This is a genomic window from Flavobacterium anhuiense, assembly GCF_900101855.1.
GTDB classification, from domain to species: Bacteria; Bacteroidota; Bacteroidia; order Flavobacteriales; family Flavobacteriaceae; genus Flavobacterium; species Flavobacterium anhuiense.
In genome coordinates, this window is sequence record NZ_FMVC01000003.1 from 270,902 (window position 1) to 328,572 (window position 57,671).

At 37.4% G+C, this 57,671-nt stretch carries 59 protein-coding genes (1 of these 59 cut by a window edge); 44 read left to right on the forward strand and 15 right to left on the reverse strand.

All coding sequences use genetic code 11. The features are described from left to right. Positions 1 to 512: 512 nt before the first annotated feature. Positions 513 to 4,049: a DUF7619 domain-containing protein gene (locus BLP44_RS09160; RefSeq protein WP_091131974.1), complete on the reverse strand. Its 3,537-nt coding sequence runs from the start codon at positions 4,047 to 4,049 to the stop codon at positions 513 to 515. An 896-nt stretch (positions 4,050 to 4,945) separates the two neighbouring features. On the opposite strand from BLP44_RS09160, the gene BLP44_RS09170 reads away from it, so the two are divergent. Continuing rightward, positions 4,946 to 5,887: a manganese catalase family protein gene (locus tag BLP44_RS09170; protein ID WP_091131978.1), complete on the forward strand. Its 942-nt coding sequence runs from the start codon at positions 4,946 to 4,948 to the stop codon at positions 5,885 to 5,887. A 792-nt stretch (positions 5,888 to 6,679) separates the two neighbouring features. On the opposite strand, the gene BLP44_RS09175 is transcribed toward BLP44_RS09170, so the two are convergent. Continuing rightward, positions 6,680 to 7,027 (reverse strand): winged helix-turn-helix transcriptional regulator, encoded by a 348-nt coding sequence (locus BLP44_RS09175; protein ID WP_091131982.1) that lies wholly within the window; start codon positions 7,025 to 7,027, stop codon positions 6,680 to 6,682. A gap of 113 nt (positions 7,028 to 7,140) precedes the next feature. On the opposite strand from BLP44_RS09175, the gene BLP44_RS09180 reads away from it, so the two are divergent. The 6 genes from BLP44_RS09180 (at position 7,141) to arsB (ending at position 11,647) form a co-directional block, all read left to right on the forward strand. Then, a complete protein-coding gene (locus BLP44_RS09180) occupies positions 7,141 to 7,875 on the forward strand; it encodes an SDR family oxidoreductase (protein WP_244511712.1) in 735 nt (244 codons plus the stop codon). 596 nt (positions 7,876 to 8,471) lie between these two features. Beyond that, a complete protein-coding gene (locus tag BLP44_RS09185) occupies positions 8,472 to 8,804 on the forward strand; it encodes an ArsR/SmtB family transcription factor (protein WP_091131989.1) in 333 nt (110 codons plus the stop codon). 10 nt (positions 8,805 to 8,814) lie between these two features. Then, positions 8,815 to 9,300, forward strand: a complete 486-nt coding sequence (locus BLP44_RS09190; RefSeq protein ID WP_066035232.1) for a GNAT family N-acetyltransferase — start codon at positions 8,815 to 8,817, stop codon at positions 9,298 to 9,300. A 33-nt stretch (positions 9,301 to 9,333) separates the two neighbouring features. Beyond that, entirely contained in the window at positions 9,334 to 9,807 is a 474-nt protein-coding gene (locus BLP44_RS09195; protein WP_091131992.1) for a DUF6428 family protein, read from the forward strand. Positions 9,808 to 9,954: 147 nt separating this feature from the next. Further along, positions 9,955 to 10,569 (forward strand): arsenate-mycothiol transferase ArsC, encoded by a 615-nt coding sequence (locus BLP44_RS09200; RefSeq protein WP_091131995.1) that lies wholly within the window; start codon positions 9,955 to 9,957, stop codon positions 10,567 to 10,569. A 1-nt stretch (position 10,570) separates the two neighbouring features. Further along, complete coding sequence (gene arsB, locus BLP44_RS09205) at positions 10,571 to 11,647, forward strand: ACR3 family arsenite efflux transporter (RefSeq protein ID WP_091131999.1); 1,077 nt, start codon at positions 10,571 to 10,573, stop codon at positions 11,645 to 11,647. Between the two features lie 89 nt (positions 11,648 to 11,736). Here the strand turns inward: arsB and BLP44_RS09210 are convergent, their stop codons facing one another. From BLP44_RS09210 to BLP44_RS09220, 3 genes are all read right to left on the reverse strand, one after another. Continuing rightward, on the reverse strand, positions 11,737 to 12,864 hold the full coding sequence (locus BLP44_RS09210; RefSeq protein WP_091132003.1) for a serine hydrolase: 1,128 nt from the start codon (positions 12,862 to 12,864) through the stop codon (positions 11,737 to 11,739). Positions 12,865 to 12,895: 31 nt separating this feature from the next. Further along, positions 12,896 to 13,144 carry a substrate-binding domain-containing protein gene (locus BLP44_RS09215; protein ID WP_317040778.1) on the reverse strand — a complete coding sequence of 83 codons (249 nt, stop codon included), beginning with the start codon at positions 13,142 to 13,144 and terminating at the stop codon, positions 12,896 to 12,898. 145 nt (positions 13,145 to 13,289) lie between these two features. Next, a complete protein-coding gene (locus tag BLP44_RS09220; protein ID WP_244511713.1) occupies positions 13,290 to 14,246 on the reverse strand; it encodes a hypothetical protein in 957 nt (318 codons plus the stop codon). Between the two features lie 267 nt (positions 14,247 to 14,513). On the opposite strand from BLP44_RS09220, the gene BLP44_RS09225 reads away from it, so the two are divergent. The 8 genes from BLP44_RS09225 (at position 14,514) to BLP44_RS09260 (ending at position 21,445) form a co-directional block, all read left to right on the forward strand. Then, entirely contained in the window at positions 14,514 to 15,029 is a 516-nt protein-coding gene (locus BLP44_RS09225) for an RNA polymerase sigma factor (protein WP_091132011.1), read from the forward strand. Positions 15,030 to 15,079: 50 nt separating this feature from the next. Further along, a complete protein-coding gene (locus BLP44_RS09230; protein WP_091132014.1) occupies positions 15,080 to 15,979 on the forward strand; it encodes a FecR family protein in 900 nt (299 codons plus the stop codon). A 27-nt stretch (positions 15,980 to 16,006) separates the two neighbouring features. After that, positions 16,007 to 18,514 (forward strand): TonB-dependent receptor, encoded by a 2,508-nt coding sequence (locus BLP44_RS09235; RefSeq protein ID WP_244511715.1) that lies wholly within the window; start codon positions 16,007 to 16,009, stop codon positions 18,512 to 18,514. Positions 18,515 to 18,711: 197 nt separating this feature from the next. Beyond that, entirely contained in the window at positions 18,712 to 19,104 is a 393-nt protein-coding gene (locus BLP44_RS09240) for an OB-fold protein (protein WP_091132021.1), read from the forward strand. 23 nt (positions 19,105 to 19,127) lie between these two features. Further along, positions 19,128 to 19,970 (forward strand): DUF5777 family beta-barrel protein, encoded by an 843-nt coding sequence (locus tag BLP44_RS09245; protein ID WP_091132026.1) that lies wholly within the window; start codon positions 19,128 to 19,130, stop codon positions 19,968 to 19,970. An 18-nt stretch (positions 19,971 to 19,988) separates the two neighbouring features. Beyond that, positions 19,989 to 20,366, forward strand: coding sequence for a c-type cytochrome (locus BLP44_RS09250; protein WP_008463644.1), 378 nt, complete (start codon positions 19,989 to 19,991; stop codon positions 20,364 to 20,366). Between the two features lie 5 nt (positions 20,367 to 20,371). Further along, complete coding sequence (locus tag BLP44_RS09255; RefSeq protein ID WP_170830225.1) at positions 20,372 to 20,926, forward strand: YceI family protein; 555 nt, start codon at positions 20,372 to 20,374, stop codon at positions 20,924 to 20,926. 114 nt (positions 20,927 to 21,040) lie between these two features. Then, on the forward strand, positions 21,041 to 21,445 hold the full coding sequence (locus BLP44_RS09260; protein WP_091132033.1) for a hypothetical protein: 405 nt from the start codon (positions 21,041 to 21,043) through the stop codon (positions 21,443 to 21,445). Between the two features lie 36 nt (positions 21,446 to 21,481). On the opposite strand, the gene BLP44_RS09265 is transcribed toward BLP44_RS09260, so the two are convergent. Then, entirely contained in the window at positions 21,482 to 21,847 is a 366-nt protein-coding gene (locus BLP44_RS09265; RefSeq protein ID WP_008463640.1) for a winged helix-turn-helix transcriptional regulator, read from the reverse strand. Between the two features lie 134 nt (positions 21,848 to 21,981). On the opposite strand from BLP44_RS09265, the gene BLP44_RS09270 reads away from it, so the two are divergent. After that, positions 21,982 to 22,764, forward strand: a complete 783-nt coding sequence (locus tag BLP44_RS09270) for an SDR family oxidoreductase (RefSeq protein ID WP_008463639.1) — start codon at positions 21,982 to 21,984, stop codon at positions 22,762 to 22,764. 20 nt (positions 22,765 to 22,784) lie between these two features. Then, a complete protein-coding gene (locus BLP44_RS09275) occupies positions 22,785 to 23,108 on the forward strand; it encodes a nuclear transport factor 2 family protein (protein WP_091132037.1) in 324 nt (107 codons plus the stop codon). Positions 23,109 to 23,207: 99 nt separating this feature from the next. On the opposite strand, the gene BLP44_RS09280 is transcribed toward BLP44_RS09275, so the two are convergent. The 4 genes from BLP44_RS09280 to BLP44_RS09295 form a co-directional block, all read right to left on the reverse strand. Then, on the reverse strand, positions 23,208 to 23,699 hold the full coding sequence (locus tag BLP44_RS09280) for a hypothetical protein (RefSeq protein WP_091132042.1): 492 nt from the start codon (positions 23,697 to 23,699) through the stop codon (positions 23,208 to 23,210). Positions 23,700 to 23,857: 158 nt separating this feature from the next. Next, on the reverse strand, positions 23,858 to 24,604 hold the full coding sequence (locus BLP44_RS09285; RefSeq protein WP_244511717.1) for a helix-turn-helix domain-containing protein: 747 nt from the start codon (positions 24,602 to 24,604) through the stop codon (positions 23,858 to 23,860). 323 nt (positions 24,605 to 24,927) lie between these two features. Continuing rightward, on the reverse strand, positions 24,928 to 26,019 hold the full coding sequence (locus BLP44_RS09290; protein ID WP_091132046.1) for a Kelch repeat-containing protein: 1,092 nt from the start codon (positions 26,017 to 26,019) through the stop codon (positions 24,928 to 24,930). 20 nt (positions 26,020 to 26,039) lie between these two features. After that, positions 26,040 to 27,197, reverse strand: a complete 1,158-nt coding sequence (locus BLP44_RS09295) for a hypothetical protein (protein WP_091132050.1) — start codon at positions 27,195 to 27,197, stop codon at positions 26,040 to 26,042. Between the two features lie 588 nt (positions 27,198 to 27,785). Here BLP44_RS09295 and BLP44_RS09300 point away from each other — a divergent pair. The 4 genes from BLP44_RS09300 to BLP44_RS09315 all read left to right on the forward strand — a co-directional run bounded on the left by BLP44_RS09300 (position 27,786) and on the right by BLP44_RS09315 (position 31,092). Next, positions 27,786 to 28,787, forward strand: coding sequence for an SDR family oxidoreductase (locus BLP44_RS09300; protein ID WP_066034784.1), 1,002 nt, complete (start codon positions 27,786 to 27,788; stop codon positions 28,785 to 28,787). A 97-nt stretch (positions 28,788 to 28,884) separates the two neighbouring features. Beyond that, a complete protein-coding gene (locus tag BLP44_RS09305; RefSeq protein ID WP_008463630.1) occupies positions 28,885 to 29,463 on the forward strand; it encodes a flavodoxin family protein in 579 nt (192 codons plus the stop codon). Between the two features lie 54 nt (positions 29,464 to 29,517). Continuing rightward, positions 29,518 to 30,258 carry a DUF72 domain-containing protein gene (locus tag BLP44_RS09310; protein WP_091132054.1) on the forward strand — a complete coding sequence of 247 codons (741 nt, stop codon included), beginning with the start codon at positions 29,518 to 29,520 and terminating at the stop codon, positions 30,256 to 30,258. A gap of 78 nt (positions 30,259 to 30,336) precedes the next feature. Beyond that, the gene (locus tag BLP44_RS09315) at positions 30,337 to 31,092 is read left to right on the forward strand and encodes an SDR family oxidoreductase (protein WP_091132057.1); all 756 of its coding nucleotides are present in this window, start codon (positions 30,337 to 30,339) and stop codon (positions 31,090 to 31,092) included. A 49-nt stretch (positions 31,093 to 31,141) separates the two neighbouring features. Here the strand turns inward: BLP44_RS09315 and BLP44_RS09320 are convergent, their stop codons facing one another. Beyond that, entirely contained in the window at positions 31,142 to 31,696 is a 555-nt protein-coding gene (locus tag BLP44_RS09320; protein WP_091132060.1) for a DUF892 family protein, read from the reverse strand. Between the two features lie 452 nt (positions 31,697 to 32,148). On the opposite strand from BLP44_RS09320, the gene BLP44_RS09325 reads away from it, so the two are divergent. Further along, the gene (locus BLP44_RS09325) at positions 32,149 to 35,394 is read left to right on the forward strand and encodes a CheR family methyltransferase (RefSeq protein ID WP_091132064.1); all 3,246 of its coding nucleotides are present in this window, start codon (positions 32,149 to 32,151) and stop codon (positions 35,392 to 35,394) included. Between the two features lie 119 nt (positions 35,395 to 35,513). Further along, positions 35,514 to 35,873 carry an SPW repeat domain-containing protein gene (locus BLP44_RS09330; protein WP_091132068.1) on the forward strand — a complete coding sequence of 120 codons (360 nt, stop codon included), beginning with the start codon at positions 35,514 to 35,516 and terminating at the stop codon, positions 35,871 to 35,873. A gap of 75 nt (positions 35,874 to 35,948) precedes the next feature. Here BLP44_RS09330 and BLP44_RS09335 read toward each other — a convergent pair whose 3' ends face one another. Continuing rightward, the gene (locus BLP44_RS09335) at positions 35,949 to 36,206 is read right to left on the reverse strand and encodes a hypothetical protein (protein ID WP_008463623.1); all 258 of its coding nucleotides are present in this window, start codon (positions 36,204 to 36,206) and stop codon (positions 35,949 to 35,951) included. 250 nt (positions 36,207 to 36,456) lie between these two features. On the opposite strand from BLP44_RS09335, the gene BLP44_RS09340 reads away from it, so the two are divergent. The 7 genes from BLP44_RS09340 to BLP44_RS09370 all read left to right on the forward strand — a co-directional run bounded on the left by BLP44_RS09340 (position 36,457) and on the right by BLP44_RS09370 (position 41,903). Continuing rightward, positions 36,457 to 36,639, forward strand: a complete 183-nt coding sequence (locus BLP44_RS09340; protein WP_091132071.1) for a YodC family protein — start codon at positions 36,457 to 36,459, stop codon at positions 36,637 to 36,639. A gap of 241 nt (positions 36,640 to 36,880) precedes the next feature. Continuing rightward, a complete protein-coding gene (locus BLP44_RS09345) occupies positions 36,881 to 38,017 on the forward strand; it encodes a glycosyltransferase (protein WP_091132076.1) in 1,137 nt (378 codons plus the stop codon). After that, positions 38,014 to 39,147, forward strand: a complete 1,134-nt coding sequence (gene glf / locus BLP44_RS09350) for a UDP-galactopyranose mutase (protein WP_091132079.1) — start codon at positions 38,014 to 38,016, stop codon at positions 39,145 to 39,147. The genes BLP44_RS09345 and glf overlap by 4 nt, the downstream gene beginning before the upstream one ends. Then, positions 39,147 to 40,292: a glycoside hydrolase family 1 protein gene (locus BLP44_RS09355; protein WP_091132082.1), complete on the forward strand. Its 1,146-nt coding sequence runs from the start codon at positions 39,147 to 39,149 to the stop codon at positions 40,290 to 40,292. Before glf ends, BLP44_RS09355 begins: the two co-directional genes overlap by 1 nt. A gap of 24 nt (positions 40,293 to 40,316) precedes the next feature. Then, positions 40,317 to 40,757, forward strand: a complete 441-nt coding sequence (locus BLP44_RS09360; protein ID WP_008463616.1) for an adenylyltransferase/cytidyltransferase family protein — start codon at positions 40,317 to 40,319, stop codon at positions 40,755 to 40,757. Position 40,758: 1 nt separating this feature from the next. After that, positions 40,759 to 41,373 carry an SET domain-containing protein gene (locus BLP44_RS09365; protein WP_008463614.1) on the forward strand — a complete coding sequence of 205 codons (615 nt, stop codon included), beginning with the start codon at positions 40,759 to 40,761 and terminating at the stop codon, positions 41,371 to 41,373. Between the two features lie 47 nt (positions 41,374 to 41,420). Further along, the gene (locus BLP44_RS09370; RefSeq protein ID WP_091132086.1) at positions 41,421 to 41,903 is read left to right on the forward strand and encodes a CinA family protein; all 483 of its coding nucleotides are present in this window, start codon (positions 41,421 to 41,423) and stop codon (positions 41,901 to 41,903) included. A 72-nt stretch (positions 41,904 to 41,975) separates the two neighbouring features. Here the strand turns inward: BLP44_RS09370 and BLP44_RS09375 are convergent, their stop codons facing one another. After that, positions 41,976 to 42,593: a YciE/YciF ferroxidase family protein gene (locus tag BLP44_RS09375; RefSeq protein WP_091132089.1), complete on the reverse strand. Its 618-nt coding sequence runs from the start codon at positions 42,591 to 42,593 to the stop codon at positions 41,976 to 41,978. Between the two features lie 202 nt (positions 42,594 to 42,795). Between BLP44_RS09375 and BLP44_RS09380 the strand changes: the two genes are divergently transcribed. Further along, entirely contained in the window at positions 42,796 to 43,176 is a 381-nt protein-coding gene (locus BLP44_RS09380) for a SpoIIAA family protein (protein WP_066034795.1), read from the forward strand. A gap of 121 nt (positions 43,177 to 43,297) precedes the next feature. Here the strand turns inward: BLP44_RS09380 and BLP44_RS09385 are convergent, their stop codons facing one another. Beyond that, entirely contained in the window at positions 43,298 to 43,729 is a 432-nt protein-coding gene (locus BLP44_RS09385) for a hypothetical protein (RefSeq protein WP_091132093.1), read from the reverse strand. 636 nt (positions 43,730 to 44,365) lie between these two features. On the opposite strand from BLP44_RS09385, the gene BLP44_RS09390 reads away from it, so the two are divergent. Then, positions 44,366 to 46,162 carry a T9SS type A sorting domain-containing protein gene (locus BLP44_RS09390; RefSeq protein ID WP_244511719.1) on the forward strand — a complete coding sequence of 599 codons (1,797 nt, stop codon included), beginning with the start codon at positions 44,366 to 44,368 and terminating at the stop codon, positions 46,160 to 46,162. Positions 46,163 to 46,186: 24 nt separating this feature from the next. Next, complete coding sequence (locus BLP44_RS09395; RefSeq protein ID WP_091132096.1) at positions 46,187 to 47,695, forward strand: hypothetical protein; 1,509 nt, start codon at positions 46,187 to 46,189, stop codon at positions 47,693 to 47,695. Positions 47,696 to 47,896: 201 nt separating this feature from the next. Here BLP44_RS09395 and BLP44_RS22935 read toward each other — a convergent pair whose 3' ends face one another. Further along, entirely contained in the window at positions 47,897 to 48,037 is a 141-nt protein-coding gene (locus BLP44_RS22935) for a hypothetical protein (protein ID WP_170830226.1), read from the reverse strand. A 580-nt stretch (positions 48,038 to 48,617) separates the two neighbouring features. On the opposite strand from BLP44_RS22935, the gene BLP44_RS09405 reads away from it, so the two are divergent. The 11 genes from BLP44_RS09405 to BLP44_RS09450 all read left to right on the forward strand — a co-directional run. Further along, positions 48,618 to 49,220: a Pvc16 family protein gene (locus BLP44_RS09405; protein WP_008463605.1), complete on the forward strand. Its 603-nt coding sequence runs from the start codon at positions 48,618 to 48,620 to the stop codon at positions 49,218 to 49,220. Then, positions 49,217 to 50,053: a hypothetical protein gene (locus tag BLP44_RS09410; RefSeq protein WP_091132103.1), complete on the forward strand. Its 837-nt coding sequence runs from the start codon at positions 49,217 to 49,219 to the stop codon at positions 50,051 to 50,053. Before BLP44_RS09405 ends, BLP44_RS09410 begins: the two co-directional genes overlap by 4 nt. A gap of 21 nt (positions 50,054 to 50,074) precedes the next feature. Beyond that, positions 50,075 to 52,174, forward strand: a complete 2,100-nt coding sequence (locus BLP44_RS09415) for a phage tail sheath C-terminal domain-containing protein (RefSeq protein ID WP_091132106.1) — start codon at positions 50,075 to 50,077, stop codon at positions 52,172 to 52,174. A 27-nt stretch (positions 52,175 to 52,201) separates the two neighbouring features. Continuing rightward, positions 52,202 to 52,630: a phage tail protein gene (locus BLP44_RS09420; RefSeq protein ID WP_008463601.1), complete on the forward strand. Its 429-nt coding sequence runs from the start codon at positions 52,202 to 52,204 to the stop codon at positions 52,628 to 52,630. A gap of 2 nt (positions 52,631 to 52,632) precedes the next feature. Further along, a complete protein-coding gene (locus tag BLP44_RS09425) occupies positions 52,633 to 53,079 on the forward strand; it encodes a phage tail protein (protein WP_066034800.1) in 447 nt (148 codons plus the stop codon). 7 nt (positions 53,080 to 53,086) lie between these two features. Continuing rightward, positions 53,087 to 53,251 (forward strand): DUF5908 family protein, encoded by a 165-nt coding sequence (locus BLP44_RS22940; protein WP_008463598.1) that lies wholly within the window; start codon positions 53,087 to 53,089, stop codon positions 53,249 to 53,251. A 1-nt stretch (position 53,252) separates the two neighbouring features. Continuing rightward, a complete protein-coding gene (locus tag BLP44_RS09430; protein ID WP_066034801.1) occupies positions 53,253 to 53,942 on the forward strand; it encodes a CIS tube protein in 690 nt (229 codons plus the stop codon). After that, entirely contained in the window at positions 53,943 to 55,688 is a 1,746-nt protein-coding gene (gene vgrG, locus BLP44_RS09435) for a type VI secretion system tip protein VgrG (RefSeq protein ID WP_091132108.1), read from the forward strand. A gap of 64 nt (positions 55,689 to 55,752) precedes the next feature. Continuing rightward, positions 55,753 to 56,043, forward strand: a complete 291-nt coding sequence (locus tag BLP44_RS09440; RefSeq protein ID WP_008463595.1) for a PAAR domain-containing protein — start codon at positions 55,753 to 55,755, stop codon at positions 56,041 to 56,043. A 2-nt stretch (positions 56,044 to 56,045) separates the two neighbouring features. Next, positions 56,046 to 56,456, forward strand: a complete 411-nt coding sequence (locus BLP44_RS09445) for a GPW/gp25 family protein (protein ID WP_008463594.1) — start codon at positions 56,046 to 56,048, stop codon at positions 56,454 to 56,456. Positions 56,457 to 56,469: 13 nt separating this feature from the next. After that, a protein-coding gene (locus BLP44_RS09450) for a baseplate J/gp47 family protein (RefSeq protein ID WP_091132112.1) crosses the window boundary here: on the forward strand, positions 56,470 to 57,671 show its 5' portion. The gene runs 2,173 nt beyond the window's last position; 1,202 of the gene's 3,375 nt are visible here — the first part of the coding sequence; its start codon is at positions 56,470 to 56,472; the stop codon falls past the right edge of the window.

Below are 57,671 nucleotides of genomic sequence, written 5' to 3' on the forward strand. Positions count from 1 at the left end.
TAACTAACTAACTAACTAACTAACTAACTAACTAACTAACTAACTAACTAACTAACTAACTAACTAACTAACTAACTAACTAACTAACTAACTAAATAACTAAATAACTAAATAACTAAATAACTAAATAACTAAATAACTAAATAACTAAATAACTAAAAGCTTAAAAAAGAATTTAATAATCTCCCCTATAAATAAAGAGACCTTCTAGCCCTATCGACTATCACAAGTCAAAAGACAGCATTTATAACGCTGATTTCAATTAGATCGAAATGCGTTTTATTCTCATGGCCCAATTTGAAACACTAAGGCAAGGCAAAGCATTTTAAGTTTTTTTAAAAGACATTAAAAAAAAGAGGCGGCCTGCCGACCGTCTCTTGTCTATTCATTGATTAAAACTTAATTTCTTTTTCAGCCAGTTAAGCGGTTAAATTATAAAAACGCTTAATCTGTAACACTAAAAAATCTGCAGATTTACAGAATCAATCCTAGGATTGGCATATAGGCCCCTATTACTTTTTTATAAATTTTGAATTGGAAATGCCTTTATCAGAAACAATTTTTATAAAATAATTACCAGAGGGCAATGCTGAAACATCAATTGAATGAACATTCTCTGCGTTAGACACAACTCTCACCAGCTGGCCTAAGACATTATAAATCTGTATTGATGCCAACCGAATATCAGTACCGGCATTTATATTCAAAGTTTCATTTGCAGGGTTTGGATACAAGGCAAAATATCTGTTAAATGGAAAATCCGGCTTCCCTAATGTTTTGCTTATCTCTGTAATAGGAACATTTGTTGTAATTGCACTATTGTAGTCAAAAAATATGTCCGCAGCATTGCCAAATGTATCTCCTTCGGCAAGTGTCGATTTAGTTTTTATTTTAAAAGCCAGGTAGCCGTCATTATGCGCATCATCAAAAGGAAGATTAATATTTTCAAACTTAAATTCGACTTTATTGCCATCAGATATCTCAGTTGAAAACAAATGGCTTCCGCTTAAAGGCACCAATGAGTTTATATCATACTTAGCGGCATCAATCACGTCTTTGACAGCTATATTTTGTGCGGCATAAGTTCCCGTATTTTCAAAACGGATAATATAATGCATATAATCCCCGACTTTTGCTTTTGAAATTAAATTTCCCTCCACGCATGTCTTGTCATTTGGGTCAAATGAATTGACCACAGCCTGATCAAATGAAAAAGTATTGTCTGCCGGAGTCTCATCTGTCTGCGTTGAGGAGATTTTTGCAGTATATTTCAATATTGTTCCTGCGTTGACCGATGGTGTTTCCATTGGAGAATTTACATTTAGCACAAGGGTGATTTCTCTCGTTTCCAGCGGCCTTAAATCAATGAAATCCCATTTCAAACTATTAAGGGACTGATTCGAAAAATTAGGCGTGCTTTGCACGATGTCAGCCGCATCATCCATAAAATCAAAAGATACGGTTCCTGAAAGCTGCTGATTTCCCTTATTGGAGTATACTATTTTATATTTAGCGTCAAATCCCGGTCTTGCAGGCGTTAAAGGCAAGATGGCTATTTGCAGGTCTGGATGGCTTCCATTCGGAATTATGCAGAAACCGCCATTAAAAGGGCTTGCCTGAGAAGGAAAATCCACCGTAATACTCGCTGGAACAGCATCAAAATAATCTGGATTTTCAAAAACAGGAGTGATGGTATGGGATCCGTTTTTCAATGCAACAGTATAATTTCCCGTATTATTTGCAATATAGCTTTTAGAAACCTGTCCTGAAGAAATATTCATCTTCAAATTGGAAAAAGGAATATCATTCCCGTCACAGCCATTACGGTCTGAATCCAATCTATTCTGCCCCTGAACGAACTTAAAGTTCTGCCCAAAAAGACGGATTATCCTCCCGGCAGGCACTCCTGCATAACTGCTAAATTCTCCAGCATAAATGAGCTTGCCGTCAGATTGCGGCATAATTTTGCCACTATGATCTATCTCGCTGTTGTTAAATACATTTGTAAAAGTTTCGTCATAGCTTCCGTCTAAATTTAATCTGGCAAAAAACTTATTCTGATTGTTTGTAGTGCTGTATCCCGAAACCAAAATTTTATCATCTTTCTGCATTCCCGCTATAAAAGTCACATAATACTCGCTATTGATGGGCTTGTAGCTGTAAGAACTGTCCAAACTTCCATTTGGATCCAATCTGAAGAAGCCATTGAGATTGTCTTTCTTAAACGACAGCATGATTTTTCCGTCGCTTTGGACAAAGACCCCCATTCCGTTTGGTTTTACAAGGGGATCTAAAACAAAAGAAGCATCTTGTGATCCATCGCTGTTGAGCCTTACCAATCCCCTTCTGGTTTGCGTCGGATATGCCGTCACCAAAATTTTACCGTCAGGCAGAACTAAAAAATCCGATATATAAGGCAGCTGACCGTCACTTATCCCAGTATAGCTGGCTTTAAAAGTGGCATCCACAGATCCATCGCTATTTAAGCGGACAAGACCGATGCATGCATTTCCTTTATAGGTTGTAAAATTTCCTCCTGCCAATATCTTTCCGTCAGGAAGCACAATTACTTTTGCCACCTCATAATTAAAACCTGTGCCGATAACAAATGTATTATCCCTAGTCCCGTCAGAATTCAGCCTAATGATTCTATTAGTGGTAAGCCGATTAAATCCTGTAAAATCTCCTCCCACTACCATTTTTCCATCTTTCTGCACGGCTATAGATTTTACGCTTCCATCGCCAAATGCGCTTAAGCCTCCAAATGTTAAGGATTCATCTCGGCTTCCATCGCTATTTAGCCTCATAAAACTTTCTGTCGTTTTGCCGTTATAGCTATTAAAACCTCCATACATGATAATTTTATCATCCTCAAGAACGGTCAGCGCCATTACGCTTCCATCCAATCCTGCGGTAATGTTATTAAAACTGCTGTCCCTGCTTCCATCGCTATTTAAGAGCAGGATGCTTTTTGCAGCTTCTTTATTAAACATATGGAATCCTCCAGAAACAAGCACTTTTCCATTAGGAAGCAGTTCCAAGTCATTAATTGTGGCATTTGCGCCCGTTCCCGTATTAAAAGCAGCATCGATTGCACCATTGGCATTAAGCCTGACAATACCTATAGAATTTGATCCTACCATATTGAAGGTTCCGCCAATTATAATTTTACCATCTGCCTGAATTATAATTTTAGTGATTCCTATATCATTGGCACCGCTGATACTATTTGTCTTGAAATTAGAATCAATTCCTCCGTCAGCATTCATTCTAATCAATTTGGTATTATAATAATTGCCTGCTTCGACAAACGCTGCCGAAACCAGAATCTTGCCATCTCCCTGCAAAGCAATATCGAATTGTTTTCCAATTACACCTGCCGGAGTCAAATCAATATCCAAGCTTCCATTTGCATTTAAACGGATAATTTTATTGACGCCCGCATTTTGTCCGGCAGCGATAATTTTGCCATCTGACTGCAGCCTGATCGCAGTTACGCCTGTATCAAGTCCAATAAAAGGAGTAAAAGAGCTATCCAGGCTTCCATCAATATTGAGCCTTACTACGGCACTTTTAGAACTGATGCTTCCGGCGATTAGAATTTTGCCATCGGGCTGCAGAAGAAAATCAGCATTCCCAGAAATCGAAACTCCGGCAGGCGGCGCAAAATTTTTATCAATGCTTCCGTCAGCATTTATTCTCACAATATTCGTAATGCTTGTGCCATTGTAAGAATTCAGATCTCCAACTGCTACTATTTTTCCGTCAGACTGAATTTTAAAATTCTTTGCGCCATACTTAAACCCCGTTCCCGTATTAAAACTCGTGTCTAATTTATTATTGTCAAGCCTCACAAGCTCTGTTCCAGTGCGTGTTTCTTTAAGAAGCATAATTTTCCCGTCCTTCTGGATATCAGACTTCAAAACCGCATAGTCTACGTAATAGTTTCCCAAAGGCAGAGTAAAGGCATTAAAAGAAGGATCTCTATCTGCTGGATTTTGGGCATAAGCGCTGACAATCGCAAAAAATACAAGGTAGAGTTTTTTCATGTTAATTTTTTCGGTAAATATAATCGGATTTTTAAATCGATCTTTAAAAAATTAACATTTTTTAGTTTAAAGGATCAGGATTTTATAAATTTAATAAACGACAGAAATGGAAAAAGCAAAGTTTTTATTAGCAAAGATACTGAAATCTAACATGTTAAGTTTAGAGAATAGTCGATTAAAACTGGATTCCTCCACTTGATCAAAATAACCTAAAAAACAATTTAAAAGAGCCAAAACAGGATTTACAAATCTTCTTAAATAATCTGCCACTAATAAGAAATCAATCAATCAATCAATCAATCAATCAATCAATCAATCAATCATCTTTCTATTTAAATACCGCAAACTCCAACCATCATTCCCATCGCCGGCCAAAATCAGAACAAAAACAACAATAAAAAAAATCTCAAAAAACATAAAAACTAACTAACTAACTAACTAACTAACTAACTAACTAACTAACTAACTAACTAACTAACTAACTAACTAACTAACTAACTAACTAACTAACTAACTAACTAACTAACTAACTAACTCATTTCCGATAATTAAATATTTTCTTAATAGCACTAAGTCGAAGATGTAAAAATGTAATAAAAGGCGATAATTGTATAAAAAGCACTTGCATCATTTGGCGTCATTTGCTGAAAACTAAAATGGATGGAAGTCAGACCAATAGTTTCGGCTTCTCTCAGAGATGTATCTTTCGCCCGCTTCAAATCAGCGTCAGGATACCAGTTGACCAGCACTACTTCGCCATGAATAGCAAAGGCGTCATGTAGAGGTAAGACCCCAGCGCAAGGCACTGTGCATAATATCCAATCTCTTATGGATTATCCGTAAAGTGCCAGCTGGATTTTAATTCCATAAAATTATCAATTTCTAAAATCAAAATTATGTTCCATCATTCTAAAGACTTACAATTCAATGCCAGGGTATCAAAACCGGACCCGGCATTCGCCAACATTCTGCTTGAGCAGTTTGGCGGCGAGAATGGCGAATTGGCCGCCGCAATGCAGTATTTTACGCAGGCTTTTAATGCCAAGCAGCCGCATCCTGACAAATATGACATGCTGATGGATATCGCCACAGAAGAATTTTCACATCTTGAAATCGTGGGGGCAACTATCCAAATGCTCCTGAAAGGCGTAAACGGAGAGCTGAAGGATGCCGCCGACTCCTCAGAAATCATGCAGGTGCTTGACGGGAAGGCCGCAAAGGAAACCATCATCCATGCTGCGCTTACTGCAAATCCGCAATTTCCGATCATTGCCGGAGGCGGTCCAGCACTTAAAAACAGCCAAGGCATTCCGTGGTGCGCCTCTTACATCCACTCCAACGGCGATCTTACGGTGGATTTGAGGAGCAATCTCGCATCTGAATCGCGCGCAAAGCTCGTATACGAACATCTGATGAAATTCACCACCGACCCTTATGTCAAAGAGACGCTGTCTTTCTTGATGACCCGTGAGGTGGCGCATTACAAAATGTTTGAAGCCGCACTCGATTCGATCCAGCCTAATTTCCCTCCTGGAGTGCTTCAGGCTGATCCACGCTTTACCCAACAGTATTTTAATTTTTCACCTGAAAAAAGCGTTCAGGCCCCTTGGAACACAGGCGAGATGCCCGATATGTCCAAAGAATGGCAGTATATCCCAGATCCGCAGACGTATGTCAAACAGACCCAAGGTCTGACCGACAATGAGGACACCTACAATGCTGAACTGGAGCAGATGGATAAAGTGAACCAGCAGATGAGCCAGATGCGCAGCGAAGAAGTAAAAATGGCAGAACCGGAAGGCACCGCCTCCTGGAGTGATTATGACACTGGCCTGTAGTGCCATTAGAATAAGCTAATTTCTTTAAATTCTGAATGAAATTGTGTGAATTTATATCATAGAGGTCACACTGCCAGATGGCGCCAATTGAAGATAATTGGCGCCATTTTTTTCTACTCTCACTAAAATTGAAGACTTTAAACCATTCTTGCTTTCTTTAAAATAATGCTTTAGTAAGTAACCTAATATGATGATTCGAGATAATTTGTGCAAGTGCTACTTGCACAAATTAATTTTATCACTATGCGAGCGGACTAATTGAGAACAAGAGATGATAATTCACGAATAATAGTTTGTAGCAGTGTCAGAAAGTATACAAGGACACTTTTTCTGACTGCAATAATTGGTAAATCATAAAATATTGCAGAATTGTATATTAGTGTACTGCCATAAGACAATTGAGTTTTTATAATTTTTGTATCAATCCCCAACAGGACATCTAAACCAAATTTACAAAGCCAATGGAAGACAGACCCTAAATATAGTAAGCCAATCTCTTCAAATCATCCAAAAATGATGTTGTAATTTGTCCTGTCGAGGTCACAAATTTAAATCCCATTTCTCTCAAAATGGGATTTTTTTCTGCTTTCCTATATAGATTATAACAGATCTCCATTTGTTTTATTTTGATCTATTGACTACTATGAAGCACCATAATAATAAATTAATAGCCCCTGTCTATATTTACCCGATAACTCCTAAGATAATTTTCCTTCACGAAGTCCTCCAGTTCTTTCATTGATATAGAAATAGCCATTAAGTCAAATCCCTTTATAAAAAATAATATACCTGTTAACCATCAATAATGACTTTTCGGTGTTTTATTCCCCATTCTGCAAGATCATTTATTATCGTTTTTAATGTTAATCCATACTCCGTCAGCTGATAATGAATGGTAACAGGCTGAGTATCTAGAACTGTGCGTTTAATCAATTTATTTATTTCCAAATCCCTCAATTCCTTACTTAACATTTTATTAGAAATACCATTTACATCATTTAAAATATCGGTAAATCTTCTCTTATTATGATAACAGATCGATGAAATTATAGAAATTTTCCATTTTCCATTCAATATATCCATTGTATCATGGACAGCCATTATCTCTTTTCTGTGTTCAACCTGACATTCGTTACTCATAAGTTACTTTGTTTCTCAAACGTTACTGTTACTTTTGGTTACAAAGTAACAAAAATAAACTCAACTGAATTAACTTTGCTCATATAAATTTAAAATATAAAAAAATGAATTTCATGAATAAAAATGTTCTTATAACAGGAGGAACTACAGGAATTGGATTAGCAACAGCAAAAGAATTCATAAAATCAGGCGCTAACGTCTGGATCACTGGAAGAAACAGGGAAAATCTTGAGAATGCAAGTAAAGAAATTAACAGTCTTAATTTAAAAACGATTGTTGCTGATACTGCAAATTTATCTGATCTATCGCTACTAGAAAAAGCTTTTGCAGAAAGCGGAAATAAATTGGATACTCTTTTTTTAAATGCAGGAATAGCAACCTTTAGTTCAATAGAAGAAGTAACAGAGGCTGATTTTGATGCGCAGTTTAACACCAATGTCAAAGGCCATTTCTTTACGCTTCAGAAAATGCTTCCTTACCTGGCAGAAGGTTCGTCGGTAATTTTTACATCTTCAACCGTTGCAACAGCTGCAAATTTAGGAAGCAGCATCTATTCGGCTACAAAAGGGGCATTAAATAAAATTGCTCAAATCGCTGCAAACGAATTAGCAGGAAGAAAAATCCGTGTCAATATTGTGAGTCCAGGACCAGTTTCTACGCCAGGACTTCATAAAGCTGTACCAGAAGACGCTAAAAAATTTCTGTCGAACGCTACTGCAATGCAGAGATTAGGCGATCCAGCAGAAATTGCAAAAACAGTATTATTTCTTGCTTCAGATAATGCAAGTTTTATTACTGGAACGGAGCTGTTAGCAGATGGTGGCTATATAAATTATGCTCTAAAATAATTTATTAGAAATCACTAAATGACTCGATCGTCGGATTATGACACGCGCCGTAAATTTTGCAATAACATATTTAAAAACCAGTTTTATTAATATTAGGAACGGATACGGAATATTTTCCGAACGGTCGGGTAAAAATCACAAATGCTTGAAGCCCTTACATCAAATTAAAATTAGAATCGAGTTCGCATCAATCCCAGCAGGATATCTAAAACAAACTTACATCGCCACTGGAATACAGATACAACATATAGGAAACTAATATCTTAAAATCATCCATAAATTTTATAGAATTTGTCTTGTTGCTGTCACTTAAAAAACGTTAAAACATTATTTTTAGCGTTTTTTTTTGCATTTTAGTATTGTTTATCACTTTTACACAGACATCAGTAATTTGCGGACCTGGTAAAGTTAACTATTTAGGATTCAAACCACAGACATGTCGCATAAATACTAGGATTGGACTGTTTACCTTAATAATATTTTATAGACTTTCCTAAAAAAAGTTAGTCTCCAAAAACTAACGAATTAAAAATTTAAGCATAAAACAATTGTCTATTAGATTTTATATCGTAATATTGCAATATAAATATAATACAATGGGAGCAACAAAAACAGATTATTTTACTGAAAGCCAGAACGAGCTGGCTGTTTTAGCCAAAGCGTTAGGTCATCCTGCGCGTATTGCTATTATGGAATATTTATTAAAAGTGAATGCATGCATCTGCGGGGATATCGTAAACGAACTTCCTCTTTCACAGCCCACAGTTTCACAGCATTTGAAAGAATTGAAAAATGCAGGCTTGATTAAAGGAAGTATTGAAGGAAATTCTATCTGCTACTGTATCAATGAACCTGGAATTGAAAAGATAAAAGGTTTCTTTGAGCATATTTCAGATCACCTTGCTAAAAAGAGAAACGAATGCTGTTAATTTAAAAGATATGGAAATAAGAAAACTTTTAGCCGAAGACTGGGATCAGGTTAAGTTAATCTACCAAAAAGGAATTGATACTGGTAATGCCACGTTTCAAACTAGCGCTCCATCATGGGAAGACTGGGACCAGTCACATCTCGCATCCTGTAGAATTGCAATGCAGGAAGATAGTAAAGTAATTGGATGGGCTGCCCTTACCCCTGTTTCTTCTCGCTGCGTTTATGCAGGTGTTGCAGAAGTAAGTGTATATGTTGATCCTGCACATTCAGGAAAAGGAATCGGGCTTAACCTTTTAAATGAACTTGTACGACAGAGTGAAGCAGAAGGAATCTGGACCCTCCAGGCAGGAATATTTCCTGAAAATGCAGCAAGTCTTAGTATCCATGAAAAAGCAGGCTTCAAGATACTTGGAACAAGGGAGAAAATCGGAAAACAAAATGGCATATGGAGAGATACTATTCTTCTTGAAAGAAGAAGCGCTGTAATTATTTAATAAAAAATATAGTTTAACTAAATATAAAAAATTATGAAACTTTCAGAAATTAAAGAAGTGCTTAAAACTGTGGAAGCAGTAAATTTTGAGCTGCCTGACGGGACATTTGTACCAAAATATTTTCACGTAACTGAAGTAGGATTGGTTACCAAAAACTTCATCGACTGTGGTGGAACAGTGAGAAAGGAAACTGTTGTGAACTTTCAGCTTTGGGATGCTAACGATTACGAACACAGGCTTAAACCGCAAAAGCTGATCCACATCATTGAGCTTTCAGAAAAAGTACTAGGAATTGAAGATCATGAAATTGAAGTTGAATACCAGAATACTACTATTGGCAAATATGATTTGGATTTTAACGGCAGAAACTTCACTTTACTCAATAAAAAGACAGCCTGTCTAGCTCAGGAACAGTGCGGTATTCCGTCAGATAAACCTAAAGTGAAATTATCACAGTTAAATATTGACAACGGTTCTTCATGTACTCCAGGCGGAGGATGCTGTTAATATCTTAATTGAGAATTGATAATTGATAATTGATAATTGATAATTGATAATTGATAATTGATAATTGATAATTGATAATTGATAATTGATAATTGATAATTGATAATTGATAATTGATAATTGATAAAACATTACAGCCATAAAACTATGCTATATCCAGAAATTGAGAATACGGTTAAATCATTTGATTTTAAACAGATCTCCGAAGAACGTAAAGCAATCCTGCAGCCACTAATTGACTTTATTCAGACTAAAGCAGACAGTAAGGTGGGAATCAGACTAAATCTAATCTGCACGCACAATTCAAGAAGAAGTCATCTGTCACAGGTATGGGCGCAGACTGCCGCTGCCTATTACGATATAAAAAATGTCTCATGCTACTCAGGAGGAACCGAAGCTACTGCCCTATTCCCGATGGTGGCCCAAACTTTAGGTGATTTAGGATTTAAGATTAAAACTCTTTCAGAGGAAACAAACCCTATCTATTCAATAAAATATTCAGCTAATGAACTTCCTGTTATCGGTTTTTCTAAAACTTATGATGATGATTTCAATCCTGAAAGTGGATTTGCCGCAATAATGACCTGTTCGCAGGCTGAAGGCGGATGCCCGTTTATAGCAGGCGCTGAGAAAAGAATCCCGATTACCTTCGAAGATCCAAAAATTTCTGACGGTACACCTCAGCAGAAAGAAACTTATCTGAAGCGCAGCCTTCAGATTGGAACTGAAATGTTTTACGTATTCTCACAAATAAAAAAATAAAATGTCAGCAAATAAATGTGCTCCAGCCGTCGAACGTAAAAAACTAGGCTTCCTAGACCGCTTCTTAACCCTTTGGATTTTCCTTGCTATGGCAATAGGCGTGGCAATAGGATACTTTATTCCTTCAAGCGGAGACTTCATTAATTCTTTTTCCAGCGGCACAACAAACATTCCATTGGCAATAGGGCTTATCCTGATGATGTATCCGCCTTTGGCTAAAGTTAAGTATGAGCAGATGGGACAGGTTTTCAAAAACACAAAAATCTTAGGAGCCTCTTTACTCTTAAACTGGATTGTAGGACCTGTATTAATGTTTTTATTAGCCCTGCTCTTTTTAAATGGATATCCCGAATATATGATCGGGGTAATTCTTATCGGCTTGGCACGCTGTATCGCAATGGTTGTGGTATGGAACGATCTCGCAGACGGAAACCGTGAATATGCAGCAGGGCTTATTGCTCTTAACAGTATTTTTCAGGTGTTGCTCTACAGTGTATATGCTTACATTTTTATAAACATTCTCCCTCCCTATTTTGGATATGATGGTTTTGAGGTGAATATCAGCATTGCTCAGATTGCCGAGAGTGTGGGCATTTATTTGGGCATTCCATTTGCTCTGGGAATCATAAGCCGTTATACTTTGATAGCTTTGAAAGGTTCTGAATGGTTTAACACTAAATACGTGCCTTTTATATCGCCGATTACACTTATTTCACTGCTCTTTACAATAATTGTAATGTTCAGTCTTAAAGGAGAACTGATTGTTCAGATTCCGATGGATGTTGTACGTATTGCCATTCCGCTTGTGGTTTACTTCACTTTAATGTTTATCGTCAGCTTTTTCATCGGTAAATATTTTGGAGCTGACTATTCAAAGACAACCTCTATAGCTTTTACGGCAACCGGCAATAATTTTGAACTAGCTATTGCTGTGGCAATCGGCGTATTTGGTATAAACAGTGGCCAGGCTTTTGCAGGCGTTATAGGTCCTTTGGTAGAAGTCCCTGCTCTTATAGCATTAGTTAACTTAGCATTTTGGTTCAGAAAGAAGCACTTCACAAAACAGACACTATCATAGTATTAATTAAGCCAAGCTAATATAAAATTTATCTTAAAAAATTAAATCCCAAAAAACCAAACATGCAAAATAACGCAAGGTAAAAAAAACTAAAGTTTCTCTAAATTTAGCCTATAAAAAGCCCGTCCTAATTCTGCCAGAAAAGGCAGTCCGATTTCATCATAATCATAATTATCGTCATTGAAAATCTGATCTTCGTTAACCAGCAAAGTTGCGCTGATGATGAACTCAATTCTATTAATTTCATCTACTATGTAAGCACAATCTATCAATGTGCCATATGCATCTCCTACTTTATTATATATTTTTATATTGTCAGGAATTGTTTCTTTCGTGTCGCCAAACATAAAAAACTTGCAATATCCGTCATAGTATTCTTTAGGATCATATCCTGCATTTCTAGGCAAATTCTGCATATTATACAAAAGAAGCTCTCTGTTTTCTGCCGACAGATCGAAACGCTTTTTTCTTGGAAAATTATCTGGGAAAACAACTCTTTTCATCGTGCCGTGCAATGTTTCCAAAGACAGATAATTCTTTCTGCTGAAATCCATAGGAGAATTAATCAATTTACCGTTTTCGTAATATCCTTTGCCTTTCAATATTTTATTTAGTTTTAAAGGTACGATTGCGCTATCTCTAACGCTAGGAATGAGTACTTCCTCACCATTATTATAGAAAGCTATTTTTTTGGTTTGGGATGCTCCTGAATTTGCGGCCGATAAACGATGGGAAATTCGAACCTGTTTCAGCCCCTTTTCCTTCATTTTTCTATTAATATAGTCACGCCCCATAAATTCATAAAAGTCATTGCTAGCTTCATTTGAGCTTACGGCAAAAATTTTACGCAAATCATCCGCGAAGGAAAATTTCGTCTCGTCATCACCAACAGCAAAAACTGTATTTGCATCAGCATTTTTCATCCCATTGAGCTTCTCTAAAGCTAAAACTGCAATCGGAAGTTTAACCGTACTTGCCGGATAATAATAATTTGAAGCGTCGACATTATATTTATAATCTGTTAAAATAACTTTTCCGTTGTTTTTTCTTTTTACAGCAGTGTATATAATTTGGAGTTCAAAGTGCTCCGGTTGATCGGCAACCTTTTTTATGGCATCATTATTATTGCTAAGAACCTTTTTTATCGGATCATTTTTTACAGATTTACAACCTGAAAAAAAACATAGAACGCACGCTATTAAGAAGAATCTTTTCATAAAGGTTTATTTTTAGAAGGAATCACCAAAATCATTTAGATAAAGATGAATCCCGAATAATCAATTCAGTTTTTAATATGGTTTTTTGAAATGATTTAACCTCATTCCTATTCTCTAGAAGAGACAACATTGTTTCCATCAGCTTGGCAGAAATCTCAGAAAGTGGCAGAGAAACGCAACTAATAGAAGTTGGGCACAATCTAAACATATCATGATCCTCAAAAGAAATAATGCCGAGTTTTTTCAATAAAACATAATCATTTTCTTTAAAAACTTCCAATCCGATTTGTACAAAAACATTAAGACAAATTGACTAATAATCTTTTTGTCTTTTTTTTTATTGATAAACATAAAGCCTGCTCGGGCGTAAATTCAAAGAAAAAGGCCAATTTCTTTAAATCACAGCCAAGATTTTAAAAATACTGCTAATATTTTTTTTGAAAGTAAAGATAATTAGTGGTTACACCTACATCTCGCAATCGTATCTGCGAATTGTTAAATTCAAACAGCTTCCAATTTAAATTTAATTTAGAAAGCACTCCAGAATTAAAACTTATTTTTACTTCTCTCACACCGTTTTGAATTGAACTTTCCCACTGCCCGGTTTCTGAAACCCCTGTTTTGTTGGCAATTACAGATTTATCGGTTTGAAATATAAAGGTATAGCCACTGTAATTTGAAGTATTAACAGCACCATCATAAAAATAAGGTATTTCCCAAGAACCTTTTGTGATAGCTGCAACAAAATCTAATGTCACAAGATTATTTTCCGGACAGTAATCTATTGCATATTTTATTGCATTTTCGAACTCCGTATTGTTTGAAATCGATTTTATCTGATTATTGTAATCTACAATTGTAATAGGATATTTTAAAGAAATGTACTGGTTTTCATTTAAATTTTTAATGAAATTAAAAAAGGCCTGATCACTTACTATAGATTGAGAACTCGCTGTTTGGTTAGTGCTGTTATAGCTATTAATTGTTATCGGATAATTAATGTTTAGTCCGTTGATTTTAGACAGAAGATCTGGATAAAGATTCCAGTAATCAATCAAAGTGTCAAAATCTGCTTGATTTGGAATTAATTTTTCGATGTAATTATAATATACCATCGTTACAGGAAAATCTATTTTTACAATATCATCATCGTAATTGCTGGCGTTGATATTATCTAAAACTTTTTGATAATCGGCTGTGGTATTAACCGCAATCTGCTCATTGTTTACTGTAATGGTATACGGGAGTTTTATGGTGCAATAACTCGATCCATCTATCATATTATCCTGTACGGTTTTAACCATGGCAACTCTTTGCAGATAAGTAGTAAGCGGAGAAACAGTACTAATTGTTCCCTGCGAATTATTGTTTTCTTCCTCCATTTCACTTTGACAGGAAAACAGTAGGAAGAAAAAAACTGCAATTGATAAATATTTTTTTAAAAGTAACATATTTATGTTTTTACAAAGGTAAATAAATTTTAAAAGAAACTATTTTAAATAACCTAACATCAAGCATTTCATAATTTTCTTCTATAATAAATTATCAAAAACCAATAATATTTTATTCTTCTATAGAACAATCCTCTTTACTTTTACCCTACTTAAATTAAAAACAAATACATTTACGTTGAAAAATTGAAACTCTAAATGCCAGATCAAAACCAATCCAATACATGTGATGAAATCATTTTTTCGTCTTTCTTCAAAAGTCATGTAAAAGCACTTCGAAATTTTCTTTTTTACAAATTTGGAAATGCAGCACAAGCAGAAGATATAACTCAGGAAGCATTTGTTAAGCTTTGGCAACATTGTGCTTCTGTCCCTCTAGAAAAAGCCAAATCCTATATATACACCATTGCCAATAATAGCAGTCTAAACCAAATTGCGCACCAAAAAGTGGTTTTAAAATTTGAAAAAAACTTTACTGGTTTGGACAAGACAAATGAAAGCCCGGAATATCTTCTCGAAGAAAAACAATTTCAGACAAAACTTTTAAAAGCAATCGAAAACTTAAACGAAAAACAGCGCATTGCTTTTTTGATGCACAGAATTGATGGAAAAAAATACAGCGAAATTGCTGAGGAGCTAAACATTAGCGTAAAGGCAGTTGAAAAACGCATTCATGTGGCTCTGTTAAGCTTGCGCAAAGAAATTGATTTGTAAAAGGTAGGGTAAATTTAGTTCCAATTGTTTTAATAAAATAATACGATAAAATGAAAAAAGATCGCTTATTAGCAAAATGGCTCAACGACGATTTGTCTCCAGATGAATTGACAGCATTTGAGGCAAGTCCCGATTTTGAAAAATATCAAAAGATAAAAAAATATACCGCTCACCTCGAAGCAGGCGATTTGGATGAAAATACTATGTTGTCTAACATTTTAAGCCAGAAAAAAGCAACGCCAAAAGTAGTGCCTCTATATCAAAAATGGATACTTAAGGCTGCCGCCATACTTGTTCTCGCTCTCGGAATCACTTTTGCGATGAAAGCTTTTATGCCACAAACGGAAACTGCCGATTTTGGAAAAAAGACTGCTTTTTCATTACCCGACAATTCTGAAGTGGTTCTAAATTCAGGCTCCGAAATACACTATAAAAAATGGAATTGGGATAACAACAGGCATTTGGAACTAAAAGGAGAAGCCTATTTTAAAGTTGCAAAAGGCAGAAAATTTGAAGTGCAGACCAATCTAGGAAAAGTAACCGTTCTGGGAACCCAATTTAACGTTAAAGCCAGAAAAAACAAGTTTGATGTTGTGTGCTACGAAGGCCGTGTAAAAGTAACTTATTCCAATGCTGAAATTTTATTGACTCACGGACAAAGTGTTCGTTTTGAAAATGGAAAAGAGATTAAAATGACAGTAAGTGCATTAAAGCCAGAGTGGATCGACAACCAGATATGTTTTTATAAAGAAAACATAAGAGCACTTTTAGATGAAGTTGAGAGACAATATAATATTAAAATTGACTTAAACGCCAAAGACACTGTTTCACTCTTTACAGGAAAATTACCAGCTAAAGATCTAAATACAGCTTTACAGATTATCAGTACAACGTATCATTTGGAAGCAAAAAAAGTTTCGAACAACAAAATAATTTTTGACGAAAAATAAATGTTCCGCCCCAAGCAATTTCATTTTTTGTTTTTTCTCTTCTTTCATATCCTGAATCTTTCTGCTCAGGATAAAGGAAAAGATATGCCTTTCAAAAAAATAATAATTGCTATTGAAGAACAGCATGCTGTAAGTTTTAACTATACTGAAGATAATATTGAAGGTCTCGAAATCAATCCTCCTAAGAAATCACTTTCGTTAGAACAAAAACTGGAATATCTGAGAAAAAAAACCGATTTATCTTTTGAAAATATTGGCAACAAATTTATCAATATCTATAAAAAAGATACAGTTTCAAAAATGATTTGTGGTTATGTTTTATCTGCAACTGATAAAAAACCTATTGAGAATGCTAACATCATTTTAAATAACAAAAATCACTTTACAACCGATTCAGAAGGATATTTTGAGTGCCATAACGAAAGTAAAAATACTTTTGTAATTAGCCACATCGGTTTTGCATCAAAGAGAATTACGGCAGGAAATACAGATGCTAAAGATTGCGTTAAAATTCTATTAGAGCCTGAAATTACAGAATTGCATGAAATAAAAACTAATGCCATTCTGGCTTCGGGCATTTCAAAAAATACTGATGGATCTTTTGAAATTAAACCTAAAAAATTCGGTATTCTTCCTGGCCTTATTGAACCAGATGCGCTACAGACCATGCAACAGATTCCGGGAGTGAACAGTCTTGATGAGAGTGTATCCAGCATCAACGTTAGAGGCGGTACACACGATCAGAATTTATTTCTTTGGAATGGAATACGAATGTTTCAAACGGGACATTTTTTTGGTTTAATATCCGTTTTCAATCCAAATCTTGCTCATACAATTTCGATCTACAAAAACGGAAGTTCTGCCTTTTATGGGGAAAGCGTTTCAAGTGTAGTCGCGATTTCTTCTACTCCAGAAAAAACAGAAAAAAATTCATTCAGTGCCGGAATCAATATGATTAATGCTGATGTTTACGCCAAGTATAATCTTTCTAAAAAAAGTTATATCGAGATTTCGGCGCGTAAATCGATTACCGATTTTGTGGAAACGCCTACCTATAAAGAATATTTCAACAAAGTATTTCAGAATACTACCATAACTGATTTTTCGCAAAGCCAAAATCTTAATTATAAAAGCGATAAAAAATTTGGTTTTTATGATGCTACGATAAAATATGCGCAAAAAATAGGAATTAAAGATCAAATAATACTTGATTTGATAACGATAAAAGATAATCTGGAAGTCACTAAAAGCGCCGCTTCATACACTATAAATAAATCACAAAACAATACTTTACGTCAGCAGAATTATGGCGCAAACTTGTCATGGAAAAGAAACTGGAATAACTTCAACACTAGCAAAATTAATGTTTACAATTCTTCGTATGAACTTTTAGCCAATCAAAAGACAACTTATGAAAACCAAAGTGTAATTCAGGAAAATACGGTAAACAACAATGGAGTTAATGTAGAAAACAATCATATCTTAAATTCTAAATTTACTTTCAGTGACGGTTATCAATTTAATGAAATTGGAGTAACCAATTTAGAACAGGTAACGAATCCTGATTTCTATCGTAAAGTAAAAGACGTTTTAAGGACTCATGCTTTAATTTTTGAAGGAAAATATAACGATACCATCACCCGTCTATATTTTAAAGGCGGAATGCGTCTTAATTATATTGAAAAATTCAAGAAATATATTGCAGAACCTAGAATTCAATTGGGGTACGGAATCAACAAAAGTCTAACTTTAGAACTGCTTGGCGAACTAAAAAGCCAAAACTCCCAGCAGATTATTGATCTGCAGAAAGATTATTTTGGCATTGAAAAAAGGCGATGGATTATCTCTAATAACAGCACAATTCCTATCCAAAGAAGCAGACAGTTATCATTAAACTTGTTTTATCAAAAAAACAATTGGCTTTTGGACATCGAAAACTTTTATAAAAAAGTGACAGGAATAACAACCTCAAGTCAGGGGTTTCAGAATCAACTGGAATTTGTGAGAACTACCGGCGATTATGAAATCTGGGGAACAGAAATGCTAATTCAGAAAAAAATAAATCACTTTCTTACGTGGTTAAGCTACACCTACAATGAAAACAATTATGATTTTCGCAATTATGAGTACCCCCGTTTTCCAAACAACTTTGAGCTGACCCATACTTTATCTTGGGCGGGAATTTACGAGAAAAACAATTTCAAGATTGCTTTAGGAACAAAATGGTCTTCTGGAAGACCCAAAACATCTCCAGATTTATCCCGAATTGATCTTTCTAATCCAGAATTGGTCTATAACAAACCCAATAACAGTAATCTGCACATGTTTTGGCAGGTTAATCTTTCCTCGACTTACAAATGGGAAACCACAGGCGGAATTCAATATAAAATAGGAATTTCAATCTTAAATATTCTCAATAGAAAAAATGAAATCAACGAATATTATAGAATAAATTCTTTAACCAATTCTGTAGAAGAAATCAATACTTTTTCATTGCAAAGAACTCCAAATCTGAGCTTTAGAGTCTCATTTTAACATCACCTCCCTTAAGAGTTCTTAAACTCTTATTCCTTCTTTTTATTTTTTTTTCAAAAAATCACAATTCTTTGGTAGGGTAATCTGCACCAAGGCTGTTTCACTATAGAATCATCATTTGGTTTGAGACAGTTTTAAAACATTCAAATAGAAAAAAAAGCGGACTGATTTTTTACGCATCAAAAACAAAACAAAACATGAAAAGAAAAAAAACAATAATTGTAACCGCCGTATTACTAGTAATGATTTCTGCCAGCATTTACTTTTATTATGGAGTCATCTTTAAAGAAGCCCGTAATATAGCATCAGAAGCTCCTGATTATAGTGTAACGGCCAAGAAACTTATTGGAGACTATAATGCAAATCCTAAAAAAGCAGATGCATTGTATCTCAACAAAACTATAGAGATAACAGGCAAAGCAACCAAAGAAACCGATTCTGTAATTGTACTTGAAAACACTGTTTTCTGCCTTTTCAAAGAAAAATTGAAAGACAAGATTATCCGCAACAATATAACGATTAAGGGCAAATGCATTGGTTATGACGAACTATTTATGGAAGTTAAAATAGACCAATGTAGTGTTAAATAAACCAACTCAATAATAATTAATTTATGAAGAAAATTCTAGTTCCGTTCTGCCTGTTTTTAGTAACATTGGCCTATTCTCAGGATGATTTGCTAAAGAGCCTTGATTCTACTCAGATAGAAGACAGCTATTCTACAGCAACCTTTAAAGCTCTACAGCTCGTAACCTTACAGACCACAAAAATGCCCGCTAAAAAAGAGTTTTATTTTGTGGTTTCGCATCGTTTTGGGTCTGTAAAAGATGGTTTTGACAGTTTTTTTGGACTTGATAATGCTACCACAAAACTAGGAGGTATTTATGGTGTTACAGACTGGCTCTCGGTCAGCCTTTCGAGACATACTTTAAACAAAATGTATGAGATCGGATTGAAGTACCGCATGGCGAGACAAAATGATAATTTTCCTTTGGATATTGTTGGATATAGCGTTGCAGACATTAATACTTTTTTAGAAAAAGACCAATATCCAGGCTTAGAATTTAAACATCGCATGACGTACGTGCAACAGCTATTAATATCCAGAAAAGTCAGCGATAAATTCTCATTGGAATTAGTGCCATCCTTTATACACAAAAACCTTTACACTCCAGAAATCGAAAGAGACAATCAGTTTTCTTTTGGAGGCGGCGGGCGCTATAAAATCACCAAAAGATTATCTGTCAATTTAGAATACATGCACAATTTTGACAAACCTGACTTTTACAAAAATCCATTGTCTGTAGGTCTTGATATAGAAACAGGCGGACACATATTTCAATTAATTTTTACCAATTCACAATCCATGAGTGAGAGCGGATACCTAACTAATGCCTCTGGTGACTGGGGCAAAGGAGATTTCTTTTTCGGCTTTAACTTATACAGAGTATTCTAATAATTAAAACAATAAATCATGAAAAAAACAATCGTACTTACAATTTTAATGGCTGTATTTGCAAGCTGTAGTGATTCTGATACAACTCAGGAGATCGAAACACCAACAACTCCAACGAACCCAACGGATCCCACAGGTACAGTTACGTACAATAAAGATGTAAAATCTATTATTGATGCCAATTGCATAAGCTGCCATTCCAGCGGAAGGTCAGCTAGTTTTAGACCTCTAACTACTTTTGCTCAAGTGAAAGCTGCAGTGGAAAGTGCTGGATTATTAGGCAGAATTCAACTTCAAAACGGCCAGCAAGGACTTATGCCGCAAGGCGGCAGAATGTCTCAGGCAAATATTGATATCATAGTAAAATGGAACACCGATGGTTTAAAAGAAAATTGATTGTTATGAAAAAATCATTCATAAATTTCTTTGCATTATTGCTCGTTATAGCCGCAAACACTGGTGGATTTGCACAAAAACTAATTACAAAAACAGGGAATATTAAATTTCAAGCTTCCATGCCATCTTATGAAGAAGTTGCTGCCGAAAGCAAATCAGTGTCAGCTGTTTTGGATCAGACAACAGGAGATTTTGCCAGTCTCGTTCTCATAAAAGGTTTTCGATTTAAAGTAGCGCTGATGGAAGAACACTTTAATGAAAATTATATGGAGTCTGAAAAATTTCCAAAAGCAACTTTCAAAGGTAAAATAGAAGATTTTGACAGTTCAAAAATTACAGCTTCTCCTAAAAATTTTACATTAAAAGGAGAGCTTACCATTCACGGAAAAACAAAACCAGTCTCAGTGATTGTAAAAATCTCCAAAGCTCAAAATGGAGTTAAAACCATTGGCTCATTTGAAGTAAAACCTGAAGACTTTGCTATTGAAATACCGAGTCTTGTAAGAAAGAAAATTGCCGACAAAATCGAGATTGATTACAATTTTTTATTGATTAAATAATCTCCTTTAAGAATCAGCTCTATTCAGATTCGAATGAAACATGACGAATGTTCTGTAGGCCGGTGTGAACTTATAGCGCCGGTCTCTTTTTTTAAACCTTAAAATCAAATTAAAATGATCTGTAGAAATTACATTGTTACCGGAGAAGATGTAAATGATTATATGGTTATGGAAGATACCGCATACATTTCATATACCCTCCGATTGTTATATCATTTTTTGTTCAATAACGGATTTTCAAAAGTAAAACTCAACTATATGCATTTAGATTTACAAGAAGGAAATCATGAGTTAGTCTGCCATAAAGATTTGATGTTTACCCAATCTTTTTTAGTTGAAATGAAATATTGCCATATACAAGACAATATCAATTTCAAAAGTTGCTTTTTTAACTCAAAGAATGAATGTTGTGCAGAAGTTATAAAAGAAGTAAAATGGTTTGATCCTATAAGCAAAGAAGTTATCAGAACTCCAAAAAATATTCTCAAGCAATTCCACTATAAAAATATTTCTGCTTAATTAAAAAATATTTACCGTGTAATCAAACTTTGCATATCACGGCTTTAAATCTAAACGTTTCAAAATAAGCTCCCTTAAACGCGCCTCATGTTCATCTCCCCAATTTCCGATAGCAGAAATTACTGGAATTAATGTTTTTCCAAAATCAGTGAGACTATATTCAACTTTGGGAGGCACAACAGGGAAAATAACTTTTGAAACCAATTCATGCTCCTCTAATTCTTTCAACTGAATATTTAAAACCCTGCGTGAAGCGTCTGGTATTTTGCGTTGCAATTCACTTGGCCTTTTATGGCCTTCATTGATAAACCAAAGCAAACGTATCTTCCATTTCCCGTAAAGCACTTCCCCTATCAGGTCAAGTCCACAATTCAGGTTCGGGATTATTTTTCTTTCATACATATAACAAAAGTAAGCCTATGTACCGATTTATGCAATAGGGGAAAAATTTGTCCCTATCTGAATCGTAATTCCGTACTTGTGAGAAAGTTACATACTTCTGAAATTTGTACAAAAGAAATTTAAATCGAATTAAGATGGATTATCAAAATGAATTATCAGGCAAAATTGCTTTAGTCACAGGAGGCACCAAAGGAGCTGGACGAGCAATCGCAGAAAGACTTTTGCAAGCTGGCGCAACGGTTATTATTACTGCAAGAAACACACCCGAAAAAGAAAACAGCAAACTGCATTTCATTCCTTCGGATTTAAGTAAGGCAGAGGGAACCCAAAAAGTAATCAATGAAATACTATCAACTTACGGAAGACTGGACATTCTTGTGAACAATCTTGGCTCTTCTGTAACGCCTGCTGGTGGCTTCGCAGCATTAAGTGATGAAGACTGGGAATCAACTCTGCAGGCTAATCTGCTTGCTCCTGTTAGATTAGACAGAGGATTTTTACCACAAATGATAGAGCGAAAAAGCGGTGTTATCATTCACATAGCATCTATTCAAGGCAAACTCCCTCTCTTTGATTCTACTTTGCCTTATGCGGCCGCAAAAGCAGGATTAATTAATTACAGCAAGAGTTTATCAAATGAAGTTACACCAAAGGGTGTTCGCGTGCTGGCTGTATCGCCAGGATGGATAAATACAACAGCATCAACAGCGTGGCTAGGTGAAATTGCGAGAAATTCTAATATTACTGTAGAAGAAGCCCAGCAAGGAGTCATGAATGCATTAGGTGGGATTCCGTACGGCAGACCCGCAGAGCCAGAAGAAGTAGCAGAATTAGTCGGGTTTCTTGTTTCACCAAGAGCCAGCTATCTGACAGGAACAGAATTTGTAATCGATGGCGGCACCGTGCCAACAATTTAATAATCTTAAAAACAATAGAAATGAACTTGCCAAAAGTAATAGAAGACTTAGTTAATGCACAGAACAGCTTTGATAGCGTTTCTTATGCCAATTGTTTTTCCGAAAATGCGGTGGTATTTGATGAAGGTAAAACACATAATGGAAGACCTGAGATCTTGGATTGGATTGAAGAATCAAACCAAAAATACAAATCAGTGATGAAACCTCTTGAGTGCGCTGAAAACGGGACTGGAATTGTCTTATCAGCAGAGTGCTCCGGTACGTTTCCAGGAAGTCCGATTACATTACAATTTCATTTTGATATTGCTGATGGATACATTCAGTCTTTAAAAGTAACAGGATAAGAACTAAGAAGCGATTGATTTGCAGAAATCATTAAATAACAAAGCGCCGGTTTTCAGAAGAAAATCGGCGCTTTGTTATTCACGCAAAATTTTGCTGTTTTAAGGTTTTATTTTATTAATTAATTGCTGTTTTCTAAACTGAAAAATTGAACCGACAGCAAAGAACAGCAATAAAACAAGAAGCGTATTGCCGATTACAGGATCTTTAATATCCTTCGCTAGCGGATGCCCTAATGGAATTCTAGTAAAAGTTTCATTAACAGTTGGAACCAGAGATAGAAAAAAACTAAAGGACAACCAGAAATTTTCAAAATAACGGGCTCTTGCGCTGTTTTTTCTTTTCCAATTAAGGAAATAGGCTCCCAATACCAAAAAGATTATAAAAATAGAAAAAACATGCCCTGGATTAAATCCGCCATGTTTGGAGATCCCCAACGAAGTTAATGAGGTGACGATTGTTCCGTAAAAATATATTTTGCCGGATAATGTGTTCAAATTGATTTTACCGTATCTGATAAAATCTACAGCTGCCGCGACTATTGCTGCAACGCCTACGATTGTGTGAAAAATTCCTAAATTTGACAATCCCATTTTTTATGTTTTAAATTTGTTTGAAAATACACAGCAAACTTCCGACAGATCAAGAGGAATGTTTTTGCCAAATAGTCCAATTTTTTGGCAATTTGGTTCAGAAAAAAAGCATCCTAGATGAATCCTAAGATGCTTAAAATTTTAAAAAAGGCTATATTTTACAATTGCTGACTATTATTTAGTTTCTGCCTATAATTTGTTGGACTGACATGGTATTTGCTGGTAAAGCTTTTTGTAAAATTCGCCAAGTCATTAAATCCACAGTCAAAAGCTATTTCAGTGATACGTTGATCAGAAACCTGAAGTAATTCGGCCGCTTTTTCCAGCTTTTTCATTTTAATATAATTGGCTGGCGTATCATGGTATATTTTTGCAAATTCACGCTTGAACGATGATACACTCAAATTATTTTGCTGCGCTAGTTCTTCGATGGTGAGTTGTGAAAATAAATTTGCTTCAATAATTTGCTTGAAAGTGTAAGCTGCAGGAGAAAAAAGCTGCGATAATATGAGCTGGATCGATTCTGAATTTTGTGTTTGGGACAAAAGAAGTATAATTTCTTTTACTTTCAACACCAAAATATCCTCGCTAATCAGAGATGGATTTTCAAAATAAAACAATAACCCTTCAATATACTTTTGAATCAAAAAATCACTGTTTATTATTTCACTTGATTTATTGGATATTGCATTCTTAGGTTTTTGAAGCAGCTGCGGAAGTTCCCTTTCGTATATTTTTTTTAATATCTCGGGATAAAACGTAAGGATTACAATTTCACAATTGCCGTTTTGATTTGAATTGCGCATCTGCTTCCCTGAATCTATACAATTCAGCAATAGGGAATAATCGGTTGCAACCTTTATTTGCTCATCATCAATCTGATAATCAACCTCTCCTGCTTTCACATATAAAAAACAAGCCTGTTCCGTTACTGGAAAATCAAATTTAAACGGCGGCGCTAATTCAATTTTCTGAATCAGCGTTTTGCCATATAGATCGTGTTTTTTATAGTCGGTTATCATGATTTTCCCTTTTGACTGATATTTAACTGCTGGCTGCTCACTCTTTTTCAGAGCTATTATCATTAACTAAGCAATTTTAAATTTTAGATTAACCATCACTTTAATACATCTACCCACTACTAACAAAAGTAATAAACGACATTATAACTTTTGTCCATCTTAAAATATTTTATTTCCTTCGTCCGATGCTGCTAATTTCTAACACATCATTTATTCTTTTCTGCCACAAAAACTGACTCTGCGTATGCATTTTTTGTTCCATCTGTGAGATTTTTGGCTACACCGTTTATCCACAATTTTGCTACATATCGATCTACATCATTTTCTTCATATCCAGCTATGTAAATGTTATTATTGTGTACCACAACCGCATTGGCATCTGCATTATTTGTGCCATCTGTAATGTTTGTTGCTTTGCCGTTTATCCATAATTTTAGTACACTTTTTTGGTTAATGCTTTCGTTTCCTACCACATAAACATTTCCTTTTTGAACAAATACAGAAGAGGCAACAGAATAATTTGTGCCGTCAGAAAGGTTTTGGACTTTCCCATTTTTCCATAACTTAGCGATATATTTATCGTTTTCAATTTCATAGCCCGCAACATACACGTTGCCATTTTCTACAAATACAGAAAGTGCATATGCATTATTGAGACCGTTTGTAAGGCTTTGTGGCGTTCCATTTTTCCAAACTTTTGCCACGCTTTTACTGCCATTATTTTCATTTCCGCAGATGTACACATTTCCTTTATCAACATAAAATGAGTTGCCATCTGTATCATTTTTCCCATCTGTAATATTAGAAGAAATGCCATTTTTCCAAACTTTTACAATATAATGAGAATCTCCAAACTGCTCTCCTAAAATGTAAATCATCTTATCTTCGACTATTATCGATTGAATGTGAGCCGTTTTTTTGCCATCGGTTAATTTTTGAATTTTCCCGTTTTTCCAAATTGCGGCTACATATTCTTCGCCAGACATAATAGAACCTCCAACATATATATCATCGTTATGCACAAAAACCGAATTTGCATCGGAATAATGTTCTTTCTCTTCTAAGTCTATGTTTTTTCCATTTTTCCATAATTTCGCAACGTGTTTCATGCCCACTTCATCTGCAATTTCTTCTATAGAACTTTCAAACTTGCTGTCATTATATTCGTATCCAACAACATAAATATCGACCTCATTTGAAATTTTGTCTTTTGCAATTGGAATTTTGCTCGTATTACAGCTTAAAAAAAGTGTCGCAAATAAAGCGGTTATTATAATTTGTATATGATTTAGATTCATTCTTTATTTGATTTAAATAACTATTTTAGAAATATTCCTGATAAAAACAAATTTTCGTCAAAAACTAGCGATACTTCATATGATGCATTTTTGATTATGATGTAATTTGCAAAACGTAATTCACCTTCATTTTTTATCGTTTTTACAATTGTTTTTTTATCCAGTATTTTTAATGCATCTTCAAATTTCATTCCTGCTTTTAGACCATTTTCAAATGATATTTCAACTTTTTTCAAATCATTTAGCGAATAGCTTTTCATACTGTTTGCTTTTTTATTTTCAAGATCTTTCGAATTGACTTTAAAATAGAAGTAGAAATCATGATATTCATCCTGATACATAATCTGATTCATTTCTCCAGAACTACCATTAATTTCTTCTATCCGCTCAAAATTTTTGTTGATTGGAGATTTCAAAAAATCCTCTTCGGTTGATTTTCCAACGATTAGAGTGTTTAAATGCCAATTTCTATCGATTTTTACAACTGGTTTATTTTGAACATCTTCAGGTTTGGTACTGTTTTTAATTAATTCTTTGATATATTTTTCGTTATCGCAACCTCCAAAATCGATTAACCCATTAAAGATGTCCCAATAGCAAGTTTTGGATAAATTTGTACTGTTTAAAATAATAAGCCGGTCATAATCTGGCGCGAAGAAAATGTATTTGTTTTCTTCTTTTACATTCCAATATAAACCATTATCTGTATTTGGATTTTTTGTACCCTTGCCGTATTTCAGCTCTATTTTCTTTAAGATTTCCGATTTCAAATTCGGATCTTCTATCGCTATTCTTACTCCGTAAATATTACTTTCTGCTTTAAAATTCCTTAAAGCATTCTTTAATTCATTTCCGTTTTTAATTCTTTCTAAATCAATGTGAGCACCACCAAATCTTGAAATGCTATCTGTTCTAAGTTTTTCTGAGTTTATTTGAAAAATAATTTTGTGCTCATTCAGATCGATTCCATCAAAAGTATACTTTTGAGATTTTTCTACTTCAGCAAATAAACAAAACGGATACTCAACCGTTTCAACGCCAACAAGTAAAGTATCATTAAATTCTATCAGATTTATTAAAGGTTCATCCAATTTTAGTTTTGATAAATCTATTTTTTCTGGTTTAGTGCAGGAAATCATAAATGGTAAAATGGCAAGTAAAAATAAATGTATTTTCATAAACAAATTATAAAGTGTAAGAATCAATATCAATCAAAATATCCAAGAAAATTAGAATTTAAAACTGCATCCAAAACAACAAAGTGTCAAAATTAGATCTTTATTGCTTTTGTTAAGATGTTTTGTTTTATCCTTTATTTTGAATTTCGTGATTCTAGTGTAAAGTACTCAGGTTTCATAGGTGTGTTTTTATCATTAGATTATTACATAAACTAAATCTCACTACAAATTTTCAAAAAAAGATAAAGAGAATTGAAGCAGATATAAATTAGCCAGAAACAATTCGATATTCGTAAAGATATTTTATAAATGCGTATTAGAGGTTCTTAACCAATTAAACTTCGAATTTCCAAATATTATGTCTAAGGAAACTTCAATTATTCTCCAAATTCTTCAGATTGTAACATCCGTACCCTATAAGCCTACAATTACACTTTCCTCTAATGCAATGACCTATTTTTCAGTCTCTACAAAGACTTCAATATTATTTTTTTTGGGCATATTATATAAATCCAAAACATAATCCTGTAAAATCGCCATTACCTGCTTTGCTACTTTTAGCTTATTAAAAATCTAAAAATCAAAGCAATGGAAAATAAAAACACGATAACTAGACGCTCAGCTATTACAGGAATGGGTGCTATCTGCCTGACTACTGCCTTTACCCCTGTTCTTGGTGCAGATTTCACGGGAGACGAAAAATCAAACATCCTTCCAGAAGACCCTAAGACAAAATATCCTCGTCCGCCTTTCAAAGAACAGAAGCAACCTTGGCCAGGACTTGTAAGCAAAATGGATCCCCGTCCCGACCATGGTGAGAAAAGCTATAAAGGATCTGGCAGACTTAAAGGCCGTAAAGCGCTCATTACAGGAGGAGATTCAGGAATGGGTAGAGCCGCAGCAATTGCTTACGCGAGGGAAGGTGCAGATGTCGCCATCAACTACTATCCAACAGAAGAGGAGGATGCCAAAGAAGTCATCCAGCTCATTAAGGCAGAAGGCAGGAAAGCTATTGCCATTCCTGGGGATTTAAGAGACGAAAGCTTTTGTAAGTCGTTGGTGGAAAAAGCCGTTAAAGAACTTGGAGGATTGGACATCGTTATTAACAATGCTGCCAGACAGCAGACTCATGACTCCATCTTAGACATTTCCACAGAAGATTTTGATGCGACAATGAAAACCAACATCTATGCTCCCTTCTGGATTATAAAAGCGGCACTTCCTCATTTAAAACCAGGCTCGTCAATAATAGGAACAAGCTCCGTTCAGGCTTATGCTCCCACCGAGGACCTCTATGATTACGCACAAACCAAAGCGGCAACCACCAATTACATTAAATCGCTGGCCAAACAGCTTGCTCCAAAAGGAATACGAGTGAATGGCGTCGCTCCAGGACCTGTATGGACGCCACTGCAAGTAAGCGGAGGTGCCACAATGGAGAAGCTTAAAAATTTTGGAGGACAAACCCCAATGGGAAGACCAGGACAGCCCGTAGAGCTGGCTTCCATTTATGTGCAACTGGCTGCTGAAGATGCCAGTTACGCCACTGGACAGATCTACGGATCCAGCGGTGGGGAAGGAAATCCTTAATTACACCAAAAAGCTGGACATGGCTATAGAATACAAGGAATCTCAATTGCTACAAGAGAATAAAGACTAAAAGTAATCTACTATATCTTAAATACTTATGAAAGCTGTCATACTGCTGGCCACCCTCAAAAACAAAGGCCTTTCCAATACAGAAACGCTTACGGAATTCTTCTGCGGTTTTCTTTCAAAGCAGAAAATCGAATTTGAAATCATTAGACTTGCGAACCATAAAATTCTTCCTGGAACCTACATCCATTTGGAACAGGAGGATGACTGGCCTGCCATTTATGGAAAAATCCTTAAGGCAGAGATTCTGATCTTTGCCACTCCAATCTGGTGGAACAATCATTCCTCCGAACTTCAGCGTTGCATTGAGCGACTCGATGAAGTATTTGACATCATCAATTCTGGAGAAAATTCTCCTCTAGAAGGCAAAATGGGAGCCGTTATTGTAACTGGGGATTCAGATGGCGTGGAGCATATAACTGGAAATATAGCCAATTTTTTCACCTGCACTGGTCTTACCCTTCCTCCCTACGCTTCTTTGGGTGTAATCTGGGAAGGTCACAGCAAGGATTCCAAAAAAACAAAAACCGAGCTCCTAGCCCACTATACTAAAAATTACAGCAAGGATGCCCAATCTATGGCAGAGTCTCTAGCAAAAGCCTTAAAATAAAAATGAACTCAAGTCAAATAGCGGTTCGCAACACAGAATATTTAGCAGCATCATATGAAAAAGCATAGCATCCATATTGGAACTTCAGGATGGTCCTATAAACACTGGCATGGTACTTTCTATCCCGAAAACCTAAAGGCAAAGGATGAATTTTCCTATTACCGCAATTATTTCACGGCAGTGGAAATCAACAATACATTCTATAGGATGCCCACCGATGAAACCTTTGAGAACTGGGAGAGACAAGCTCCAGCGGATTTTGTGTATGTCATCAAAGCCAGCCGATACATTACACATATGAAAAAGCTCCATGACCCCAAAGAGAGCCTTCTTATCTTTATGGACAAAGTAAAGCTTTTAGAAAAAAAACTGGGCGCTATACTATTCCAACTGCCTCCATCCCTTGGAGCCGATCTTACTCTATTGGAGGATTTTCTCATAGCGCTTCCCGCCCACAACCGATATGCCTTTGAGTTCCGTAATAAAGAATGGGATATACCTGAAGTATATCAGCTTCTGGAAAAATACAATGCCGGCTTCTGCATATATGAACTTGCCAGCTACAAATCGCCACTGCAGGTCACCGCAGATTTCGTTTATGTCCGACTGCATGGGCCAGCTGCAGAAAAATATCAGGGCAACTATACCGAGAGTACGCTTGAGCAATGGGCTGAGATATGCCTAGAATGGCTAAAAAACAAAGATGTATTTATTTTTTTTGACAACGACCAGCGGGGATACGCAGCATTTAATGCCCTAAAGCTAAAAGAGCTTGTCGAACAGAAAATGCTGTAAAAACAATTGCAGATGAGGCAAAGCAATTTGCGCTTCTTTGCCTAAAACTAAAACTATTAATAAACTAAAAAAGAAACTATGGGGAATCTATCGGATTATTTTGGACGAAACATTGACCGCAGAAAAATTGTCATTACAGGCGGAAGCACTGGTATCGGTAAAGCGGCAGCCCTTCTGCTTTCTTCCCTTGGTGGAGATGTTTTTATCTTCGGAAGGGATAAGGACAACCTAGATCAGGCACTGGAAGAAATCCAAGCGCAGGCTGAAGGAAAAGTTTATGGCATAACAGCTGATATTGCCCTGAAAGAAGATATTGAAATGGTCTGGAAAGAAATAGACCAGAAATTGGGCGGTGTAGATATACTTATCAATAATGCAGCTCTGGGAGCTGATGGAATTACTGAGGAAGAATACGAAAATATCAGATATATACTAGAGACCAATATACTTGGATACATCTCCTTTGCCAAAGAAGCTGTAAAAAGAATGACTATACAGCAACGAGGACATATTGTCAATATCGGTTCTATGAGTGCAGAAACGCACGAAGAAACTGGAACGGTGTATGTAGCCACAAAGTCAGCTGTAAGAGGCTTCAGTGCAGCACTCCGAAAGGAGGTAAATCCATTGGGTATCAAAGTATCTCTAATTGAACCGGGTGCAGTGAGTAGCGATATGCAACCAGGAACCAGAGAAGAACACCGCGGGAAAATACAAAAAATGGAAATGCTTGAAGCAGAAGATATCGCGATGAGTATCCTATTCTGCCTATCACAACCTAAACGATGTGATATTGTGAGCCTTCAGGCGCGCCCCCATCTTCAGATCATCTGACCGGACCCTAAAAACAGCCATATCGAGGCAGGCCTAACTAAGCCTGCCTTTATAAATTAGGATTATAATGCTCTCGAACAAGATTTCTATTCTCATCCAACGCGGCATCAAAGTTAATGGTATTGTCTGCTGCATCAGAGAGTTGGCTGTCAGCATCTAGTGCCTGAGCAACAAAACCTTCAAACAGCTCCTTCTCCTCCGCTTTTTCAAGTACTTTTGCTAATATGCTAAGCATACGGCAACTGGCCATATGGCTGTGCAGTATTTTCTGAAGCCAAGCAATCATTGCGGCATCACGCACTGGACCTTTAGAAGTCCGCTCCAATAAAGCAAACCACTCTCTTTGGAAACCGACCGAAGAAAAATGTTCCTTCTGAAAACTTCCTGCCGAAGACTGTAGTGACTGCTTTACATATTCGACACGCCTCTTGGTCCCCGAGAAATTGCCTAGGAGAAAGTTAAGGCTGCGAGAGGAAGCTTCTTCCTTTAAATTTGCTATCGCCATCACTAGCATATTCATCTCTGAAAGCCCCTGAGATGCCAATGCACCATATAGCTGTTGCATACTTTGATGAGTTTTGCTTTTTTTTCTTTTGATTTTCATTGTGAACTAATTTTAATAATTCAAATTTAGTTTCCGCAAAAAACTGATTATTACAGCTTTACATCTCAAGATTATACAATCTAAAGCACAACTAAGGTCTATTTTATTCGTCATACTTTGAAAACAATCTGCAACATGGGAATTACAAAATATTTTCGAATAATTATATAAGAATCAGTATTGACATAGAGATACTTTAGCTCATACCAAAAACTGTTCAAAGCACCCAATCAAACTGAAAACACTCAGGCGCAATGAATTATTAAATAATAGAAGCCCCTAATCACAGCTTCAATTTAAAAACAAGATCTGTACATTTTATGTGTGGCAAGCTTTTCTGCCATGACAGACTATTTTTATATGATTTGAAATTTATGCGGCTGAGCCTTCTGCGCTTCAGCTAGAAGGTTTGGGTATTAATAGCAGGATTGAACTGCTTAAAAAAATGCAATATGGACAAACTTGACATAAAAACAGATCAAAATAATGAATTTCCAATAATGGGTATTGCCTGCTGTGCGGCCTGCTTAGAAAGTCTTAAAACTCTTGTAGGTTCATTAACAGAGACAACTGGTTCTTTTATCATATTTCAGGACCTATCGCAACCGCAGCAAAAGAACCTTTCAGAAATGCTGCAGCAGACTGCCATACTTCCCGTGCAGGAAATTGTCAATACTGCCGAGATGAAGCCCGGCTATATCTATGTAGTTCCAGAAAACAATTTCTTGATTCTGAATCAAGGTACCTTAAGTCTCAAACGCTTTACCAGAGAAGAAAAACCTTCAGAATCCCTGGACCAATTCTTTGGCGCATTAGCCGAGAAATTTGGCAACGATGCCATAGGCTTGCTCCTAAACTATCCCACAGGAGAAGGAGCTTGGGGGCTTAAAAAAATCAGGGCAAAAGGTGGCGCGACTATTGCTGTAGCTGATCTGACTGTTCTTCCCGTCAGCGATGTGACAGACACCACCTTTGACTATTACATCAGACCCACTCATACAGCTGATCTGCTGGCAACAATTCGTGCTGCCAAACTAGCTGTCCAAGACCAAAGTGCTGAAGCGCAGCAAGCGTATGAGAATATCATAAGGCTGGCAGCCATAAAAAGCAGAACAACCTTGGAACGCTTTAACCCTGAAATTCTAAAGCGTAAGATTGCCAAACGAATGGTACTCACCAGACAAAAGAGTCTTGTGGGCTATCTAAGAATGCTCAAAGACAGTCCCTCTGAGCAGGATTTGCTATTTTATGAAATCCTAAACAGTCCGACTTTTTTCTTCAACTCAACTGCATTTGATGTACTCGGCAATATAGCATTCTCTGCTCTTGTAGAAAATAGCTCCGGGAAAGAACTCCGATTATGGTCTCCAGGCTGCCGAAGCGGTGAGGAGGTTTATTCTCTTGCCATTGTTTTGCATGAATATCTGCAAAGTAGTGGCCATAATAATCTTAGCTTTAAGATATTCGCAACCGACATTTCCCTTAAAAACATCAAAAAAGCTAGAACAGGCATTTATTCCCAACAGGATATCAAATATATCGATCAGGTAAGAATGGAGAAATATTTCATAAAAAAAGACAGCAAATGGCAGGTGGGCAGAATCATCCGTGACTGCTGCGTGTTTGCCGTTCACGATATCACAAAAGATTTTCCCTTGTCAGGAATTGATCTGATTTCTTGCCGTAATGCCTTGCCTCTTTTTAGCACAGAACTCCGTTTACAGCTTGCCGCTACGTTTCATTATGCGCTTAATCCAGGAGGCTTTCTGCTTATCGCGGAAGAAGATTCCATTCCACAGAGCGAAGAGCTCTTTCAAGCCACAGAAATAAAAGGGCTTTATATAGGAAAAAACACCTATGGACGCATCCAAACCCGCGATTTACTAAATTCTGCTGTAGCTATAACAGAACATCAGAGCGCTACATCTATTAAACATGAGAGTGTGGATGCAGACACAAAAGATTTCAGGAAAATAACTGCCGAACTGCTGGCCGAGCAATATGCCCCGGCCGCAGTGCTGATCAATGAGCATTTTGAAATCGTACATTTTAATGGAGACACAAGCCCTTTTCTGCAGCCACCTGCAGGAACACCAAACTTTAATATTCTGAATATGGCACATCACGAGGTGCGTCCTATTCTTAAAAAAGCCATCTTAGATGCTAGATCTGAAAAAAGAAGCCAGCAACAGAATGCCGTTCTTTCTATTGGTCATAGCACTTACACTGCCTCTTTTGAAGTGGTATATCTGCCCATGCACAGCGAGCTCTTACTGGTGGTTTTCAGTCGCAAGCCAATCCTAAATAGTGACGAAACGCTGAAAGACTCTATAAAGGCAGAAATTCCACCCCATAACACTAATTCAAAAGAGCTTACTAGAAAACAGGAGCTTTATTTCGAAGAATTACAAACGACTAATGAAGAACTCCTACAACGCACCCAAGAGCTTGAGCTTCTTAACGAAGAACTCAAAACCACAGCAGAAGAGCTGCGATCCAATAATGAAGAGCTATCTTGTACAAACGATGAGCTTAAAGACAGACGTAACGAACTTTCTGCCTTACAGCAGCTGCATGCCTCAATTATCAAAAATCTGAAAGAACCTCTGATTATTTTGGACCAGAACCTTATTGTACAAAGCGCCAATCCAGCCTTTTACCGCAGCTTTGGAATACAAGACGGCATAATCGAAGGGCTCTCTATCTTTGATGGAGCCAACTCTCAATGGATTTCGCCAGAATTTAAAGAGTTAGTATTGCAAAGGATCAACCGCATGGAAATGGTGCAGGACACCAGAATTTCTTTGGCATCAGGACCAACATTACGCACATACATGGTTAATGCAATGGCAATCGAAAACGAACTGCAGCAGTGCGTAATGCTTACCTTTAGAGACATCACAGATTTTGAAGAGGCTAAAAAAGAGCTCTCATTCCAAAAACAGCAACAGCTAGAGCGTAGCACACAGTTGGAGCACTTCACCGCATCGGCGACCGATAAGCTGTTGGATCCAGTGCGCAAAATCCACATGTTTGCAAAGAAAATAGTCGACACTGAAAAGTCCCTTACACAAGGAAGCATACATAGTTTGGAGCGGATTTTAAACACCTCCCACAATCTCGAAAGACTCATTGAAGACCTTGTGATCTATTTAAGAGTCCATTTCGAGCAGAAAAAACCTAAAAAAACCGATTTGAACCAGATTTTAAGAAAGGTGCTTAATGAATTAAAGAGTCCCATCAGACAAACCAGTGCTATAATTGAATCCGAAGAGCTGCCGCTGATGCCGGTCATTCCTTGCCAGATTAGGCTGCTCTTTGCCCATCTCATCAGCAATACATTACGCTTTGCCAACGAAGCGTCTGCTCCTATGCTTAAAATCACACTGCATCACATCAAGGATATTTCACATGAGATTTCTGGCGCCTATCCAGAAAACGAATATATCAAACTTTCGTTCACAGATAATGGAAGAGGTTTTGAGCAGAATTATGAAACTCTAGTCTTTAACCCTTTCTATCAGCTGCATCGTAACGAAAAAAACTATGGCTCTGGACTGGGTCTTGCTTTGGTGCGGCAGATTGCGCTGAATCATCACGGTATGGCAAAGGTCAGCAGCTCTCTGGGACAAGGTACAACAGTCAGCATCTATCTTCCTGTGACCGTTTCTTTTGAAGAACAGTGCAGCCCAAACTAAGATAGAACACTGTATTAGCTTATTTAATTCCAGCCTTATCGTACCGCCGGTCCTGAATTATCGGGAAAACGCACTACACCATTACCCTTACTACTTTATAAATTAAAAACTTTAAAATTATGAAACCAATAAACACTAAAACCCACGGCTATATGGATTACATTATGGGCGTCTTTCTCATTGCTTCTCCGTCTCTTTTTAATCTGAATCACGAAAAGCCTGAGAGTAGTGTCTTTTATGTGCTTGGTGCAGCGACGATTATTTATAGTCTGATGACCGACTACGAGCTAGGATTTCTAAAAGTCATCCCCATGCCCATCCATCTGATAGTGGATTTTTTATCTGGGCTATTTCTGGCAGCCTCTCCCTGGCTTTTGGGGTTCTCAGAAACAGTTTACGGTCCGCATCTAACTCTTGGAATTATTGAAATTGGTGCCGCGTTTCTCACAAGCACGCAGCCTCGAAGACAGATTCTCTAAACTAAATTGAAAGAATCATCTAACAATAAAGCTGCCTTTTGGGCAGCTTTATTATTTAAATCAATTCGATCTAACTTAAAATCCTTCGGGCTTATCTTGTGCATCATGCCCATGTTGCTTAACCAGCTTATTATAGATTCCAAGCAACAGAAATGGAGAGGCCCACTGCCCAACGAAAAGAGCAGCATGTCGCTTGCCTAGGCATTTTAAAGCTAGTGAAGTTCCCATTGCGGCGAGCGAGCCGTAGAGAAACAGATCTGAAGGCAGCTTTGAAGTTTGTTCTTCTATGGCTTTGGCCGCCGTTCCTTCGGTGTTTTCATTTTCAAATGTCATAACTATCAGTTTTTAAAATTAATATCCTGAAAAATACATCTTCATATTAAGGCATATTTACAGAATTCAAATTCAGTTTTACAAACTGAAAATCAATAGTTTTCGATCTTCAGATTAATGCCAAACTCATATTGTTCATTAAATGCTCTACAGAGCCTAAAACTGTAAAATCACGGGTAAAAGATATAACGGCGGACAAGTAGCATTTCATAACTTAATTCATATTTATGTTTAATTAAATACCAAAGCAATGAAATTTAAAAAAGGAGAGCTGGTGCAACAGGAATTTGGAGGACCAGTAATGGAAGTCATAGGCTTTGAGCCGGATCTCATTGAAAATATCGTCACTCAATGGGAGGATGAGAAAGGCACTATTATCAAAGCAAAATTTATGCAAGATACTCTTATTCCTGCATCTTCCATAAAAAAGTAAAATGGCAGTCCCAAGGCCATCAGAGAGCGGTTTACTTTCCGCTCTTTTTTTTCTCCCTAATAGAGATTTCGCAAAACAAGAACTAAAATCCAGATCCAAACTACTGAAAATTATATAATTCCCGTGCCTTTAACTATAAAAATAGGCCATTGGCCTCTGATACATTTGCTTTTCTTTCCAATCTAACCATTAGATCTGGGTGCTTAAAAGTCCCTAATGCAAATTATTAAAATCCATAATTATGATAAACAACTTAAAGAAAATTAGTAGAAGCGCCAGCGTACTAAACCAGCAAAAACCTCAGCAAGTGCAACATTATGATATGATTGTGTTGAGCCACCTTCGGTGGAAATTCGTCTACCAACGCCCTCAACATCTCATTAGCCGAATGGCACAAGATATGAAAGTGCTTTTTATTGAGGAGCCCCTACCCAATCCGGACAATAAAGAACCGGGAACCTTGAGCATCATCAGCGAAAATCTCCATGTACTGCAGCCCAATGTTGACCGCATTGAAGATATTGCTTTAATTCTTCCCTCCTATACCGGCAGTCGAGATATAGGATCAGCTTGGTTCTATTCACCTGCATTCTGCCCTATTTTGGAATCTTTTAAATTTGACACTATCATCTATGACTGCATGGATGAACTATCTTTATTTAAAGGAGCACATGAGCAGCTGATGGATCAAGAAAAATATCTGATGGCCAATGCAGACATTATCTTCACAGGAGGCAAATCGCTTTATGAATCCAAAAAAAGGTTCCATCGGAATGTACACTGCTTTCCAAGCTCTGTTGACCGCAGTCATTTTGAAGAAGCAAAAGGCGAGATTTCCATTCCATCAGATATCGGCGATATTCCAATGCCAATTGCGGGCTATTTTGGGGTTATCGATGAAAGGATTAATTTAGAATTATTGCATGAAGTGGCAAAGAAACTTCCTGATGTATCTTTTGTCATGATTGGACCTCTGGCTAAAATTGAGCACTCTGACCTGCCGCAGACTCCGAATATCCATTATTTGGGAATGAAATGCTACAAGGAACTTCCTAGCTATCTAAAAGCTTTTGACATAGCTCTTATGCCTTTTGCGCTCAATGACGCTACAAAATTCATCAGCCCTACCAAAACGCTCGAATACATGGCCGCCAACAAACCTATTATCTCCACAAAGATTACTGATGTTGTACGTGACTATGCCCACTGCGTACATCTGGTAGAGAATGCAGATGAATTTGCACAAGCTACCCGAGAACTCACCGATCCCAACAGCGGTTCACAATGGGAGTGCCAGTATAGGGAAATTCTGGATAGGACTTCTTGGGATACCACGGCTCAAAAAATGAAATCTATCATTAAATCCTTTACCAGATGAAACAGACCGACATTTTAATTATAGGAGCAGGCATTTCAGGTGCAGTTCTAGCCGAACGCTATGCCTCTATTGGCAAAAAAGTGCTTGTAATTGAAAAGCGAAGCCATATCGCAGGGAACTGTTATGACTATACAGATGAAAACGGAATATTGGTCTCCAAGTACGGCGCACATCTATTCCACACCAATGATCAAACCGTATGGCGCTACGTAAACCAATTCTCCGACTGGTATCCTTGGGAACATAAGGTCAAAGCAAGAGTGGACGGAAAATCTGTACCCATTCCAGTTAATATCACCACAGTCAACGAACTTTTTGGGCTTTCCATCGAGGATGAACAGCAGATGAAAGTTTGGCTGGAAGAGAACCGCATACCAATATCCCGTCCGCGCAATGGCAAAGAAGCCGTTTTAAACCGAGTTGGCGCCGTGTTATATGAGAAAATGTTTCGGCATTACACTAAAAAACAGTGGGACAAATATCCCGAGGAGCTCGATGCTTCCGTACTGGAGCGCATTCCAGTGAGAACAAATTTTGATGACCGCTATTTCTCTGACGAGTGCCAAGCGCTTCCTGCAGGAGGCTACACACAACTTTTTGAGAATATGCTGGATCATCCAAATATAGAAATACTCCTTGATACTGACTATCTAGAGACCAAAAACCACTACAGTGGTTATGAGAAGCTATTTTATACAGGTCCAATTGACCGCTTCTTTGAATTTACTGGACAGCTCACTGAAAAACTTGAATACCGTTCGATCTATTTTGCTAAAGAGACCATTGATGCAGAATATTTTCAGGAAAATTCCGTAGTAAATTACCCTGGAACCGATACCCGCTATACCCGCATTGTGGAATACAAACATTTTGGGAATCAGAAATCCTCAAAGACCACTATAGTCAAGGAGTACACTACCGATGAGGGAGAGCCTTACTACCCAGTTCCCAATCCCAAAAATCAGGAAATCTACAGCAGCTATAAAACGCTGGCTGAACAGCTCCCTGATATCCATTTTGTGGGAAGATTGGCCAACTACAAGTACTTCAATATGGATGAAGCCTTTAAAAACGCGCTGGATCTATTTGAAAATCTGCAAGATAAAAACACTTTAAAAACAGCTGGATAATGGAAAGATTCAATACTTTTTTTATGGCAGGTTTTGAATGCGCTGACCACATCAATAGAAGCGGGGAAAGAATCAACCTTTTGAAGGAGACCCAACACGATATCAGGACAGAAGAAGACTACAGGGCACTCAACGCTATAGATATCAGAACGGTACGCGAGGGCATCTGCTGGAGCGAAGTTGAAAAAGCATCTGGAGATTTTGACTTCTCGAATGTGCTGACTCGCATAAGATCCGCAGAGAAATACGGCATTCAACAGATCTGGGATTTAATCCATTTTGGATATCCTGACGGGCTTTACCCTACCCATCCGCTCTTTGCTGAACGTTTTGAAAAGCTCTGCGAGGCCTTTGTCTTGTTTTATAGAGCCAATGCCACTCAGCCCCTGATGGTAGTGCCTATCAATGAGATTAGCTTTCTGGCTTGGCATTCTGGCGATGTGAGAGGTACAGTTCCTTTTGCGACCAACTCTGGATGGGACATGAAATACCATCTCTGCAAGGCGGCTATAGCTGGAATCAAAAAACTTAAAAGTACCGATCCCAACTGCACTGTCATTCTGGTGGAACCTTTGGTTAGAATCCATCCCACACCAGAGCATTACCATGTGCTGGATATCAACGAACACCAGTTTCAAGCCATGGACATCATAGCTGGACGTATGTGCCCAGAACTAGGAGGCTCGGAGGACTATCTGGAAATTCTTGGCTTTAACTACTATTGGGACTGCCAGTGGGAAGCCGAAGGGAAACCACTTCCTTGGCCAGAAGAGCAGGCAAAGGAAAAAAGAACGCCCCTTAGCGAGCTGCTTCAGACTGCTTACTACAGATACCACAAGCCTATTTTTATTTCCGAAACGGGGCATTTCGGACCGCAAAGAGCCTTGTGGATAAAAGAAATTGCCACTGAATGCCTCAAGGCTCAAGACAACGGCGTGGATCTTCAGGGCATCTGCTTATACCCCGCCACCGACCGTCCTGACTGGGATAATCTACAAAACTACTGCCAGTGTGGTCTTTGGGATCTTGACCGTCACAAGAATCGCATAGCCCATCAGCCTTATATTAATGCGGTTATTCAGGCTCAAAGCAAGTTCCAAAAACCTCAGAACGTACTGAAGCGCCTAGCCAGATTATTTGAATAATTGTCTCATTTAAAACCTAAAAAAATGAAAACCATAAAACCCATAGTAGGCATTACTTTTAGCGCCTTTGACCTTTTACATGCTGGACACGTGAGAATGCTTGAAGAAGCCAAATTGCACTGCGACTACCTCATTGTGGGACTGCAGACAGACCCAACAGTTGACCGTCCTGAAAAGAATAGACCAACACAGTCAGTTGTAGAGCGTTACATTCAGCTTAAAGCGTGCCGCTTTGTAGACGAGATCATTCCCTACACTACCGAGCAGGACCTCGAAGACATCCTACAGGCGTTCCCAATCGATGTGCGAATCATTGGAGAGGAATACCGCGAGAAAGATTTTACAGGAAAAAGCTATTGTGAGAAAATGAAAATCAAACTGATTTATAACAGAAGAAGACATCGCTTTTCCAGCAGCGGATTAAGAAAAGAAGTATACCAGAGAGAATCACTAAAACTAGTATGATATGATACATCCCGATACCGAAGTTCGTTTTATAAGCCCTGAGAAAGGATATGGCGTTGTAGCTACCAAACTGATCCCAAAAGGCACCATCACTTGGGTTCAAGATGATCTGGACCGTGTCTTTAAACGAAGCGAACTCCACAGCTTAAACCCGTTTATCAGAAGCCATCTGCACAAATATTCTTTTACCAACAGGCACGGAGATTTAGTGCTTTGCTGGGACCATGGAAAATTTGTCAACCATAGCTTCAATCCGAGTTGCTTTAGTACACCTTATGACTTTGAAATCGCCATACGAGACATCCATCCCGGCGAGGAACTTACCGATGACTATGGTTATTTAAACCTCGAGGAGCCCTTCAGCTGTATTGATGAAAACACCGATCGTAAGACGGTCTATCCTGACGATATTCTGCGATACCATCAACAGTGGGACGCACTGCTTTTGGAGCATGCGCGGGAAGTCCTTAAACTAGACCAAGCTTTGCTGGATCTGGTTCCAAAGAAAACTTGGTGCGAGTATATCAGTGCGGTGTACAACCCTTCCAAAATGCGCTCCATACTGGAATGCTATTATCAGCCCGAACCTTTGCTAAACGGCATGGCTCAGCGCTAAAGAAAGAGCCAAGAAAAGAACAATAGGAACTGTAAACAATAAAAAGTATGCCTTCAGAAATTGTAATGAAATGCAGCGCTGCGCTGAAAAGAAAAAAATGGAATGTCTCCTTTGCAGAAAGCGTCACCGCAGGCCGTCTTGCCTCTGAGTTTTCAATGACCAAAAATTCCGGAGCTATCCTTCGCGGAGGAATCGTATGCTATGAGGCATTTGTTAAAGAACAACTTTTGCATGTGCCTCACGAGATGATTCAAAAGCATAGCGCAGAATCTGCCGAAGTCACCAAACTTCTCGCCCAACAGACAGCAAAGCTCTTTAACGCAAAGGTAACGGCCGCCATTACAGGACTTAGCTCTCCAGGAGGAAGCGAAACTCGCCAGAAACCAGTTGGCACCATATTCTTTTATATCATCACTCCTACAGAGCAAATACGCCACCGCGAGCTCTTTCATGGAACCCCAGAGCAGATAGTGATGCAGGCCGTAGACAAGACTGCTCAACTGATACATGACGCCATAGAAAGTTTATAGGACATAAATATATTAAATAAAAAAGACCTGCAATCATATATAGACTGCAGGTCTTTTTTTGCGCGAAAGCTCTTATTGCTCTTGCGATTCCTCTTCTTCCGAAGCGTCAAAATTAATGGTGTTGTAGGCAGCCTCAGTGAGAATGGTATCAGCTTGTTTTTCCTCTTCAAGAGTCTGCTGGAGCAATTTTGCTGCCTCCTCTTCATTTAGAGTCAGGGCAAAAGCCGCAAGAGTTCCATAAGAAGCAATTTCATAATGCTCAATTTTTTGGGATCCCGCAATGATTCCCGCATCACGAACTGGACCTAGCTCAGTTTCCTCCATAATGCTTTCCCCTTCTTTAATGAGCCCTTCCATAGCTTCGCATTTTTTAGCGGAAGCCTTCACTCCTAAAATTTCAAAAACCTGCTCAAGCCTCGCCACTTGTTCTTGTGTTACAGCCAAGTGATCGTTTATAGCCGTGATCAAATTCTCCGAAGACGCATTCTTAGCCATTTTTGGAAGCGCTTTAGTAAGCGCTTTTTCCGCCCAATAGATGTCTTTAAGAGAATCTACAAACAATTCTCTAAGCCCTTCAGCCGCATTGGATTTTGCTGGCACGGCTTTTCCTCTGCTCTGAGCCTGTTTTGTCGGAGCCTTTTTGGCAGGCGCTTTCTTTGCTCCTGTCTTTGCAGTATCTGCTGTTTTCATAATATGCAATTTTTCAATTAAACTATTCCAAATCTAAAGCCCAAAGCCAGCCCGCGCTTACAGAATTCTATCTTAAGCTTATAAAATAAGCATCTATACCCAAAAAAGCATCATGGCAATTCTATAAAAATAAAGCCTTACGTTGAAAAGATATCTTTGTACGACCAGCTACATTTAGCGTTTAACCGCAAAACAAAAAGAAATGATAGAGAAAATTGACGCCCCCGAAAATGTTGCGGCCTTTAGAGCGAAAGGCACTGTAACAGCCGAAGATTACAAAAATGTGTTAGCTCCTGAAGTGTCCAAACTTGCAGAAAGGATCAATGAAATAAACTTTCTATTTGTAATTGACACCGATATCGAAAACTTTACAGCCGCCGCTTGGATGCAGGATGCCCTACTAGGCCTTAAAAATCTGGGAAAATGGAACCGCGCTGCAATCGTCACGGACTCCTCTAGAGCCATATCTTTTACCAATGGCTTCAGCTATCTTGTTCCAGGAGAATTCAGAGGCTATAAAAAAAATGACTTTCATGAAGCACTAAGGTGGGTAAGCACTGGAGAAGAACCAGAAAATAATTAAAAACAAATCTGTAACATCCTTTGACTAAGAGAGCCTAGGCTAATAATTAGGATTGCACTCATCAAAAGATTATTGACTATTCGAACTTTCTAAAACTAAAAAACGTCTTTTCAGACGTTTTTTAGTTTTTATCCTCAATTCTTCTTCTCAGCAGCTCCTTGAAAGACTCCTCTGCCACATGTTGGAGTGTTGAATGGATAATTTCGGTAAAATTCTCCTCACTCCAGCGTGAGGACGCATAGGTTAGCGTGGGCCCTGTATAGACATCTACCACAAAACAACGTGCGGATGAAATGGAAAAAAATAAGCACGGACAGCGTAACTCCATAAAGAGTAGATAATCCGTCATTCTTATACTCTGGGCAAGCTGCATCACATTCACAAAAAGTAGAAAGGGATCCGTTCCTGCCTCAGAAAGTCTATACCCAGCCTCCCTTAACGATCCAAAACAGAGCAATGCATTTCTCATCTCCAATTTTTTAAAAATCTTTTGGAACAACACACAGTTTCCTTTGCTCCCATCAACTACTACTACAGGTCCAAGCTTATTCATAACTTTAGAATTGACAATCTAGACAAAACTGCAAAAATTGTCGTAATCATTTTTTTACAATCTACAATGCATTTTTACAGGATCACCATGCACTTTAAAACGCAAAAAATTCTAAAGCAACTTCTCTATGCAGCTTCCTAAAAAGAATTGAAGTGACATGGAAATTATATAAATATGAATAAAAATTATATAAGCAGCACTGTGTAGTGAATTTAAATTTGCCTTACCTAAATCCAACTACCTATGTCTAAAAAACAGCCTACTAAGCTCTTATGCTGCTTGTTAACATTTGGCGTTCATGCGAATGTGCTCCCCAGTACCGCGATGCTGAAGACTATGAAAAACACATTCATCCCCTAATCGATTACACTACTATACAACCCTAAATTACCCTTATGAACCTAAAAAAAACAAGCACCGTTCTGTATTTATTTATTCTTTATTCTTCTGCCCTTGTAGCACAAGGCGGCCCACCTCCCCCAGGGCTTCCCGATGACACTCCTGATCTGCCTATCGATGGGCAGTGCACTTTGCTGCTGGCGGCGGGCATTATATTGGGTCTAATCGTTACCGTAAAACGCCGAAAATCCCACTGAGACTATTTTTTTGTATTTAAATCTTAACCCGAAACTGCACATGAAAAAACTGTCTACTCTTTTTTTGATGGCTGTGAACACTAGCTGCTTTTCCCAGCTATATTTGGCAACAGGGGCAAGCCTTTATGCCAAAAACGAAGTGCTTTATGTCAAAGAAAATCTTCATCTAAATGCTAATTCCAATCTCTATTTAAGAAATGAAGCCCAGCTCATTCAAGGAGCCAGCCTCTCTAACAATGTTGGTCTGGGCTCTCTTTCAGTTTACCAAGAAGGCACATCAGATAATTTTGAATACAACTACTGGTGTGCCCCTGTCGGAATGCCTTCCAATACAACGGGAAACTCCAGTTTTGGCATCACCATGCTCTCACGTCCTGAAACGGCGATTCTTTCGACCTCTTCGTCGATTCTTCCACAGGGAAGCTATGACGGCACTGCATCGCCTCTCGCAATCGCTTCCTCATGGATCTATAAACTTACCAATGCCAGCAGTTATTCACAGTGGAGCGCAGTTGGAGCAGCCACCTCTTTAGCTCCAGGCGAAGGCTTTACCATGAAAGGAACCTCTGGCACAGATCTTTTAGATCCTCTAGGACTCGGAATACCTAACAACCCTGGAGGTGCACAGCGCTATGATTTCAGAGGAAAGCCTAATAGCGGCAATATTAGCGTTACTCTAACAACGGGCAACGCCACACTCACCGGAAACCCCTATCCATCGGCTCTGAATCTGAACGCCTTTCTTTTGGATCCCGATAACCTTGCCATAACTGGAGGAACGGCCTATTTCTGGCAACAGGATAGAACCGTAAACTCCCACTATCTGAGCGCCTACCGTGGGGGCTATGGCTCCTATTCTCCTGTGAATGTGAATTCTGAAGGAATCTATGTGCCAGCGGCCTTTAACGCCTATAATCAGGATGGTACTCCAAACGCTGGCCCAGGATCTGGAACAGGAACTATTCTGCAACGAAGATATTCTCCGATTGGTCAAGGATTCTTGCTGAATGGAACTTCCAATGGCACGGCAACCTTTAAAAATGTCCATCGCATATTTTTTAGAGAGGGTACTGGAATCTCACAGTTCGAAAAAAAGACGCCACAATTACAAACGCAAAAGCAGGCCGAAGAGATAGAACCCCTATCCTATTTGAGAATAAATAGTATAATCAATGGCCAATTTACCAGACAACTTGCCTTGGCCTTTCTTTCTCAGGCCACAGATGGACCAGATCCTGGAATTGACGCGTTGAACATGACCACTGATCTGCCTGAAGACGTCAATTTCCGCATTGGCAATGCCTCCTACCTCATACAAGGAATCGCTTTTGATCCCTCAAAAAAAATTCCTTTAGCCGTAAAAGCATCCAAGGAGACGACCTTTAAGTTTCTCATAACAGAAACAGCCCATTTTGATTCCTCACAACCGATCTTTCTCTATGACAGCTCTGATGACTCCTACCATGACATCAGAAACATTGCCTATGAAATCAAAGTCCCTGCCGGTAACCACACCAGCCGCTTCTCCATTGCTTTCAAAGATAATCATAACCTAAGTCTGGAAGAAAACCCAGATTCAGAGCATTTTATAGTTTATCAGGACAGATTATCCAAAGCCATTAAGGCATCTAATCCCCAACTGCTTACTATTCACTCTATGTCTCTATACAATATGGCTGGAGAAAAGGTTTTTAAAGCAAAAGAGTTACAAACCGAACTCACCTACAGTTTCACTCCTTTTGGACTACCAGCAGGTGTCTACATAATAGAGTTTCTTACCGATGATAATCGCAAGATCACCAAAAAAATCCTGCTCTCTACAGATGGAGATAAATGAGGATAGACGATTAACTAAACAAAAATGAAAACTAAAATAAACGATATGCATACAAAATCTACCCTATACCGAACAGCCCTAGCAATGCTGCTTTTTCTACTTCTGACCGAAGCAAATGCCCAAATAGGAATCGGAACGATAACCCCAGATCCTTCCTCCATACTGGATATCTCCTCCACAGCTCAAGGAATGCTGGCTCCTAGGATGAGCACCGCACAGCGCACTGCTATTGCCAGCCCAGCTGAAAGTCTGCTGGTGTTTGACACCACCGACAAAGCGTTTTATTTCTATAATGCTGCAACTTCGGCTTGGATTAAAATGGCCAATGAAAGCACCTTAAAAAGAACCAATTACAAGCTGGTAAAATCAGTTGCTGATCTTGCGCCCGAACTTGCTGCAGGAGGCGGATCATCGTATTTGCTCAATACCAATACATTATATGAAATCAACGGAACCATTTCTCTTACACGTCCCATCAACATCAACAATGCATATGTCTCAGGCCTTGATGCCAACGAAGATGTGCTTTCCTATGCCGGTGTAATTTTTCAGGGTAATACAGGAGGCAGCATTCGAAACCTGACCTTAAGAGGTGCCACTGCCTTTGCTATTACGGGGCCAGGCGCGGCGACGTCTTCTTCCCTTCTAGTTCAGAATGTCGTTATAGACGGGATGAGTTCCAGTGTGGGTAGCATATCGGGTATCGGACTCTATTTTGGCAATATCATCCAGTTTGTCAACAATGCGAACGGCATTACTTATTCCAATATCGGCAATCTACTCCTCAATAACCAAGCTTGGGCTTCCAGCAACAATGGAACTTTCGAAACCTTTACGGGCACTTTTGGACTGATACAAAAAAACAGTGGTTTCAGCACCCTAAATGGCGCTGATGTAGCCATAGATGTGAGCAGTGCAACACTTAGCGTAGGAACAGGAGTATTACTTGGCACTGTCTTCTCTGGCACTACAACAAATTCTTCAGGCTACATTAATCGATATGCTGCCGCGTCGACCTACCCTGGCTACAACTTTAGCACAGCTTGGACCGTTGATGCGCCTGGCATACCAAGAGAAGGCGATGCCGATGCAACAGGCGATATTAATCTAGATGCCGCAGTTGGAGCCGGAACCACAACTTCCTTTACCGGAACAGGCACGGCCAGCAGGATAAAGCTTAACGGCACCACGACTTCAAACAATCTGTTCCGATTCACTAAAGATGGTAATAACAGAATCACCTATAGAGGAAACAAAACCAGATATTTTCAGGTAAACGCATCGGTATCTTATCAGGGAACAGGCTCTGATATTACCCTTATTCTTTATATAGCCAGAAACGGCGTTGTGCTTACTGACACTAAAGTCTATGGTAGGCCTTCTACGGGATTCTTATCCACTGCCGGTATCCTTGCGCTTCCGGTTGTGGGCACGATGCAGCTCAAAAAGGACGATTACATTGAAATATGGGCTGAACGCTACGACGGAACTGGTGGCATGTCCACTGTATCTTTAAACTTAAGCGCCAGATAGGCCTTTCTGCATATCACATTAAAGTAAAAGCTCCGTTATGGGGCTTTTACTGTTCTTGAACCTACATCTGTAAAGCCACGACTTTCCGCATAATGCCAAGAAACTGTCCATAAAACGTAATGTCAGATCTTCCGCTTTAAATATCTTTAAGGAAATCTGAAATCCAAAGAGCAAGGAGCTACCAAATTTACAAATAGACTCCTAGGTCATTTCTGAGATTAACAGAACGGTAATAAAAGCAATAATCGACAAAACCATTACATTAATTATGGTGTCTTTTCTTTTTCTTGATTTAATGGCAGAGCCATTTTTATATACTTTGTATTTTTTATCTTTCTTCATTTTATCTTTTTCAATTAAGCATTCGAAACAGAAAAATCTGTTATCAATCATCTTTTCGAAATAGTAGCACTTTCATTAAACTTGATAAATTATATTTAAAAGTGAACCCACCTACTACTAGATTTGTTCTCAAGTTCTGAAAGCTAAATTATAAGAGCTCAAAAATTGAGACTCACACAATTTCAGGTTATCATTATAAAATTCCCACAACTTTGAAAATAGTGTTGCAATAGAAGTCTTCTTCGCTATAAATGTTCCAAGTAAGCTAAGCAATTATACCTTTCATTTTCAAACAAATAGCTATCAATAAAATCTCATAAAAACAAACTTTAGCGCTTTTCTTCGTATCTAACACAATAAGGTTTGAAAATTAAAACCAAAACACAATGATTTAAAAACCAGTATATTAACTATACAAAAAAGGGGAATTTTCCCCTTTTTTGGTAGCTTCTCATTTATCTAATTTAGTCCAATCTTAAAAGCACCCTTAGAAGCCTAATTTTCTAATTACATTCTCCGCCCTAAATCTTATTTCTTCCAATAAAATTTCATTTAGTATTTATAATAATTTTTATCAAAGATGATTTTTGAAGTAATACAAATAATTACAGAACAAGTAAACAACTATCTCGAAGAAATTGGGTTAGATAAATCTGTTGTTCCTGAAAATATTGCTTTTTTAGAATCTCAAAATGATGAAATTACAGACGCGTTAAAAAATGCTGTGGCACTTACAATAATCAATTTAGATGAAGAAGCTACTTTAAAAAACTTCCCAAATCATAGTATAGAAAATACGAAAACCATATATAAGAATAGTGTTATCAACTTAAACTTGTATCTGCTTTTTAGCGCTAACAGAGATAAATATGTCAATTCGCTAAAAGATATTTCAAAAATTATTGAGTTTTTTCAAGGGAAAAAGCTTTTTACTCAAGCCAATACCATCTTTAATAGAAATAGCAGCGCTATGAGTAATGTAGACAACTTTAGGTTTACGGTTGAACTCTACACTCCCACTTTTGAAGAATTAAATTATATCTGGGGAACACTTGGCGGAAAACAGCTTCCGTCGGCTTTATATAAAGTCAGCATGATCCAAATCGAACGCAATATTGCACAAGCAGAAGGACATCTTATTGGTGAATTTACAGGAATAACTAAAAAGAAAGAACAGTCATGAGTTATTCTTCTACATATGGTTTGCTGTTTCAAGTGACGCTTCTTCATAATTATTTTTTGAATAATGGAGAAGAGACTTTTGCAAGCATGACAGATGATAAAAAAGAGAAAATGCTGCAGCAATTTAGTGCCGATGCATTTATAACAGTAACGCCAACTTTAGAAACCAATATTGTACTTAAAAACTACAAAATGGTATTTAAAAAAACCAAAACAGGTTTCGGAGTATATGTGAAAGTGAAAGATGAATCGGTCCCATTTATTAAAGTCCCTGCCGATTTGAACTTAAAATTTTTAATTAATATTAATGATTATCAATTTGAAAATTATACTAATCTTGATTTTGCTCTTACTCGAGCATATCTTTTCAGTAATGTAAAGCCATTGACTGAACCCGTTTCGTTTAAGTATCTTCCAAAAATAAGTGACAACAAACTGATTTCAAATGCCTATCTAGTATCTGAAAAAACCACTGCCGACTTACTTTCAACACTACAGTCGCCAGAACAGCAAAATGTCTTTGGAATTATTTCGCTAACCGCTAAAGGTGACAACAGCTCGGAAGATATTATAGACAATTCGGATAAAATGTTAAGCCCAAACTTTAAAATTCATTTTGACAATAGAAAAACAATTTGGAGATACATCGACCGTAAAGCAAAAACTGTAATTAAAACCAATACCGCAAAACCGCTAACGCGATCTGGTTTTGTAGAAATTGATCCACTTACAGATTTTACGCCTTCACAACCGGCAGAAAGTCAATATCCAAATCCATCTGTAAAATCAATAACAAAAATCGATAGTGATTACTATTCGGAAATATTTATTTAATAATTAAAAAACAAATCAATTATGGCAACAACTTACAAAACGCCTGGAGTATATGTTGAGGAAATCGTAAAGTTTCCCCCTTCTGTTGCCCAGGTAGAGACTGCGATTCCATGTTTCATTGGCTATACTGAAAAAGCCATGAACAAGATTAATGGAGATTTGAAACTGAAACCAACAAGAATAACTTCTCTTTTAGAATATGAGCGTTTTTTTGGTTTTGCAAAACCAGAGACAACAATTAGCGTTACCATTAATGACGTTTCAACTGAAAATGGAGACACGAGATCTATTGTTGTAGATCAGCCAACTGCAAAACAGCCTTTTTTGATGTATTATTCATTGCAGCTGTTCTTTGCAAATGGCGGTGGTCCTTGCTACATTATTTCAGTTGGGCGTTATGGAAATGATTTAGATGAAGAAGACATTCCAGTCACAACAATCACTAACAGCTCTAAATTGACCGACGGATTGGCTGAATTGGAAAAGGTAGACGAACCAACACTAATTCTATTTCCCGATGCTACAAGAGTGGATGCAATAACTCCAACTGATTTCTATGGATTGTACAATAGCGCATTAATGCAGTGTCAGAATCTTCAAGACCGATTTACTTTAATTGACACTTTAGGTTATGATGAATCAAGCCAGACAGATCCAAATATAGATGCTTTGAGAGGCGAAATTAGTGCTGAAAAAGACACTATTAAGTATGGAGCTGCGTATTATCCGCACTTAGAAACTATTTTGGACTACGCCTTTGACAGCAGTAAAATTATATTAAAACATTACTCCTACACGGCAAAAGCATATGATAAAATTGCTGAAAGTCTAGTAGCTATCGAAAGTCCAACGTTAGGAATTGATGCAACTGTAGCTAAATTAGTTGATGTTACGACTACTCCTGGAGATATTTCTGGACAAATAAGCGATTTGTTTTTACAGATGTACAGCAATGATGCAACTGGTTTTGATTTAGGCGGGACTTTTGTCAGCAATCCTGCTAAAAAAACAGCATTCTTGGAAAAATTGAATATTCTGCTTACTTCTTTAGAAAGTCTATCCCTTTTAAGAAATTCATTAAACGACGAAGCAAATGCTGCAATCAGCACAATATCTGACGAGGATATGGTTATTGCAAATAACATCACAAGTGCTTTGACTACTTTTAATTCAAATTTTACCGCTGCAAATAAAATTGACTCTGTATATAAAAATTTAAAGACGTTAAAGAAAAAAATACAGGACGAGAACGCAACTGCTAAATTGCTTAAAATTGTATCGACTGACACTGTAAGTTTTGATAAAGAATTAAAAAAACTTGTAGAGTATGCTCCTTTAAATAGTCAAACTGCAATTACAGTATCTACAAATAATTTTTCCAATATAAAAGCTGACCTTCTTGCACTTTTAAATGCTATTAAATCTGTGAGCGGAAAAGATGTAAACAATGGGGCTTTAAACGGAAGAAAATTAAGCACTTTAGAAAGCATCGACAATGCAACTTACAACAAAATCCTTACTGAAATTTACAACCTGCCAATAACTCTTCCTCCAAGCTCTGCTATTGCTGGGGTTTATGCAAGAGTTGACAGAGATAGAGGTGTTTGGAAAGCTCCTGCAAATGTAAGCTTGAATTATGTCATAAAACCAACAGTTAAAATAACAAATACCATTCAGGACAACTTAAATGTTGATACTGTCGCAGGTAAATCTATAAACGCTATCAGAACATTTACCGGTAAGGGAACCTTGGTTTGGGGGTCAAGAACCTTAGCCGGTAACGATAGTGAATGGCGTTATGTACCTGTTCGCCGCTTCTTCAACATGGCTGAGGAATCAATTAAAAAGGCGACCGAACAGTTTGTTTTTGAACCTAACGATGCCAATACTTGGATAAGAGTAAGAGCTATGATTGAGAATTTCTTAATTCTTCAATGGAGAGCTGGAGCTTTGGCTGGAGCAAAACCAGAACAAGCATTTTACGTAAGAATCGGTCTAGGACAAACCATGTCTGCTATGGATATTTTAGACGGTAAAATGATTATCGAAATCGGTATGGCAGTAGTTCGTCCGGCTGAGTTCATCATTCTTCGTTTCTCTCACAAAATGCAGGAATCTTAATTAAAACACCATTAAAAAATATAAATCATGAGTTATCCGTTATCAAAGTTTCATTTCTCAGTTGACTGGGGTGGAACAAAAATAGGCTTTACAGAAGTTTCCGGATTAGATGTAGAAACTGAAGTTATTGAGTACCGTCAGGGCGCTAGTCCAGAGTACAGTAAAATCAAGATGCCTGGCATGCAAAAGTTCTCTAACATTACGATGAAAAGAGGCACTTTCAAAAGCGACAATGAATACTACGCTTGGTGGAATACAGTAAAACTAAACACCATCGAAAGAAGAGATATTACCATCAAATTACTTAACGAAGAGCACGAACCAGTGATTACTTGGAAAGTAAAAAATGCATGGCCGACAAAAGTGCAGTCAACTGATTTAAAAGCTGATGGAAACGAAGTAGCCATCGAATCTATTGAATTGGTTCACGAAGGTTTATCTATTCAAAATGACTAATCATGGCTAATTATTATCCACCCGTAGGCTTTCATTTTCTGGTTGAATTTGACCAACTAGGCACAAAAGAAAAAGACCATCAATTTCAGTCAGTATCAGGACTTTCCGTAGATCTTGAAACAGAAGAATTTGTTGAGGGTGGAGAAAACAGATTCAAACACAAACTTCCTGTAAAAACCAAATATCCCAATTTAGTTTTAAAAAGGGGAATTCTTATTGATTCTGATGTAATTGAATGGTGCAGAAAAGCAATTGAAAACTTCGAATTTAAGCCCGTTGATTTAACTGTAAAACTCTTGAATCAAGATCACGAACCGTTAATGCATTGGAAAGTGGTACATGCTTATCCGGTAAAATGGGCTGTTGAAGATTTCAGTGCTTTAGAAAGCAAAATTGTTGTTGAAAGCTTTGAGCTTGCTTATAATCATTTCACCCTTCATAAAAAATAATGTAGCCATGCCAATTGAAATCAAAGAGCTTCACATCAAAATAAATGTGAACGAAAGTCCAAGTTCAGGTGCAAAACCAGCTTCATCATCCTCTTCTTCTGCAGAAAAAGATAATGTAGCTGAATGTGTCGAGCAAGTAATGAAGATTATCGAACGAAAAAAAGAACGCTAATATGACAACTGGTGAATTAAAAAAACTGAAGATTATTGCCTATAGCGATCCACAATTCAACAGTCCCATTTCGGATATTGAAGAGTTCGTTACTTTGATGAATCCTGAGAAATATACTTTTCATTACAAAATAGAACAAGATACAACTCAAGCCGCTGGAACAAGCAGCCCTGCGCCAAGATTTACGGCAATCGCTCCAGAGGAATTAGAATTGGATTTTGTTTTTGACCGAACTGGTGTTATTGCCGGCAAAGAAAGTACTGAAAACGGTGTTATTGAAGACATTGAGCATTTTAGAAAAGTAATTTTAGAATATAACGGTACAGAACATAAGCCAAATTATTTAAAAATTGCTTGGGGAAGCCTGCTTTTCAAAGGATCTCTTACCGAAATGACCATTGAATATAAACTTTTCAGACCTGACGGAACACCGATCAGAGCTATTGCAAAAGGAAAATTCAAAGGAGTTGTGGAAGATGAGTTAAGAGCCAAACAGCAAAACAATCAATCTCCTGATTTAACACACACTAGAACTGTAAAAGCGGGAGATACGCTTCCGTTAATGTCTTTTAAAATCTACGGCGATTCAAAATATTATCTCGAAGTAGCAAGAGCAAACAAGCTCATCAATTTCAGAAAATTAAAAATTGGTCAAAAAATATTTTTCCCTCCACTGCAAAAACAACAATAGATGAACAATAGTGACGTCATACAAACCAGTAAAAGTGCCGATTTAGTAACACACAAATTGCTCATTGAAGGAACTGAGCTGTCTGGCGTTTACCAAGTAATGAGCATTGTAGTTCATAATGAGGTAAACAGAATACCTATGGCGCAGATTATTTTGACCGATGGAGATGCCGCTTCGAGAGATTTTAAATTAAGTAATGAAGATTTGCTTATTCCAGGTAAAAAGATAGAAATAAAAGCGGGCTATCACAGCGACGAAGAAACTATTTACAAAGGAATCGTTTTAAAACATTCTATAAAAATAAAAGACAATTCGTCCCTATTGATTGTAGAATGTAAAGATGAAGCCGTAAAAATGACCATTGGAAGAAAGAGCAAATATTTTTATGATGTAAAAGACAGTGACGCTTTTGAAGACATTATTGGCACTTACGGATTGCAAAAAGATGTAGAAAGTACAAATTATAGCCACAAAGAGTTAGTGCAATACAATACATCCGATTGGGATTTTATTGTCTCACGTGCACAGGCTAATGGAAAATTATGTTTTGTTGAAAATGGCAAAATCTCAGTAAAAAAACCCGATTTGGCTTCAGAATCAATTGAAACGGTTGCTTTTGGTGCCACAATGCTAGACTTTGATGCTGAGATTGATGCTCGAAATCAGTTTGCAAAAGTTTCATCTTACAGCTGGAATGCATCCAATCAGGAATTATTAGAAATTGAAGCTAAAGATCCGAGTGTAAGCCTAAACGGAAATTTATCTGCTTCGGATTTATCCGATATCGTAAAGCTTGAAAATCTAGAATTGCGTCACGGCGGTCATGTTACCGATACCGAATTGCAAGATTGGGCTGATGCTAAATTATTATTTCAACAACTGTCAAAAGTTCGCGGAAGAGTAAAATTTCAAGGTATTCCTGCTGTAAAACCCAATACCATTATCACGCTTGAAGGTGTTGGAGACCGCTTTAATGGCAAAGCGTACGTTACTGGAGTTTTCCATGAAATAGCAAATGGTAACTGGACTGTAAATGTGCAGTTTGGACTAAATCCTGAATGGTTTTCTGAAACGTATGATGTCAATACGCCATCGGCTTCAGGAATAATTCCGTCCATAAAAGGACTTCATATTGGTATTGTAACCCAGCTTCAAGACGATCCGGATGGAGAAGATAGAATTCTGGTCAAAATCCCAATCATCAATAACGAAGAACAGGGAATTTGGTGCAGAGTCGCAGCTTTAGACGCAGGAGACAACAGAGGCACATTTTTTAGGCCAGAAATTGAAGACGAAGTAATTATTGGTTTTATCAATGAAGATCCGAATGACGCTATTGTTTTAGGTATGCTTCACAGCAGTGCAAAACCTGCTCCGCTAAAAGCATCTGACGATAACCATCAAAAAGGGATTTTTACCAGAAGTGAAATGAAAGTGCTCTTTGACGATGAGAAAAAATCGATAGCTATTGAAACTCCTGCAGGCAAAAAAATAACGCTGGACGAAGACAAAGGCTCTATAGTTGTTGAAGACGAAAATTCAAACGTGATTACAATTGACAGCGCAGGAATAAAAATGGAAAGCGCCGGAGATATTTCAATAAAAGCGACAGGCGATGTAAAAATTGAAGGCACCAATGTAAACTTAAAAGCAACTGCCCAATTTAAAGCCGAAGGAAATGCTGGAGCAGAAATGTCATCGGCTGCGGTAGCGATTGTAAAAGGAAGCATTGTTCAGATTAACTAATTCATTATCTGAACTCTATCATCCAAAACTTAAACTAAAGGTTAACTATAAAAAATAAGTAGCTATGGGAGCACCAGCCGCAAGAATTAACGACATGCATGTTTGCCCAATGGTAACGGGAACTGTGCCTCATGTCGGAGGACCAATATTACCGCCAGGTTCACCTACAGTATTAATAGGCGGTCAACCTGCAGCTTGTTTAGGAGATATGATTGTTTGCACAGGACCGCCAGACAGTATTATAGCTGGTTCAAGCACAGTGCTGATTGGAGGAAAACCAGCCGCAAGAATGGGAGATTCAACTGCGCATGGGGGAACAATTGTATTGGGATGTCCAACTGTTTTAATAGGCTGATTATGGAAAATAAAGAAGCTTTTTTAGGAACTGGATGGAGTTTTCCGCCAGAGTTCAAAAAGAACAATAAAGCAGTCGTAATGACATCTGACGAAGCAGACATCAAAAGCAGTCTGGAAATATTGCTTTCTACCAAAATCGGCGAGCGCATTATGCTTCCGAGATATGGTTGTAACATGGATGAACTGCTTTTTGAAACATTAGACAGAACACTCAAAACTTATGTTTCAGAACTTATAAAAACAGCGATTTTATATTACGAACCGCGAATTGATGTTGAAAAAATTGACATCACACAAAGTGATGATTTAGAAGGAGAATTATTAGTCATAATTGATTACAAAATAAGAAGTACAAACTCAAGAAGCAATCTTGTTTATCCTTTTTACAAAGAAGAAGGCACTAATGTTTAAAAGTTTATAAGCTATGAGCACCAACGGCAGCCAAATAGACAATGTTATTTTTAAAAGAAATGGAGTTAACCAGGAAGAACGCTTTAGTGACGCACTAGAGCCAAGCAACCTGAAGCTTCATGATTTTACTATTGAAGACTGGCTGTTATTTGCTTATAATTTTGCCAAAGAAGTCAACTTTTTTGACACAAATAATGATAAAACCCCAGAAGGCAATTGGCAGGAGTTTTTCAGCTATTTCGGCTTTTCAAAAGATAATCTTCCAGATGGCATTCCAAAAAGAACAGAGAAAGGATATGCGTTATTAAAAGAAAACATCACCAAAACATTATCAGTAGCTAATATCAATCAGGACCTTACTCCTCACCTTACTTTGTTTGTGTGCTTCTTGAAATTATTGGAATTATCTCAAAACAAACTTAATCTCATTACCAAAAAGCATTTAGATTTTTTCTATAAAGACATACTTCAAATTGAAAAACTGCCTGCAAAAGCAGATAAAGTCAATATCATTTTTGAACTGGCAAAAAAAGTCGCTGAAGAAAAAATTGCCGTAAACACAGAACTTGACGCAGGAAAAGATCCCGATGGCAAAAAATTAATCTATAAAACCACAGAAGAATTTATTGCCAACAAAGCCAATATAGCATATTTAAAAAGTGTGTATAATGACGTTGATCGAGGCGAAATAAAACATAGCGAAATTGCCAATTCTCTAGACGGAAAAGGCGAACCTTTAAAAGAAGATTCTCCTTACTGGTTTCCATTTGGATATACTTCCAATGAAGAAAAATATCCAGAGCTAGACGATGCCAAATTAGGTTTTGCAATAGCTTCGGAATTATTTAATCTTAAAGAAGGCGACAGAAATATTGATATTACAATCACTTTTGATGATGTTTTAACTTTTCACAATCCATTTAACGTAGATGATCTTTTAGCTAATATCAGTATTTTATATAGCGGAAAAAAAGGATGGGTTGGAAATTTTAAATTGAGCGACAGTCTTCCTTTTAAAGCTGAAAATAGATCTTCAAGCATTAGCGGCAACCAGTTAAAATTGGTTTTTCAGATATCAAAAGACAGTCCGGCAATTGTAAACTACGATCAGACAATTTTAGGAGAATTTTTCTCAACAGAATTACCTGTGATTCGATTTTTAATTAATACACAAGATCCAAAAGGCCATACTCTTTTTAGAAGCCTAGTTACAAA

What these genes read in the sequence shown, in the direction of transcription:
- BLP44_RS09160 (WP_091131974.1), bottom strand. Translation starts at nt 4,049, where the DNA reads ATGAAAAAACTCTACCTTGTATTTTTTGCGATTGTCAGCGCTTATGCC.
- BLP44_RS09170 (WP_091131978.1), top strand. Translation starts at nt 4,946, where the DNA reads ATGTTCCATCATTCTAAAGACTTACAATTCAATGCCAGGGTATCAAAA.
- BLP44_RS09175 (WP_091131982.1), bottom strand. Translation starts at nt 7,027, where the DNA reads ATGAGTAACGAATGTCAGGTTGAACACAGAAAAGAGATAATGGCTGTC.
- BLP44_RS09180 (WP_244511712.1), top strand. Translation starts at nt 7,141, where the DNA reads ATGAATAAAAATGTTCTTATAACAGGAGGAACTACAGGAATTGGATTA.
- BLP44_RS09185 (WP_091131989.1), top strand. Translation starts at nt 8,472, where the DNA reads ATGGGAGCAACAAAAACAGATTATTTTACTGAAAGCCAGAACGAGCTG.
- BLP44_RS09190 (WP_066035232.1), top strand. Translation starts at nt 8,815, where the DNA reads ATGGAAATAAGAAAACTTTTAGCCGAAGACTGGGATCAGGTTAAGTTA.
- BLP44_RS09195 (WP_091131992.1), top strand. Translation starts at nt 9,334, where the DNA reads ATGAAACTTTCAGAAATTAAAGAAGTGCTTAAAACTGTGGAAGCAGTA.
- BLP44_RS09200 (WP_091131995.1), top strand. Translation starts at nt 9,955, where the DNA reads ATGCTATATCCAGAAATTGAGAATACGGTTAAATCATTTGATTTTAAA.
- arsB (WP_091131999.1), top strand. Translation starts at nt 10,571, where the DNA reads ATGTCAGCAAATAAATGTGCTCCAGCCGTCGAACGTAAAAAACTAGGC.
- BLP44_RS09210 (WP_091132003.1), bottom strand. Translation starts at nt 12,864, where the DNA reads ATGAAAAGATTCTTCTTAATAGCGTGCGTTCTATGTTTTTTTTCAGGT.
- BLP44_RS09220 (WP_244511713.1), bottom strand. Translation starts at nt 14,246, where the DNA reads ATGGAGGAAGAAAACAATAATTCGCAGGGAACAATTAGTACTGTTTCT.
- BLP44_RS09225 (WP_091132011.1), top strand. Translation starts at nt 14,514, where the DNA reads ATGCCAGATCAAAACCAATCCAATACATGTGATGAAATCATTTTTTCG.
- BLP44_RS09230 (WP_091132014.1), top strand. Translation starts at nt 15,080, where the DNA reads ATGAAAAAAGATCGCTTATTAGCAAAATGGCTCAACGACGATTTGTCT.
- BLP44_RS09240 (WP_091132021.1), top strand. Translation starts at nt 18,712, where the DNA reads ATGAAAAGAAAAAAAACAATAATTGTAACCGCCGTATTACTAGTAATG.
- BLP44_RS09245 (WP_091132026.1), top strand. Translation starts at nt 19,128, where the DNA reads ATGAAGAAAATTCTAGTTCCGTTCTGCCTGTTTTTAGTAACATTGGCC.
- BLP44_RS09250 (WP_008463644.1), top strand. Translation starts at nt 19,989, where the DNA reads ATGAAAAAAACAATCGTACTTACAATTTTAATGGCTGTATTTGCAAGC.
- BLP44_RS09255 (WP_170830225.1), top strand. Translation starts at nt 20,372, where the DNA reads ATGAAAAAATCATTCATAAATTTCTTTGCATTATTGCTCGTTATAGCC.
- BLP44_RS09260 (WP_091132033.1), top strand. Translation starts at nt 21,041, where the DNA reads ATGATCTGTAGAAATTACATTGTTACCGGAGAAGATGTAAATGATTAT.
- BLP44_RS09265 (WP_008463640.1), bottom strand. Translation starts at nt 21,847, where the DNA reads ATGTATGAAAGAAAAATAATCCCGAACCTGAATTGTGGACTTGACCTG.
- BLP44_RS09270 (WP_008463639.1), top strand. Translation starts at nt 21,982, where the DNA reads ATGGATTATCAAAATGAATTATCAGGCAAAATTGCTTTAGTCACAGGA.
- BLP44_RS09275 (WP_091132037.1), top strand. Translation starts at nt 22,785, where the DNA reads ATGAACTTGCCAAAAGTAATAGAAGACTTAGTTAATGCACAGAACAGC.
- BLP44_RS09280 (WP_091132042.1), bottom strand. Translation starts at nt 23,699, where the DNA reads ATGGGATTGTCAAATTTAGGAATTTTTCACACAATCGTAGGCGTTGCA.
- BLP44_RS09290 (WP_091132046.1), bottom strand. Translation starts at nt 26,019, where the DNA reads ATGAATCTAAATCATATACAAATTATAATAACCGCTTTATTTGCGACA.
- BLP44_RS09295 (WP_091132050.1), bottom strand. Translation starts at nt 27,197, where the DNA reads ATGAAAATACATTTATTTTTACTTGCCATTTTACCATTTATGATTTCC.
- BLP44_RS09300 (WP_066034784.1), top strand. Translation starts at nt 27,786, where the DNA reads ATGGAAAATAAAAACACGATAACTAGACGCTCAGCTATTACAGGAATG.
- BLP44_RS09305 (WP_008463630.1), top strand. Translation starts at nt 28,885, where the DNA reads ATGAAAGCTGTCATACTGCTGGCCACCCTCAAAAACAAAGGCCTTTCC.
- BLP44_RS09310 (WP_091132054.1), top strand. Translation starts at nt 29,518, where the DNA reads ATGAAAAAGCATAGCATCCATATTGGAACTTCAGGATGGTCCTATAAA.
- BLP44_RS09315 (WP_091132057.1), top strand. Translation starts at nt 30,337, where the DNA reads ATGGGGAATCTATCGGATTATTTTGGACGAAACATTGACCGCAGAAAA.
- BLP44_RS09320 (WP_091132060.1), bottom strand. Translation starts at nt 31,696, where the DNA reads ATGAAAATCAAAAGAAAAAAAAGCAAAACTCATCAAAGTATGCAACAG.
- BLP44_RS09325 (WP_091132064.1), top strand. Translation starts at nt 32,149, where the DNA reads ATGGACAAACTTGACATAAAAACAGATCAAAATAATGAATTTCCAATA.
- BLP44_RS09330 (WP_091132068.1), top strand. Translation starts at nt 35,514, where the DNA reads ATGAAACCAATAAACACTAAAACCCACGGCTATATGGATTACATTATG.
- BLP44_RS09335 (WP_008463623.1), bottom strand. Translation starts at nt 36,206, where the DNA reads ATGACATTTGAAAATGAAAACACCGAAGGAACGGCGGCCAAAGCCATA.
- BLP44_RS09340 (WP_091132071.1), top strand. Translation starts at nt 36,457, where the DNA reads ATGAAATTTAAAAAAGGAGAGCTGGTGCAACAGGAATTTGGAGGACCA.
- BLP44_RS09345 (WP_091132076.1), top strand. Translation starts at nt 36,881, where the DNA reads ATGATAAACAACTTAAAGAAAATTAGTAGAAGCGCCAGCGTACTAAAC.
- glf (WP_091132079.1), top strand. Translation starts at nt 38,014, where the DNA reads ATGAAACAGACCGACATTTTAATTATAGGAGCAGGCATTTCAGGTGCA.
- BLP44_RS09355 (WP_091132082.1), top strand. Translation starts at nt 39,147, where the DNA reads ATGGAAAGATTCAATACTTTTTTTATGGCAGGTTTTGAATGCGCTGAC.
- BLP44_RS09360 (WP_008463616.1), top strand. Translation starts at nt 40,317, where the DNA reads ATGAAAACCATAAAACCCATAGTAGGCATTACTTTTAGCGCCTTTGAC.
- BLP44_RS09365 (WP_008463614.1), top strand. Translation starts at nt 40,759, where the DNA reads ATGATACATCCCGATACCGAAGTTCGTTTTATAAGCCCTGAGAAAGGA.
- BLP44_RS09370 (WP_091132086.1), top strand. Translation starts at nt 41,421, where the DNA reads ATGCCTTCAGAAATTGTAATGAAATGCAGCGCTGCGCTGAAAAGAAAA.
- BLP44_RS09375 (WP_091132089.1), bottom strand. Translation starts at nt 42,593, where the DNA reads ATGAAAACAGCAGATACTGCAAAGACAGGAGCAAAGAAAGCGCCTGCC.
- BLP44_RS09380 (WP_066034795.1), top strand. Translation starts at nt 42,796, where the DNA reads ATGATAGAGAAAATTGACGCCCCCGAAAATGTTGCGGCCTTTAGAGCG.
- BLP44_RS09385 (WP_091132093.1), bottom strand. Translation starts at nt 43,729, where the DNA reads ATGAATAAGCTTGGACCTGTAGTAGTAGTTGATGGGAGCAAAGGAAAC.
- BLP44_RS09390 (WP_244511719.1), top strand. Translation starts at nt 44,366, where the DNA reads ATGAAAAAACTGTCTACTCTTTTTTTGATGGCTGTGAACACTAGCTGC.
- BLP44_RS09395 (WP_091132096.1), top strand. Translation starts at nt 46,187, where the DNA reads ATGAAAACTAAAATAAACGATATGCATACAAAATCTACCCTATACCGA.
- BLP44_RS22935 (WP_170830226.1), bottom strand. Translation starts at nt 48,037, where the DNA reads ATGAAGAAAGATAAAAAATACAAAGTATATAAAAATGGCTCTGCCATT.
- BLP44_RS09405 (WP_008463605.1), top strand. Translation starts at nt 48,618, where the DNA reads ATGATTTTTGAAGTAATACAAATAATTACAGAACAAGTAAACAACTAT.
- BLP44_RS09410 (WP_091132103.1), top strand. Translation starts at nt 49,217, where the DNA reads ATGAGTTATTCTTCTACATATGGTTTGCTGTTTCAAGTGACGCTTCTT.
- BLP44_RS09415 (WP_091132106.1), top strand. Translation starts at nt 50,075, where the DNA reads ATGGCAACAACTTACAAAACGCCTGGAGTATATGTTGAGGAAATCGTA.
- BLP44_RS09420 (WP_008463601.1), top strand. Translation starts at nt 52,202, where the DNA reads ATGAGTTATCCGTTATCAAAGTTTCATTTCTCAGTTGACTGGGGTGGA.
- BLP44_RS09425 (WP_066034800.1), top strand. Translation starts at nt 52,633, where the DNA reads ATGGCTAATTATTATCCACCCGTAGGCTTTCATTTTCTGGTTGAATTT.
- BLP44_RS22940 (WP_008463598.1), top strand. Translation starts at nt 53,087, where the DNA reads ATGCCAATTGAAATCAAAGAGCTTCACATCAAAATAAATGTGAACGAA.
- BLP44_RS09430 (WP_066034801.1), top strand. Translation starts at nt 53,253, where the DNA reads ATGACAACTGGTGAATTAAAAAAACTGAAGATTATTGCCTATAGCGAT.
- vgrG (WP_091132108.1), top strand. Translation starts at nt 53,943, where the DNA reads ATGAACAATAGTGACGTCATACAAACCAGTAAAAGTGCCGATTTAGTA.
- BLP44_RS09440 (WP_008463595.1), top strand. Translation starts at nt 55,753, where the DNA reads ATGGGAGCACCAGCCGCAAGAATTAACGACATGCATGTTTGCCCAATG.
- BLP44_RS09445 (WP_008463594.1), top strand. Translation starts at nt 56,046, where the DNA reads ATGGAAAATAAAGAAGCTTTTTTAGGAACTGGATGGAGTTTTCCGCCA.